At 62.1% G+C, this 57,671-nt stretch carries 42 protein-coding genes and 5 pseudogenes (1 of these 47 running past the window's edge); 26 read left to right on the plus strand and 21 right to left on the minus strand.

From position 1 onward, the window contains the following. Positions 1-60: 60 nt before the first annotated feature. The 7 genes and pseudogenes from AC2W7L_RS00005 to dnaA all read right to left on the minus strand — a co-directional run bounded on the left by AC2W7L_RS00005 (position 61) and on the right by dnaA (position 10,834). Positions 61-915, minus strand: coding sequence for a DUF3566 domain-containing protein (locus AC2W7L_RS00005; protein WP_486002716.1), 855 nt, complete (start codon positions 913-915; stop codon positions 61-63). After that, positions 912-3,478: pseudogene (gene gyrA / locus AC2W7L_RS00010) on the minus strand (DNA gyrase subunit A). Before gyrA ends, AC2W7L_RS00005 begins: the two are co-directional and overlap by 4 nt. Positions 3,479-3,619: 141 nt before the next feature. Then, the gene (gene gyrB, locus AC2W7L_RS00015; protein ID WP_486002717.1) at positions 3,620-5,617 is read right to left on the minus strand and encodes a DNA topoisomerase (ATP-hydrolyzing) subunit B; all 1,998 of its coding nucleotides are present in this window, start codon (positions 5,615-5,617) and stop codon (positions 3,620-3,622) included. 219 nt (positions 5,618-5,836) lie between these two features. Continuing rightward, positions 5,837-6,349: a DciA family protein gene (locus tag AC2W7L_RS00020; RefSeq protein WP_486002718.1), complete on the minus strand. Its 513-nt coding sequence runs from the start codon at positions 6,347-6,349 to the stop codon at positions 5,837-5,839. Continuing rightward, positions 6,346-7,482 carry a DNA replication/repair protein RecF gene (gene recF / locus AC2W7L_RS00025; protein WP_486002719.1) on the minus strand — a complete coding sequence of 379 codons (1,137 nt, stop codon included), beginning with the start codon at positions 7,480-7,482 and terminating at the stop codon, positions 6,346-6,348. Before recF ends, AC2W7L_RS00020 begins: the two co-directional genes overlap by 4 nt. Beyond that, positions 7,483-8,622: a DNA polymerase III subunit beta gene (gene dnaN / locus AC2W7L_RS00030; protein ID WP_172173149.1), complete on the minus strand. Its 1,140-nt coding sequence runs from the start codon at positions 8,620-8,622 to the stop codon at positions 7,483-7,485. A gap of 547 nt (positions 8,623-9,169) precedes the next feature. Next, positions 9,170-10,834: a chromosomal replication initiator protein DnaA gene (dnaA, locus tag AC2W7L_RS00035; RefSeq protein WP_486002720.1), complete on the minus strand. Its 1,665-nt coding sequence runs from the start codon at positions 10,832-10,834 to the stop codon at positions 9,170-9,172. A gap of 416 nt (positions 10,835-11,250) precedes the next feature. On the opposite strand from dnaA, the pseudogene rpmH reads away from it, so the two are divergent. From rpmH to AC2W7L_RS00070, 7 genes and pseudogenes are all read left to right on the plus strand, one after another. After that, positions 11,251-11,387, plus strand: a pseudogene (gene rpmH, locus AC2W7L_RS00040) (50S ribosomal protein L34). A gap of 2 nt (positions 11,388-11,389) precedes the next feature. Next, a complete protein-coding gene (gene rnpA, locus AC2W7L_RS00045) occupies positions 11,390-11,755 on the plus strand; it encodes a ribonuclease P protein component (RefSeq protein ID WP_167200526.1) in 366 nt (121 codons plus the stop codon). Between the two features lie 82 nt (positions 11,756-11,837). Further along, positions 11,838-12,095 (plus strand): membrane protein insertion efficiency factor YidD, encoded by a 258-nt coding sequence (gene yidD / locus AC2W7L_RS00050; RefSeq protein ID WP_167201233.1) that lies wholly within the window; start codon positions 11,838-11,840, stop codon positions 12,093-12,095. Positions 12,096-12,228: 133 nt separating this feature from the next. Next, positions 12,229-13,182 carry a membrane protein insertase YidC gene (gene yidC / locus AC2W7L_RS00055; RefSeq protein WP_167200523.1) on the plus strand — a complete coding sequence of 318 codons (954 nt, stop codon included), beginning with the start codon at positions 12,229-12,231 and terminating at the stop codon, positions 13,180-13,182. A gap of 8 nt (positions 13,183-13,190) precedes the next feature. Beyond that, positions 13,191-13,736 (plus strand): Jag family protein, encoded by a 546-nt coding sequence (locus AC2W7L_RS00060; protein WP_039211711.1) that lies wholly within the window; start codon positions 13,191-13,193, stop codon positions 13,734-13,736. Next, on the plus strand, positions 13,729-14,409 hold the full coding sequence (gene rsmG, locus AC2W7L_RS00065; protein WP_486002721.1) for a 16S rRNA (guanine(527)-N(7))-methyltransferase RsmG: 681 nt from the start codon (positions 13,729-13,731) through the stop codon (positions 14,407-14,409). The genes AC2W7L_RS00060 and rsmG overlap by 8 nt, the downstream gene beginning before the upstream one ends. A 67-nt stretch (positions 14,410-14,476) precedes the next feature. After that, on the plus strand, positions 14,477-15,373 hold the full coding sequence (locus AC2W7L_RS00070) for a ParA family protein (protein WP_139467600.1): 897 nt from the start codon (positions 14,477-14,479) through the stop codon (positions 15,371-15,373). Here AC2W7L_RS00070 and AC2W7L_RS00075 read toward each other — a convergent pair. Continuing rightward, positions 15,290-16,051 carry a hypothetical protein gene (locus AC2W7L_RS00075; RefSeq protein WP_486002722.1) on the minus strand — a complete coding sequence of 254 codons (762 nt, stop codon included), beginning with the start codon at positions 16,049-16,051 and terminating at the stop codon, positions 15,290-15,292. The genes AC2W7L_RS00070 and AC2W7L_RS00075 overlap by 84 nt on opposite strands. A gap of 163 nt (positions 16,052-16,214) precedes the next feature. Between AC2W7L_RS00075 and AC2W7L_RS00080 the strand changes: the two genes are divergently transcribed. Continuing rightward, positions 16,215-17,447: a ParB/RepB/Spo0J family partition protein gene (locus AC2W7L_RS00080; RefSeq protein WP_486002723.1), complete on the plus strand. Its 1,233-nt coding sequence runs from the start codon at positions 16,215-16,217 to the stop codon at positions 17,445-17,447. Positions 17,448-20,326: 2,879 nt separating this feature from the next. Here the strand turns inward: AC2W7L_RS00080 and AC2W7L_RS00085 are convergent. The 7 genes and pseudogenes from AC2W7L_RS00085 to AC2W7L_RS00115 form a co-directional block, all read right to left on the minus strand. Further along, positions 20,327-21,415, minus strand: a complete 1,089-nt coding sequence (locus AC2W7L_RS00085; protein WP_370035071.1) for an N-acetylmuramoyl-L-alanine amidase — start codon at positions 21,413-21,415, stop codon at positions 20,327-20,329. 152 nt (positions 21,416-21,567) lie between these two features. Then, positions 21,568-21,885: a thioredoxin gene (trxA, locus tag AC2W7L_RS00090; RefSeq protein ID WP_039211718.1), complete on the minus strand. Its 318-nt coding sequence runs from the start codon at positions 21,883-21,885 to the stop codon at positions 21,568-21,570. A 122-nt stretch (positions 21,886-22,007) separates the two neighbouring features. Continuing rightward, on the minus strand, positions 22,008-22,994 hold the full coding sequence (gene trxB, locus AC2W7L_RS00095) for a thioredoxin-disulfide reductase (protein ID WP_486002724.1): 987 nt from the start codon (positions 22,992-22,994) through the stop codon (positions 22,008-22,010). Between the two features lie 135 nt (positions 22,995-23,129). Beyond that, the gene (locus AC2W7L_RS00100; RefSeq protein WP_486002725.1) at positions 23,130-25,682 is read right to left on the minus strand and encodes a protein kinase family protein; all 2,553 of its coding nucleotides are present in this window, start codon (positions 25,680-25,682) and stop codon (positions 23,130-23,132) included. A gap of 22 nt (positions 25,683-25,704) precedes the next feature. Then, positions 25,705-27,324 carry a murein biosynthesis integral membrane protein MurJ gene (gene murJ, locus AC2W7L_RS00105; RefSeq protein WP_486002726.1) on the minus strand — a complete coding sequence of 540 codons (1,620 nt, stop codon included), beginning with the start codon at positions 27,322-27,324 and terminating at the stop codon, positions 25,705-25,707. 3 nt (positions 27,325-27,327) lie between these two features. Continuing rightward, positions 27,328-29,611 (minus strand): annotated as a pseudogene (locus AC2W7L_RS00110) (DUF6049 family protein). A gap of 20 nt (positions 29,612-29,631) precedes the next feature. Next, positions 29,632-30,119: pseudogene (locus AC2W7L_RS00115) on the minus strand (NUDIX domain-containing protein). A gap of 167 nt (positions 30,120-30,286) precedes the next feature. Between AC2W7L_RS00115 and AC2W7L_RS00120 the strand changes: the two are divergent. From AC2W7L_RS00120 to rplI, 8 genes and pseudogenes are all read left to right on the plus strand, one after another. Next, positions 30,287-31,734 (plus strand): annotated as a pseudogene (locus AC2W7L_RS00120) (CCA tRNA nucleotidyltransferase). Between the two features lie 109 nt (positions 31,735-31,843). Further along, positions 31,844-33,550, plus strand: coding sequence for an AMP-binding protein (locus AC2W7L_RS00125; RefSeq protein WP_486002727.1), 1,707 nt, complete (start codon positions 31,844-31,846; stop codon positions 33,548-33,550). Positions 33,551-33,922: 372 nt separating this feature from the next. Continuing rightward, positions 33,923-36,340, plus strand: a complete 2,418-nt coding sequence (locus AC2W7L_RS00130; RefSeq protein WP_486002728.1) for a transglycosylase domain-containing protein — start codon at positions 33,923-33,925, stop codon at positions 36,338-36,340. A 16-nt stretch (positions 36,341-36,356) separates the two neighbouring features. After that, positions 36,357-37,682, plus strand: a complete 1,326-nt coding sequence (locus AC2W7L_RS00135; RefSeq protein ID WP_486002729.1) for a hypothetical protein — start codon at positions 36,357-36,359, stop codon at positions 37,680-37,682. Positions 37,683-37,790: 108 nt separating this feature from the next. Next, positions 37,791-38,081 (plus strand): 30S ribosomal protein S6, encoded by a 291-nt coding sequence (gene rpsF, locus AC2W7L_RS00140; protein ID WP_025779601.1) that lies wholly within the window; start codon positions 37,791-37,793, stop codon positions 38,079-38,081. 33 nt (positions 38,082-38,114) lie between these two features. Then, the gene (locus tag AC2W7L_RS00145) at positions 38,115-38,732 is read left to right on the plus strand and encodes a single-stranded DNA-binding protein (RefSeq protein WP_101554852.1); all 618 of its coding nucleotides are present in this window, start codon (positions 38,115-38,117) and stop codon (positions 38,730-38,732) included. 47 nt (positions 38,733-38,779) lie between these two features. Beyond that, entirely contained in the window at positions 38,780-39,019 is a 240-nt protein-coding gene (rpsR, locus tag AC2W7L_RS00150; protein ID WP_025779604.1) for a 30S ribosomal protein S18, read from the plus strand. A 31-nt stretch (positions 39,020-39,050) separates the two neighbouring features. Next, positions 39,051-39,494: a 50S ribosomal protein L9 gene (gene rplI / locus AC2W7L_RS00155; protein ID WP_486002730.1), complete on the plus strand. Its 444-nt coding sequence runs from the start codon at positions 39,051-39,053 to the stop codon at positions 39,492-39,494. Between the two features lie 366 nt (positions 39,495-39,860). Here rplI and AC2W7L_RS00160 read toward each other — a convergent pair whose 3' ends face one another. From AC2W7L_RS00160 to argE, 3 genes are all read right to left on the minus strand, one after another. Further along, positions 39,861-40,427, minus strand: coding sequence for a DUF488 domain-containing protein (locus tag AC2W7L_RS00160; RefSeq protein ID WP_486002731.1), 567 nt, complete (start codon positions 40,425-40,427; stop codon positions 39,861-39,863). Then, complete coding sequence (locus AC2W7L_RS00165) at positions 40,424-40,642, minus strand: hypervirulence associated TUDOR domain-containing protein (RefSeq protein ID WP_166820731.1); 219 nt, start codon at positions 40,640-40,642, stop codon at positions 40,424-40,426. The genes AC2W7L_RS00160 and AC2W7L_RS00165 overlap by 4 nt, the downstream gene beginning before the upstream one ends. A gap of 131 nt (positions 40,643-40,773) precedes the next feature. Next, positions 40,774-41,952, minus strand: coding sequence for an acetylornithine deacetylase (argE, locus tag AC2W7L_RS00170; protein ID WP_486002732.1), 1,179 nt, complete (start codon positions 41,950-41,952; stop codon positions 40,774-40,776). A gap of 457 nt (positions 41,953-42,409) precedes the next feature. On the opposite strand from argE, the gene AC2W7L_RS00175 reads away from it, so the two are divergent. From AC2W7L_RS00175 to AC2W7L_RS00215, 9 genes are all read left to right on the plus strand, one after another. Beyond that, a complete protein-coding gene (locus tag AC2W7L_RS00175; protein ID WP_486002733.1) occupies positions 42,410-43,726 on the plus strand; it encodes a DUF445 domain-containing protein in 1,317 nt (438 codons plus the stop codon). A gap of 259 nt (positions 43,727-43,985) precedes the next feature. After that, positions 43,986-44,756 carry an ABC transporter ATP-binding protein gene (locus AC2W7L_RS00180; protein WP_486002734.1) on the plus strand — a complete coding sequence of 257 codons (771 nt, stop codon included), beginning with the start codon at positions 43,986-43,988 and terminating at the stop codon, positions 44,754-44,756. Continuing rightward, positions 44,756-46,174 carry an FtsX-like permease family protein gene (locus AC2W7L_RS00185; RefSeq protein WP_486002735.1) on the plus strand — a complete coding sequence of 473 codons (1,419 nt, stop codon included), beginning with the start codon at positions 44,756-44,758 and terminating at the stop codon, positions 46,172-46,174. The genes AC2W7L_RS00180 and AC2W7L_RS00185 overlap by 1 nt, the downstream gene beginning before the upstream one ends. A gap of 11 nt (positions 46,175-46,185) precedes the next feature. Beyond that, entirely contained in the window at positions 46,186-47,568 is a 1,383-nt protein-coding gene (locus tag AC2W7L_RS00190; RefSeq protein WP_486002736.1) for an FtsX-like permease family protein, read from the plus strand. Between the two features lie 152 nt (positions 47,569-47,720). Further along, a complete protein-coding gene (gene dnaB / locus AC2W7L_RS00195; RefSeq protein ID WP_039211746.1) occupies positions 47,721-49,058 on the plus strand; it encodes a replicative DNA helicase in 1,338 nt (445 codons plus the stop codon). A 125-nt stretch (positions 49,059-49,183) separates the two neighbouring features. Further along, positions 49,184-49,849, plus strand: a complete 666-nt coding sequence (locus AC2W7L_RS00200) for an SDR family oxidoreductase (RefSeq protein ID WP_486002737.1) — start codon at positions 49,184-49,186, stop codon at positions 49,847-49,849. Between the two features lie 155 nt (positions 49,850-50,004). Further along, positions 50,005-50,352 (plus strand): nuclear transport factor 2 family protein, encoded by a 348-nt coding sequence (locus AC2W7L_RS00205; RefSeq protein WP_486002738.1) that lies wholly within the window; start codon positions 50,005-50,007, stop codon positions 50,350-50,352. Between the two features lie 112 nt (positions 50,353-50,464). Beyond that, positions 50,465-51,181, plus strand: a complete 717-nt coding sequence (locus AC2W7L_RS00210; RefSeq protein WP_486002739.1) for an ASCH domain-containing protein — start codon at positions 50,465-50,467, stop codon at positions 51,179-51,181. Positions 51,182-51,898: 717 nt separating this feature from the next. Then, positions 51,899-52,639: a TnsA-like heteromeric transposase endonuclease subunit gene (locus AC2W7L_RS00215; protein WP_486002740.1), complete on the plus strand. Its 741-nt coding sequence runs from the start codon at positions 51,899-51,901 to the stop codon at positions 52,637-52,639. A gap of 1,670 nt (positions 52,640-54,309) precedes the next feature. On the opposite strand, the gene AC2W7L_RS00220 is transcribed toward AC2W7L_RS00215, so the two are convergent. After that, a complete protein-coding gene (locus AC2W7L_RS00220) occupies positions 54,310-55,179 on the minus strand; it encodes an EamA family transporter (protein ID WP_486002741.1) in 870 nt (289 codons plus the stop codon). A 96-nt stretch (positions 55,180-55,275) separates the two neighbouring features. Between AC2W7L_RS00220 and AC2W7L_RS00225 the strand changes: the two genes are divergently transcribed. Next, positions 55,276-55,860 carry a CGNR zinc finger domain-containing protein gene (locus AC2W7L_RS00225; RefSeq protein ID WP_486002742.1) on the plus strand — a complete coding sequence of 195 codons (585 nt, stop codon included), beginning with the start codon at positions 55,276-55,278 and terminating at the stop codon, positions 55,858-55,860. A gap of 69 nt (positions 55,861-55,929) precedes the next feature. On the opposite strand, the gene AC2W7L_RS00230 is transcribed toward AC2W7L_RS00225, so the two are convergent. Continuing rightward, complete coding sequence (locus AC2W7L_RS00230) at positions 55,930-56,721, minus strand: alpha/beta fold hydrolase (RefSeq protein WP_486002743.1); 792 nt, start codon at positions 56,719-56,721, stop codon at positions 55,930-55,932. 56 nt (positions 56,722-56,777) lie between these two features. Further along, on the minus strand, positions 56,778-57,671 hold the 3' portion of the coding sequence (locus AC2W7L_RS00235; protein ID WP_486002744.1) for an FAD-dependent oxidoreductase. The gene runs 237 nt beyond the window's last position; only the last 894 of its 1,131 coding nucleotides appear in the window; its start codon lies beyond the right edge, outside the window — the gene reads right to left on this strand; it ends in the stop codon at positions 56,778-56,780.

Below are 57,671 nucleotides of genomic sequence, written 5' to 3' on the forward strand. Positions count from 1 at the left end.
CGGCCCAGCAACCTCGCGCGAGGTTGCTGGGCCGCCGTCAGGTAGCAATTAGGAGAGGGGTCAGTCGTCGGTGAGGGTGAGGCTGAATCCGCCGGCGATGAGGGAGCCGATGTTGTAGATGAAAGCCGCCAGGGTCGACAGCGCCGTCATCAGCACGATGTTGATGACCGCGATGATGAAGCCGGCAGCGACGACTCGGCCGAAGCCGAAGATGCCGATGATCCGCTCGGCCGACTCCGCGCCGGCAAGCTCACTCATGGTCGACTCGAGGCCGCTCATCACACCGGTCGCCTGCAGCACGACCCACAGCACGATGAACGCGACGATGGTGGCGATGCCGATCGCCACGGACATGAGGAACGACATCTTCATGACCGACCACGGGTCGACCGCGGAGACGGTGAGGCGGACGGTGCGGGGGCCCTTTTTCTTCTTGCCCTTTCCGCCCTCGACCATGTTCTTCACACCCATCTTCACGCTGCCGGAGCTCGCGCGGACGGTGTTCGCGGCATCTCCCATCACCGAGGTGGCGCCGCGGTTGCCGCCGTTCGATCCCTGGGAGCCCGATCCCTGCGATCCGGAGGCCGGTGCTCCGACCCCCTGGGAACCGGTCTGAGCACCCGATCCTTGAGATCCGGTGTGGGCCGATGGCGTCGATCCGGCCGAGGGCGCGCGGTTGGGCTTCGGCGAAGCCTTCGGTGCGGGAGGTGCGACGACGGTGGCGTTCTGGCTGTTCTGACCAGAGGAGCCGCGACCGGATCCGGATCCCTGATTCGCGCCGGACCCGGACTTCGAACCCGATCCGGACGCTGCAGCCGACTTCTCGTCCGACTTCGACGAGCCGGCCGTCAGACGGGTCGAGCCGCTCGACGTGCGTATGATCTTGCCTGAGCCTGGCTGTTTGCTATCGCTCACTCTTCCACATCCTCGTTGCCGGTCTGAGGCTCTGCGACCTCACCTTCCGTGGCTTCGGCATCGTCTTCGCTTTCGATCTCGTCTTCGACCTCGGCTTCGGGCCCACCGGTCACTGCGATAATACGATCTTTCTTGTCCGGTTTCGCGAACACCACACCCATGGTGTTGCGTCCCTTCGCCGGAACTTCATCGATGCTCGACCGAACGATCTTACCGCGCTCCATGACCACGAGGACCTCCTCACCGTCTTCGACGATGAGCCCGCCTACCAAGTCTCCGCGCTGTTCGGTGATCTTCGCAACCCGGATTCCCAGACCTCCACGGCCCTGCAGACGGTACTCGTCGACGGGGGTGCGCTTGGCGAATCCGGCTTCGGTGACGACGAAGACATAGGTGTCGGGCCGGACGACGTCCATCGTCAGTAGCTCGTCGTCGTCCTTGAACTTCATGCCGGTGACGCCTCCGGTGACCCGGCCCAGGGGACGGATCGACTCATCATCGGCGGCGAAGCGGATTGACATCCCCTTGCGCGAGATCAGCAGCAGGTGATCCTCGGCACCGACGATACGGGCCGAGACCAGCTCATCGGGCTGTCCCTTGTATTCGCGCAGGTTGATGGCGATGACACCGCCGGTCCGGTTCGAGTCGTACTCGCTCAGGCGGGTCTTCTTCACCACACCGGAACGGGTGGCGAGGATGAGGAAGTCGGCTTCCTCGTAATCCCGGATCGACAGCACCTGTGCGATCGTCTCGCCCGGCTGGAGGGCGAGCAGGTTCGCCACATGCTGGCCCTTGGCATCCCGTGAACCCTCGGGCAGCTCGTAGGCCTTGGCGCGGTACACGCGACCGGTGTTCGTGAAGAACAGCAGCCAGTTGTGGGTGGAGGTGACGAAGAACTGTTCGACGACGTCATCGCCGCGCAGCGCCGCACCCTTGATGCCCTTGCCGCCGCGGTGCTGAGCACGGTAGAGGTGAGTCTGGGTCCGCTTCGCGTAGCCGCCGCGGGTGATCGTGACGACGACCTCCTCCTCGGGGATGAGGTCCTCCATGGACACATCACCATCGAAGCCGGCGAGGATCTTCGTGCGGCGATCGTCACCGTAGCGTTCGACGATCTCGTCGAGTTCCTCGGACACGATTTCGCGCTGGCGAGAGGGTGTTTCCAGGATGTGGTTGTACTCGGCGATGAGCTGCTCGATCTTCTCGGCCTCTTCCTGGATCTTCAGACGCTCCAGTGCGGCCAGACGGCGCAGCTGCAGGTCGAGGATCGCATTGGCCTGGAGTTCGTCGACCTCGAGCAGCTCCATCAGACCGGTCCGCGCCTCGTCCGAGGACGGGGAGCGGCGGATCAGTGCGATGACTTCGTCGAGGGCGTCGAGGGCCTTGAGGTAGCCGCGCAGGATATGAGCACGCTCTTCGGCCTTGCGCAGCCGGAACTGCGTACGACGGACGATGACTTCGATCTGGTGCTTGACCCACAGCCGCAGGAACGAGTCGATGCTCAGTGTGCGCGGCACGCTGTCGACGAGGGCCAGCATGTTCGCGGAGAAGTTCTCCTGCAGCGAGGTGTGCTTGTACAGGTTGTTGAGCACGACCTTGGCCACGGCATCGCGCTTGAGCACGATGACCAGGCGCTGACCCGTGCGACCCGAGGACTCGTCGCGCAGATCAGCGATGCCGGCGACCTTGCCGTCCTTGACATAGGAGGCGATCTTCGCGGCCAGGGTGTCCGGGTTGACCATGTAGGGCAGCTCGGTGACGACGAGGCAGGTGCGGCCCTGGATCTCTTCGACCTCGACGACGGCGCGCTGGGTGATCGAGCCACGACCGGTGCGATAGGTGTCCTCGATGCCCTTGCGGCCGAGGATCGTCGCGGCCATCGGGAAGTCGGGCCCCTTGATGATGCCGAGGAGGGCTTCGAGAGCCTCCTCCTTGCTCGCCTCCGGATGGGACAGGAGCCACTGGGCGCCCTGGGCGACCTCACGCAGGTTATGCGGAGGAATGTTCGTAGCCATACCCACGGCGATGCCGGCCGAGCCGTTGACCAGCAGGTTCGGGAACCTCGAGGGCAGAACCATGGGTTCCTGGTTGCGGCCGTCATAGTTGTCCTGGAAGTCGACGTGCCTTCTTCGATATCCCGGACCATCTCCATGGCCAGGGGCGCCATCTTGCACTCGGTATAACGCGGGGCGGCCGCTCCGTCGTCGCCCGGGGATCCGAAGTTGCCCTGTCCTGCCACGAGCGGATAGCGCATCGTCCACGGCTGCACGAGGCGGACCATGGCATCGTAGATCGCCGTGTCGCCGTGCGGGTGGTACTGGCCCATGACGTCGCCGACGACGCGGGAGCACTTGGAGAAGTTGCGGTCAGGGCGGTAGCCGCCGTCGAACATCGCGTAGAGCACGCGGCGGTGGACGGGCTTGAGTCCGTCGCGGACGTCAGGCAGGGCACGTCTGACGATCACGCTCATCGCGTAATCGAGGTACGACCTCTGCATCTCGAGGTTGAGATCAACCTGTTCGATCCGGTTGATTTCTGTTCCGATATCGTTCTCGTCGGCCAATGTGGGCTCTTCCCTTGTGTTCGAACCGTGTCCGGCTGGATCTCAGCCGTGTGCGGCGGCAATTGGTGCGTGCAAAGAATGGGGGCGGGGCATCCGAACTCCCACCCTCACCGAGGCGGCTGCCCCGGTGAGGACGGACGCTCAGATGTCGAGGAAGCGGACGTCCTTCGCGTTCTCCTGGATGAAGCGGCGACGCGAATCCACGTCATCGCCCATGAGGACGGTGAAGATCTCATCGGCGACGATCGCGTCGTCCAGCGACACCTGCTTCAGCAACCGGTGGTCGGGATCCATAGTCGTCTCCCACAGCTCCTCGTAGTTCATCTCGCCCAGACCCTTGTAGCGCTGGATCGCGAGGTCCTTGGGCAGTCGCTTGCCTGCGGCCCGCCCGGCCTCGAGGAGTCCGTCGCGCTCCTTGTCCGTGTACGCGAACTGGTGCGCAGCATTCGACCACTTGATGCGGTAGAGCGGCGGGGTGGCGAGGTAGACGTAGCCGTGCTCGATGAGCGGCTTCATGTACCGGAAGATCAGCGTCAGCAGCAGGGTCGTGATGTGCTGACCGTCGACATCGGCGTCGGCCATGAGGACGATCTTGTGGTAACGCAGCTTCTCGAGGTCGAACTCCTCACCGATGCCGGTGCCGAAGGCCGTGATCATCGCCTGGACTTCGTTGTTGCCCAGCGCTCGGTCGAGGCGAGCCTTTTCGACGTTGAGGATCTTTCCGCGCAGCGGCAGGATCGCCTGGGTGTTCGGGTTGCGGCCCTGAGTCGCCGAGCCGCCGGCCGAGTCACCCTCGACGATGAAGACTTCGGATACGAAAGGGTCCTTCGACTGGCAGTCCTTGAGCTTGCCGGGCATGCCCGAGGACTCGAGCAGCCCCTTACGGCGAGTGGCCTCACGGGCCTTGCGGGCAGCCAGACGGGCCTGGGAGGCCTGCAGCGCCTTGCGCACCACGTCCTTGGCCTGGGCCGGGTTCGACTCGAACCAGTGTCCGAGTTCGTCGCGGACCACGCGCTGGACGAAGCCCTTGACCTCGGAGTTGCCGAGCTTCGTCTTCGTCTGACCTTCGAACTGGGGGTCGCCGAGCTTGACGGAGATGACGGCCGTGAGACCCTCGCGGATATCGTCGCCGGTGAGGTTGGGATCCTTGTCGCGCAGCAGCTTCTGATCCTTCGCATACGCGTTGACCAGCGAGGTCAGTGCCGTGCGGAAGCCCTCTTCGTGAGTGCCGCCCTCATGAGTGTTGATGACGTTGGCGTAGGTGTGAACGGACTCGTTGTACGACGTCGTCCACTGCATCGCGATCTCGAGCGCCAGAGTCTGTTCGCCCTCTTCGGCTTCGAAGACGATGACATCGGGGTGGACGAGATCGGCCTTCTTCGTCGAGTTGAGGTACTCGACATAGTCGAGCAGGCCGTTCGCGTATTCGTAGGTGACGGTGCGCGGCTTCCACTCGTTCGCCTCGTCCTCGTCGATCTGGACATCCTCGTCATCGACCTCGTTGTGGCGCTCATCGGTGAGGCTGATCTTCAGGCCCTTGTTGAGGAAGGCCATCTGCTGGAAGCGCGCACGGAGGTATTCGTAGGAGAAGTCCGTGGTCTCGAAGATCGAGCCGTCCGGCCAGAAGGTCACGGTCGTGCCGGTCGCATCGGTCGCCTCACCGCGCTGCAGTTCGCCGGTGGGCACACCGCGGACGAAGTCCATCGTCCAGACATAGCCGTCGCGCTTGACCTCGACTTCGAGTCGTTCGGACAGCGCGTTGACGACGGTCGAACCCACACCATGGAGACCACCGGCCACGGCGTAACCGCCGCCGCCGAACTTTCCGCCGGCGTGGAGGATCGTGAGGATCACCTCGACGGTCGGCTTGCCCTCCGTCGGGTGCATGGCCACCGGCATTCCACGACCGTCGTCGGATACGCGGACGCCGCCGTCGGCGAGAATGGTGACCTCGATATGATCGCAATAGCCGGCCATCGCCTCATCGACGGAGTTGTCGACGATCTCCTGAACGAGGTGGTGGAGACCGCGTTCCGAGGTCGAACCGATGTACATGCCGGGTCGTTTCCGGACTGCCTCGAGACCCTCGAGCACAGTGATGTCGCCGGCATCATAATGAGGCTGATCCTCGGTCGTCATATGACTCCTTGTTCGGATGGTCGCTATCAGCTCCCCATTCTACCGCGCCGCACGCTGAAATGCCCGTAAGCGGCCTGTGAAGGCGTATTTCCCGAATTTTCGTGCCGCAGATGTACCCCCGGACAGGTGAGGGAGCGGCTATGGCCGTTTAAGGCCTTCTGTGTTCTTCGCAGAAATGCAGGGACTCTTCCCGGAATTCGCCGAGGCGGCCGCTCCATCTCAGCCGAATGTGTCCCGAGGTCCGCGGCCGGCCACCGATCGTCGGCCCCGTTTGAAGCTGCGCCCCCGGGGCCCCTTGATCTCGATCTCGGTGATCGTCGCCGAGCCCAGGCCTTCCTCGAGCTTGCGCAGGATCGTCGGTTTGAGCACCCGCAGCTGGGTCGCCCAGGTCGTCGAGTCCGCGGCGATGACCAGCAGCGGAGGAGAGAAGTCGACGGGAGTCGCGTGCTGGGCCACCTGGGGACCGACGAGGTCGGGCCACCTGCCGAGCACCTTGCCGATGTCGAGCGAGGACGACCAGCCGCGGTCGGAGATGAGAGAGCCGAGCACGGAGGACACCGATTTCGGGTCACGGCCGTCTCGGCCCGATCCGGAGTAGACGACTTCGCCGCGGAGACGTGAACGTCGACGGCTGCGGACGAACTTCGCTTCGGTGACCTCCATCCGCCGTACTCGGTCGAGGGCTTCGAGGGCGGCGACGGGAGTGGAGTAGTCCCGTTCGATGCCGCTCATGATGCGCTGCTCTGCAGGAGGCGGGACTGGTCGATCCGAACTCCTTCGAGGCCATCGGGCAGATCGGAGTCGGCGGCCGCGGTGATGAAGACCTGTTCGGCCGAGGTCACTCTGGAGGCCAGACGCTGCCGTCGACCGGTGTCGAGTTCGGAGAAGACGTCGTCGAGGACGAGGATCGGCTGTTCGGCGGCACTTCCGGCATCGGCGGAGAGCAGATCCCAGCCCGCCAGTTGCATCGCCAGCGCCAGCGACCACGTCTCCCCGTGAGAGGCGTACCCCTTGGCCGGATGCGTTCCGATCATCAGCGACAGATCATCGCGGCCGGGTCCATGCAGGGTCAGTCCGCGCTCGATCTCCGTCGTCCGGCGACGGTCGAGGGCTGCGAGCAGCAGCTCCTTGCATTCGTCCGCGGATTCGACCAGCGAGTAGTCGATGCGCGAATCGTAGGCGATATGGGCACCTTGCCGCTCCAGTCGGGCGTCGGCGGCGATATAGGCGAAGTTCGTCTGCAGCGGCTCGACGATGTCGGCGAGGATCCGCTGCCGGCCGAAGACGAGCTCGGCCGCGGAGTCCGCGTAGGCCATGTTCCAGATGTCGAGGGTCGCCTCGAGGCCGGGATCGCGGTCCTCGCGGAGCCGTTTGAGCAGAGCATTGCGCTGTTTGAGTGCCCGTTCGAAATCCGTGATGATCGAGGCGAAGCGCGGGTTGCGCGCCACGACGAGGGTGTCGATCCAGGAGCGGCGTTCGGCCGGTTCGCCCCGCACCAGGCTGAGATCCTCGGGGGCGAAGACGACGCAGGAGACGAGGCCGAGGATGTCTTTGAGCTTCACCGCAGTGCGGTTGACCCGGGCTCGGTTGGCTCCTTTGGCCTGGATGGTCACCTCGACGGTGGCGTGGCGCTGATCCCGGTTGACCAGTGCCGACACTGTCGCCGCCGGTCTGCCCTCGTGGACGAGCGGAGCGTCGAACGCGACCCGGTGGGAGCGCTGATGAGCGAGGTACCCGATCGCCTCGACGATATTGGTCTTCCCGGTCCCGTTGTCAGCCACGAATGTCGTGACTCCGGGTGAGAACTCGAGGTCGAGCTCCGGATACGACCGATAGTCACGCAGGGAGAGTCGGGATATCCACATTCAGATGCGCGTGGGCATGAGCAGATAGCGATAGGACTCGTCGGCAGGACCGTCGAGTTCCTTCTGCCCGGAGATGATGACCGGCTTCATCGGCTGAGTGAAGGAGAAGTTCACATACGGACTCTCGACAGCGGCGAGACCTTCGGCGATGTAGTGCGGGTTGAAGCCGACGGTGATCTCGTCGCCCTGAAGTGTGGCTTCGACGGCTTCGGAAGCCTGAGCGTCGTCACCGGTGCCGGCGTGGAGGGTGAGCATTCCGTCGGTGACCTCGAAGCGCAGCGGGGTGTTGCGTTCGGCCACGAGCGAGACACGTCGCACGGCTTCACGCAGCACAGCGGTCTCGACGATGGCGTGGATCGGAACCGAATCCGGGAACAGCGACCTGACCTTCGGGTATTCGCCTTCGATGAGCAGTGAGGTGGTGACTCGGCCCGCCGAGGTGAAGGAGATGAGGTCCTTGCCGGCGTCGGTGCTCAGACCGATGGTGACATCTCCGCCGAGGGACTTCGAGACATCGGAGAGTGTGCGTCCGCGCAGCAGGGCCACGGCCGAGACGTCGGGACGTCCCGGGTTCCAGGTGAATTCGCGCACGGCCAGACGGTAGCGGTCGGTGGCGAGCATGGTGACCTTCTCGCCCTCGATCTCGACGCGAACGCTGGTGAGGATCGGCAGGGTGTCGTCCTTCGAGGTCGCGATCGTGACTTGTGAGACGGCGTTCTGGAATTCTCCGGCCGAAACGGTGCCGGAGTCGTCGGGAATCTGCGGCAGTGCCGGGTATTCGGCCACGGGCATCGTCATCAGCGAGAAGCGGGAGGATCCGCAGGTGACGTCGACCTTCGCATCGATCTGCTCGAGCGTGACCTCTTGGTTCGGCAGCGCCTTGGAGATGTCGGCGAGCAGACGGCCGGAGACGAGGACCGTTCCTGCGGAGGCGACATCGGCGACGATCTCGACACGGGAGGAGACTTCGTAGTCGAAGACGGCCAGGCGCACTGTGCCGCCGGCTTCGGCGGTGATGAGGATGCCGGTGAGGACCGGAGCGGAAGGACGGTTGGGCAGAGTCTTGGTTGCCCAGGCAACAGCGTCAGCGAGAACGTCGCGATTGACTTTGAACTTCAAGGGGGATGCTTCCGCGTTCACTTTACTCCTTCGGGGTGGCCACCCGACCTGCACTGGGCATCTGGCACAAGATTCCGGGTTGCGAGTCACAGGCTCGATACTGCTCGGAAAACTTTACACAGCCTATCCGATTTGTGCCCACCTCAGGAGTGCCGACCGAAAGAGGGTCTGAAGAGAGTGAATCTCGCATTCGAGAATCGTCCGAGATCCTGTGTTCGAATATTGCGGAGCTCAGCTGCCGAGACGAGCTCGAGGTTGTGAGCTCGATGCTCACCCACCGCAGCAGTCGGTGGCGGTCGCCCTCTTAGGAGTTGAATTCACTTGGTAGAAGTATCAGCACTTGTGGAGATTGTGGATAAGTGCCTCCTACCCCAGAGTAATCAAGGGTTCTGACCGATTATGGGCTTGTGGATGCCATGTGCACCGCGACGAGGGCGTCGGTGGGCGCTTGGGTAAACACAAGCATGTAGTTCACATCTTTCCACCCGTGGAGCACTTCTGTCCACCGTTCTGTCCCCAGCTGTGAGCAATTGTCCCCAGGGTTATCCACAGATGTGTATGACGTCTTCTATAGGCGGTGCTGTTGTTTAATGCGGTTTGTGAGTTCGGTGACCTGCGTGTAGACGGCCCGTCTTTCGGCCATCTGAGTTCGAATCTTCTTGTTCGCATGCATAACGGTCGTGTGATCGCGTCCACCGAACGCCTGCCCGATCTTGGGCAGGGAGAGGTCGGTGAGCTCACGGCACAGATACATGGCGATCTGTCTTGCCGTGGTCAGCGTCCGGGACCGGGAGGTTCCGCACAGGTCATCGAGGGTGAGGCTGAAGTAGGCAGCGGTCTGACCCATGATGTCCGCGGCCGTGACTGCAGGGGTGTCATCGGGGGTGATGAAGTCCTTGAGGACGGTCTCGGCCAAGGAGACGTCGATCTGCTGATCGTTGAGGTTGGCGAAAGCCGTCACCCGGATGAGGGCGCCTTCGAGCTCGCGGATGTTCGAGGACACCCGGGAGGCGATGTATTCGAGGACATCATCGGGGACGTCGAGCTGTTCGGCTGCTGCCTTGCGGCGCAGAATCGCGAACCGGGTCTCCATATCCGGCGGCTGCACGTCCGTGAGCAGACCCCATTCGAAGCGGGAGCGCAGCCGCTCTTCGAAGCCCTTGAGCATCTTCGGCGGCTGATCGGAGGTGATGACGACCTGCTTGGCCTCGTTGTGCAGCGCATTGAAGGTATGGAAGAACTCCTCGACGGTCGCATCCTTGCCCTGCAGGAACTGGATGTCGTCGATCATGAGGATGTCGACCTCACGGTAGCGGCGCTGGAAGGCCGGACGCAGGGCGTTCGAGGTCTTCGACGAACCGATCGTGTTGATGAAGTCGTTGACGAACTCTTCGCTGGAGACGTACTTCACGCGGATCTCGGGGAACAGCTGAGTGGCGTAGTAGCCGATCGCATGGAGCAGGTGGGTTTTGCCCAATCCCGAGTCCCCGTAGATGAACAGAGGGTTGTAGGCCTTGGCCGGTGCCTCGGCGACGGCGAACGCCGCGGCGTGGGCGAAACGGTTGGATGCGCCGATGACGAAGGTGTCGAAGGTGTACTTCGGGTTGAGCTGGGCGACGCCGGGAGCATCGACGGGCGGGCCCATCGGGGCGGCGGTCGCCTCGGCGATCTTCATCTCACGGTCGGTCATCCCCGAATCGGCCGGTACATGAGGCTGCTGCTGGGTGGGCGTCTGAGTGTTCGGAGTCTGCGCGGCGGGCTGGCCCTGACCCGGTTGGCCCTGGTTCGGCTGGGCGAATCCGGGGGTCGAATGATCGGCTGGGGCAGGGCGCACCGGTTCGGCCGCCTCGGTGCGGGTGGGTTCCGGCGATCCCGTCGCCGAGGTGGAGGTGACCGGATCGATGGGAATCTGAGTTCCCGGGGTGGGCTCTCCGATGAGATCTTCGAAGCGGATCGGCACGTCGAGTTCGGGATCGACGACGAAGCCGAAAGACACCTCGAACCCGAGGACCTTGGAGAACTCCCTGGTCAGGGGGTCGAGCAGTCGGGTCTCGATGGTGCGGCGGGTGTGTTCGTCGCGCACGGCGAGAAGGACGAGAGCATTGTCGACGAGGGCTTTGGGCACAGCCAGGGAGAGGAATCCCTTCTGGTGGGCCGTGAGTTCCGGGTCCTGATCCAGGGTTGAGACCACCGTGCGCCAGCGGCTGATGAGCTCGTTCTTGGAATTCGACACCGTCACATTTCCTCAGCTTTCAAAAAAATTCGTTCTGGCGTGATCCACACCTGTGCATGACTTCCACATAGTTTTCCACAGAATGTGGATCAGTGCCGACCCAGGCCAGTGAATCTCCACACTCGTGGATAAGCTTGTGGAAAACTACATGGGTGTGACTTGTGGACGGGCGTTGGTGACGGAAACGCGAACGGTGATGAATTTCGGGCGAGCGTGACGTGAAACATGCGGATCCCGTTTGACCGCTCGGACAGCGCCTCGCTAAGATGGAGTGTCCTGTGTACCGGGCTTCATCCGATTATCCTGATTATCTTTTGGCTCTTATGCACAGGAGTGCTCGGCGGTCGAGACTCGCACCGCCGTTTTTTGTGAGAACGCACCGGCGTTCATCCGCAACCTAGAAATCGGAGACTGAAGTGAGCAAGCGTACATTCCAGCCCAATAACCGTAAGCGCGCCAAGAAGCACGGCTTCCGTCTGCGTATGCGCACCCGCGCGGCCGCTCGATCCTGGCTGCACGTCGTCGCAAGGGACGTTCCGACATTTCGGCCTGAGCATGCTTGACGCGGCACATCGGATCCGCAGCGGCGAAGACTTCAGACGAATCTTCAGAGCCGGGGTCCGGGTGCGCACAGAGCATCTCATGGCGCACAGCCTGAGAGACACCGATGATACCCACGCTGCGCGCGTGGGTTTCATCGTATCCAAGGCCGTCGGCAACGCCGTAGTGCGCAACCGAACCAAGCGCCGCCTGCGCGAGATCATGCGTGCGCGTCTCGGTGAACTGAGAACCGGCGACCTGGTCGTCATCCGGGCGCTGCCGCATGCGGGACAGGCCGACTTCGCCGTTCTGTCCGCCGAGGTCGACGAACTGCTGATCAAGGCAGAGAAGAAGCTGGAACGTCGTGGACGCAGAGCATGATCTGAAACATGTCTCCGAGGTGCCCCGCCGGCCGGCCGGTTTCTGGCCCACACTCGGCTGGATCATACTGGTCGGACCGAGGATGCCGTTCGTCTGGTTCATCCGTGCCTATCGGATCGTGATCTCACCTCTCTACGGCCAAGTGTGCCGCTACTATCCCAGCTGCTCCATGTACGGTCTCGAGGCGTTCGAGATACACGGAGTTCTCAAGGGAGTGGTGTTAACTGGGTGGCGCATACTCCGTTGCAATCCGTGGTCACACGGGGGCGTCGACCATGTGCCGGGATCGGCGCGGGAGGCCAGGTCGAAGACCATCCACCGCGGTCAGGCACACAGCTGAACAGAATGAACTTGTCAGTCCGCGCGCGAGCGCGATCTAGCGGACTGCGTCGGGGCACACGTCGTGTCGCGCCGACCTGTGAACAATGGCAAAATGAACTTCGCGCAAGAATCGGTGTAACGAGGAGAACTGAATGGACTGGATGGACAAGCTGCTCTACCCGCTGCAGTGGGTAGTTGCTTGGATCCTCGCGATCTTCCACGAGATCTTTACCGCAATCGGTCTCCAAGCCGACAGCGGTTGGACCTGGGTGCTCTCGATCGCCGGACTGACCGTGGTCATCCGTGCTCTCCTCATCCCTCTCTTCGTCTACCAGATCAAGTCGCAGCGCAAGATGCAGCTGCTGCAGCCGGAGATCCAGCGCCTGCAGGCGAAGTACAAAGGCAAGAAGGATCAGTATTCGCGTCAGGCCATGGCCGAAGAGCAGATGGCGCTGTTCCGCGACAACAAGACGAGCCCGTGGGCATCGTGCCTGCCTCTGCTCGTGCAGATGCCGATCTTCTTCTCGCTCTTCCGAGTCATCCACAACATGCCGAAGGTCGCTTCCGGCGATGTGGGCGCCATCGGCGGCTTCACCCAGCAGTTGGCGATTCAGGCCGAGAACTCCTCGATCTTCGGCATCAGCCTTTCGGCGGTCTTCACCGACCCGGGATTCGCAGTCAAGCTGCTGACCGGTGTCCTCATCGTCATCATGGCCGCCACCATGTTCATCACGCAGAAGCAGATGATGGCGAAGAACATGTCGGAGTCGGCGATGGCCAACCCGATGATGCAGTCGCAGAAGATGCTGCTCTACGTCATGCCGCTCGTCTTCGGCATCGGCGGAATCTACTTCCCGCTCGGCGTCCTCATCTACTGGCTGGTCTCGAACACCTGGACGATGGCCCAGCAGCACTTGGTCATCCGCAATATGCCCGCTCCCGGCTCGAAGGCCGAGAAGGAGATGCTTGAGCGCAAGGCTCGCAAGGGCAAGACTGTGAAGCAGGATGAGCTCAAGGGATCGACTGTCACCGAGGAGGCCCCGAAGAAGAGCGGCCAGCGGCAGCAGCCTGTGAGCAAGAACCGTAAGAAGAACAAGAAGCGCTGAGGACAGACATGACCGAAGAGAAGATCGACGAGACCTCCGAACAGACTCCGGAGGAGACCTCGACGAAGCCGAGCCGTGCCGAACTCCTCGAAGAAGAGGGCGAGATCGCCGCGGACTACCTCGAAGAGCTGATGGATCTGGCCGACATCGACGGCGATATCGATATCGATGTCGCCGACGGCCGTGCGCAGCTGTCCATCGTCTGCGAAGACGACGATGACTCGAACCTGGGCACCCTGGTCGGCCGAGAAGGGCGCACCCTCGGTGCGCTGCAGGAACTCAGCCGTCTGGCGGTGCAGACGCAGACCGGTCAGCGGTCGTGGCTGATGCTCGATATCGACGGATTCCGCAACAGCCGCCGCGAAGAGCTGATCAAGAAGGCCAAGCGCGCGATCGACGAGGTCAAGGACGGCGGCGATGAGTTCGCGTTCAAGCCGATGAACAGCTTCGAGCGCAAGATCATCCATGACCAGGCGGCCCGCGCAGGTCTGGTCTCGGAGTCCGAGGGCGAAGGCGACGGTCGTCATGTCGTCATCCGGCTCGCCGATGACTGATCAGCCCGAGAACGATATCGAGCCCTCGGACGAACCGACGCCAGCGGAGATCGAAACGCCTCCGGCCGGCACCGAAGAGTACTTCGGTGCGGCTTTTCCTGCCGCGCAGCGGTATGCCGAGCACCTGGCCACAACCGGAATCGAGTGGGGCCTCATCGGTCCGCGCGAGGTCGATCGACTGTGGACCCGGCATATCCTCAACTGCGCTGTGGTTGCCGAACACATCAATGAGAATGATGTCGTCGGTGATGTCGGCAGCGGCGCCGGGCTGCCGGGTATTCCGATCGCACTGATGCGCCCCGAGGCGAAGATCGTACTCATCGAACCGATGGAGCGCCGCGTCGAATGGCTGAACATGGTCGTCGACGATCTGGGCCTGAAGAATGTGCGAATCGTCCGTGCACGTGTCGAGGAACTCGTCGACGAGGAGATGTTCACGGTTGTGACCGCACGGGCGGTGAAGGCGATGACGACTCTCATCGAATGGACCCGCGAGGTGATCAGCCCCGGGGGCCGGATCCTCGCCCTCAAGGGAGCTTCAGTCGAAGGCGAGCTGGTCAAGGCGAAGAAACTGATCAAGCGATATCGACTGTCCCAACCTCAGATCCACGTCGTCGATGGCGGCGGCATCCTCGAGGTCCCGAGTCGTGTCGTCGAGATCGTCAAGAAATAGTACGAAGTAGAGTTGGTCTAGGCTGGATCAGAGCCTTGTGAAACCGATGGATGATGGAGTGCGCCCTATGCCGATCATGGATGAGTCGTCTCCCATTGGTGCCGCGATTGCACGGGACAACCGGCGTGCGGATCGACTGTCGCAGACAACCTTTCCACGGCCGGACTCGACCCGTATCTTCACGATCGCGAACCAGAAGGGTGGCGTCGGAAAGACCACGACGGCGGTGAATATCGCAGCTGCCCTGGCCAATCAGGGGCTCAACGTCCTGCTCATCGACATCGATCCGCAGGGAAACGCGAGCACCGCCCTGGGGATCGATCACTATTCCGAGGTCACGAGCATCTACGACGTCCTCATCGATGACGTTCCGATGCGCGAGGCTGTGGCGCAGTGTCCGGACTTCGACACTCTCAAGTGCGTGCCGGCCACCATCGATCTCGCCGGCGCGGAGATCGAACTCGTGTCACTCGTCGCGCGTGAACAGCGACTGCAGCGTGCCTTGGGCATCTACCTCAAGGAGGAGGAAGCAGCGGGAGATCGCGTCGACTACATCATCATCGACTGCCCGCCCAGTCTCGGCCTGCTGACAGTGAACGCCTTTGTGGCCGCCCGCGAGGTCCTCATCCCGATCCAGTGCGAATACTATGCTCTCGAGGGTCTCAGCCAGCTGCTGAAGAACATCCAGCTGATCCAGAAGCACCTCAATCCCGAACTGGCGATCACAACGATTCTGCTGACGATGTATGACGGACGGACGAACCTCAGCGCTCAGGTCGCTGAGGATGTGCGCACTCATTTCCCGGAGCAGGTGCTCGGCACTGCCATTCCGCGATCGGTGAGGATCTCGGAAGCACCGAGCTATGGCCAGACCGTGATCTCATATGACCCACATTCCAGCGGTGCCCTGTCCTATCGGGAAGCTGCTGAGGAAATTGCGAATCGAGGAGTAAGTCGTGGCTGAACGCAAGAAGAGGGGCTTGGGACGCGGGCTCGGAGCATTGATCCCCGATGCGAACTCCAATGACCGTCCGGTCGATGTCTTCTTCTCCGGTGGGAACACGGACGACGGAAGTCGCGAGGGCGAGGCGAAGACGTCACGGACCGCGCGCAACGACCCGGCCGCTTCCATGCAGTCATCTCGTCGTCGGAAGCCGAAGGCCGCTGGGACCACGAGGTCCTCGGCCTCGGCAACAGAGAAGGTCACAGAAACCAAGGCGGCTGCCTCGAAGACAGCTTCTTCGAAGACCGCCTCTTCGAAGTCAACCACTGCTCGGTCGGGAACGTCCAAGGCAGGCTCCTCCAAGGCGACCCAGCCGAAGGCAGCCACATCGAAGGCCGCTGATACGAAATCGACGAGTTTCACGTCGGCAACGGGCACAACCTCGACGGCCAAGTCGGCTGCATCCAAACCTGCGGGGTCTCGGTCGACCGCTTCCAAGACCACGGGGTCGACGCCGTCGACTTCCAAGACAACGACTGCGAAGACATCCACGGCCAAAGCATCCACGGCCAAAGCATCCACGGCCAATGCCTCGACGAGCAAGTCAAGTGCTGCAAAAGCCCACGGGGGCAGCGCCTCCACATCATCTTCTGCTGCCAAAGCGAGCACACCGAAGACGAAGACAGAGTCATCATCCACCGGAGCCTTGCCTGAAAGCACAGAGAAGGCCCCTGCAGCGGCGAAAACGAGTACTCGGAACGCAGCATCTGCCCATGCTTCGGTTTCCGACCCGACAAAGAGCGACAACCATGTCACCACACCGGTGTCGAACGCGGTTGCAGACTCTGAATCGGCTCCCGCAGTGAATAACGCATCGGCTGAAGTAATCCCAGATCACGTCGCTGATACACAGGAGGCGGAGTCCCCAGCAGAGCCTGCTGCGGCGCCGTCGCCCGAGGATGATGTTCGTGAGACTCATCCTGGCGTGTACACGTCCTCCGGTCGCAGTAACGACGACCAGGCGGATGAACCGGCAGAGGCTGAGGACACCGGTAGCGCCAGTGAAGTTGATACTACGTCCGTAGTTGAACGTGATTCGGATGCTGCTGACGTGGGTAGCGAGTCGGCAACCACGGAGCAAGAGGATGCAGCGTTCTCGGCAACCTCGGAATCCAGTGAAGAGTCTCGTTCATCGGCCAAGGCTGAGGATCCGGTCGATGCTGACGCAGACGAGGTCGTCGACGGCTATGACGACGGTGAGATGGACGGCGTTGAGTCCATTCCGGATACCGAGTTCGGTGAGATCGATGTCGACCTCATCGATGCGAATCCTCGTCAGCCACGTACTGTCTTCGACGAAGATCTCTTGGCCGAGCTTGTGCACAGCATTCGTGAGATCGGTGTCCTTCAGCCTGTCGTCGTCAGGCAGAAGCCGAGCGATCGTTCGCGCTTCGAGCTCATCATGGGTGAGCGTCGTCTGCGGGCGACGAAGGACGCAGGTCTGTCGACGATTCCGGCAATCATTCGGTACGTCGAAGATACAGATCTCCTTCGCGATGCGCTTCTGGAGAACCTGCACCGTGCTGAGCTCAACCCATTGGAGGAAGCTGCGGCCTACGGGCAGCTGCTCGAGGACTTCGGGTGCACTCAGGAGGAACTTTCCGAGCGCATCGGGCGTTCGCGTCCCCAGATCTCCAATACCTTGCGTCTTCTCCGACTGCCTCCTCTGGTTCAGCGCCGCGTAGCAGCCGGCGTGATTTCGGCTGGCCATGCCCGAGCTATTCTTGGTCTGCGCGATCCCGAGCATATGGAAGTTCTTGCGCAGCGCATCGTCGCTGAAGGACTGTCTGTCAGGGCTTCGGAGGAAGCTGTCGTTCTGCTCAACCGCGGTGATTCGATCAATGTTTCACGTGCAACGACGAAGGTTGCTCCGGAGTTCTTGGCCGTTGCAGAGCGTTTGGGTGATCGTCTGGATACCAAGGTGAACATCTCCGTTGGTAAGCGTAAGGGCAAACTGAGCGTGGAGTTCGCCAACCAAGAGGACCTCGACCGCATCCTTGGTCTCTTGGGAATCTCCAACGAGGAAGCACTCTGAACATAGAGCGCCAAGAATTGTCGACCCCCGCGGTGAACATCGCCGGGGTCGATTTCTGTCTGGTGACGTTCTAGATCCCCGCTTCCCCTTGTCTCAGCAGCCGCACGATACTGGAAGTTTCGAGGGAATCGGGCTGCCCAGGCCGTGTATGTCCTGCCGCTTGGTTGATTGGCCTTGCAGAGCATCGTTTCACGTGGAACATTGTCTCGATATACATACCGCACTGCCTATAGGGTGCTCACTGTTGGAGTACGTCACTTTAGGATACGAGTATGTCGTCGCGCCGGTTCGAAGGGTCAGGACCACTCCGGGGATCTGAATAGAGTGCCTGGGTACGGGTCGACGCGGACTGGCAGGTGGAGTGGATTAGTGTGTGCAGGTGCCAGAGTGCCGTACTTCCGAGGTTCGAGACGTTGATAAGCGTGACCGTGCGGGCTCAACCTATGGAGTCATCCGCTAAGTCAAGCATTCATAGCGCACCGGGGCGTACCAGGAGTCCCCAATAGATACATTCTGAAGGGATCCATGGTTAACCCGTTCTGCTGACTCTTCTGCAGCGGGGTTTCACGTGAAACCAGTGGTTCACCGGAGCAAGTTGATCGGCTGTAAACTGCAATAACGAGGTGCCACGTCACTGAACCTGTCGTCGATCAAAATGTTTCACGTGGAACGGGTCCGCTCTCACTCACGTCCTCGAGAGTTCCAATGGATTGTGACACTGACATAGCTGTGCTGTTGCCTATGCTTGTAATGGGCCCACCCACCACCCAAGTGTTCGTTTCACGTGAAGCTCGAGCATGTCCGCAGATCAGGATACCTCTCGATCACCTTCGCTATACTTACGATAGTTGAGGATCTCAGCCTGTTCATGGGGCGTGAGGTCGAGAATTTCTGTTAGTGCGATTAGTGGAAAGCCAGAACGGATTCACTGAGTTGTCCGAGTCAGTCGAAGGGACGGTAACGCCGCGAACGGGATTCTGTCGATAAAGCCCGTGCTCTAGTGCTAGTCCTCGTTGAATCTGCTGAGGACTATTCTTTCTGCGCGTAGCGCCTCAGAGGCGGCGAGCTCCTACCGTCCTTCCCACCTCCTCTGCAGAGTTGAGGCAGGAATTGAATCTAATGGTGTCGCTTGTTTCACATGAAACGTAGGCGATGGTGACCGGTCGGCGCACCGAGGAGCAGACCTCAGACTTCGATAACTGGTCTAACGAATACTTGGAATGTGGAGGACAGACTCGAATTGGCTGATGGAGTATTTCGGCCCAAATCGTCCTAACCCACGCCCATATCTTCCTAACCCACGTAGATCTCCGCCTTCCCCACCACCTACTATTCAGGCATCTACCAAGGTCACAATCATTCTTTTGCTTGGTTCAACCGCGGTTCCATTCTATCGGTGTGGGTTATGTGTCGATGAACAGGATCTTCACGTGAAACGAACTATCAAGGCGGGAGCGCAAATCGCCCCCTACTGTAGAGAATGGTGAAGTCCTATGCAGTGTTCGGTCGTTGCCGGGTTCGAGCCGGACCAACTTCTATTGAAGGCGTTGAACTTGCTGAGTTCGGTTCGGTTGTTTAGTAGCGAGTGCCGGCAGACCTACGAGTCGAATGTGCAGAGATCTGATTGCTGTCGGAGCAGGGGAAGGGAAGGTCTCATGGACTCCCCGCCGATGTAGTTGTATTCAATGGCTGCTCTGTTTCGGGATGGACTCGTTTCACGTGGAACATGATTGGGTGAGAATGCGGTGTACGATTTTCGCCGCGCTAGTAGTACGGCTCTCGAGTAGCCCTGCGGAGCTGGTAGAGGATGACGATATGTTGGGAAGGTGTTGAGATGAAGTGGTCTACACGCACGTGTTAGTGTGTCCCTTGCTTCATAGATTCATCGGTGGCAGCTGAAACTCTATCCGTTCCACGTGAAACATTCGTAGGTGCTGTCTCTAGCTACCCGCTAACGTCACTATTTCCGGTCAAAGAGTGACTGTAAGGCGTCTCAGTGGGTCCGGCTTGATAGCGTAGAAGCAGTTCCTCTGAGTTTGAAAGCACCATTGCTAGTGTTGCCGATTCTCCGAATTCGCCTTCAGAAATGGAGTTGGTTGGCATTTCTGCGTAGAGTTCGATTGTTGCGATTGCTATTTATCTAGGTAGACCGTATGCGTGCTCAGTCTTGATTGCGGCCTTGATGGGCAGTTTATGGAGTGTACTATGCAGTCTTAGACTTCTAGGTTTCACGTGAAACAGAGATACTCACTATGTGTTGGTTCGATGGTTCAGTGGCTTAGCTCGTACCCGGCTCTTCTATCTGACTCCACCTAGTTCATCGAGTCGTTGGTGCAACTTGAAGTATGGTCAAACGATAGAATGCGATCTCGTGATTCTAGCGATTTAGCAGAACACGGTTTGAAGAGTGATGACTGATTGGGATAGGCCGCCTCGGCCCAGGTTTCTCCGCTGTTTCACGTGAAACGACTGCACGGCCGTCTGGAGGCCCGTCTGCAGTCGGCGGGAGAAGTCCTCGCGTAATCGTTCCAAGTCGTCCAAGACACTTCTTTGACCGAAACAGTCATTGGGCCATAGTGACAATCTGTTGAGCTGCTGACGAAGTCGCCAGGCGCGCAAGCGGAACCGGGCTCATGTGTAGTCGGTTCGTTAGCGTGTTTGACCTCTCGCCCCGCGGTCTCACTCATACTGGGCGTCCCTGGGCGCTGAGGGTGATTGCCCCGGCGCGACACCTCGTGAAGCTATTCTCTCAGAGAACAGTCATTCGTTGAGGGGTACGGAGAGTGTCTGACCGCGTTGGGGCAGATATAAGGAATGCGAAGCGCCGCCCTCCTTGTATGGAGCACGGCACTGAAGACCGAGTTTTGATCGTATGGGGACTAGTTCAGAGCCTTGATTGCGTCGAGACTGAGGGTTCCGGTCTGTGGGTCCTTGTCCTCGAGGATGTAGAGGCGCTGGAGAGCTGCTGCGATTCCATCCGCGATCGCATCGCGGACGTGTGGATCCTGCAGGTTCTCGAGGTCGTCTTGATTCGTAAGGTAACCGCTGACGACATGAACCTTGGGAGTCCGCAGTCTCTTGAGCGACGACCAGGTGCGAGCGTGTGTCCGGCAGTCCAGCATTCCCGTACGTGCGACAACCTCGCCTTGAATGAGCTCCGCGAGCTTCTGCCCCGTCGGCGAGTTCATATCCGACTGTCGTTCGTGTCCGAAGTAGAAGGTGGCAATGCCATTGGCATCCTTGGACTTGCTGACATCCGCAGTCACGGTGACTACCGCCGATGCCCCAAGCGTGTCTGCTCGATTGACCTCGACGGCATCCCCTTCCAGAAGGAGCGCCCCGGCTCCGATCGCTTCCAGTCGACCCACAAGTCGACTTGCTATATCTGAAGTGATCTGACGCTCGAGAGCCGCCTGCTCATCGGTCATCGGCAGATTCTGGAAATCTACAACTGTAGTTGCCGCCTCGATGACGAAGGTTCGACCCACGAGCGAAGTTCCCGAAGCCGCTACGCGTGCGCGCTCCTGAAGAGCGAAGAGGTTGCCTGTGTCCTGATTACGGTCGATCGCGTTGAGTCCGCGCAGAGTCTGCGGACCGGTCACGCCATCGACTTTGGTGCCGAGGCTCATCTGCAGCTCTTTGACCGCCGTCTCGGTGAGGGCGGCGTATTCTGCGTCGATTCGGCCCGGATAGAAGCCCAGCCCCGCGAGCTTGGTCTGGAGGTTGACGACATCGTCGCCCGTAAGGATCCTGACGGGGTCAAATCGGAGGACACGGTCGCCGAGCTGATATCGAGCCTGCTCGAGCTCTGAAAACGTCTCAGGGCCCAGTACACCGTCGCAGAGGATTCCGCGGTCCTGCTGGAACTGCCTGACTCCGAGTTCAAAGGCTCGATCGAAGTCCGCGGTCTCGGCATCTCCGACATGGAGTCCCAACCGGGCCATCTGTGTTTTGATATTCGGCAGCATCTCGGAAATGTCGCCACGCGTGTAGCGCGGTAAGTTCGTGTTCGTCAATGCGTTGCCAATCTTCGATGATGCGGTTCTTGGGTCAGTGTCGAGCGGCGCCCGGAAATGCCTAAGGCGCCTGTTGATATTACAACAGGCGCCTTAGAACTCGATCAGATGAAGTCGGAGAGCTCATCCTCAAGGGCCGGCTTCGGACGTGCGCCGATGATCGTCTTGGCGACCTCGCCGTCCTTGAACACGTAGAGCGCCGGAATCGACGTGATTCCGTAGGTGCTCGCGGTCTCAAGGTTCTCGTCGGTGTTGACCTTGACCACGTTGAGCTTGTCTCCGTGCTCTTCAGCGATCTGGTCAACGATCGGGCTGACCATACGGCAGGGGCCGCACCAAGGAGCCCAGAAATCGACGAGCACGGGCTTGTCGGACTTCAGTACGTTCTCTTCGAACGTTGCGTCAGTGACTTCTGTCGACATGAGTAACCTTCCTTCACAACGAATGTCTCTAGCAGAACAGTGGGACTGGGGCTTTCATTCCCCTGCGGATCCGCTCGGGCTGATCTGTTCGGTAGGCAGAGGTGCGAGCGGACGCTTCGGGGTCAGGAAGCGACAGGAGCTTCGGCTGCAGCTGCTTCGGCCACAGCCGGCTTGGAGGCCGCCTCGAGATCACCGAGGTAATGTTCGGCGTCGAGCGCTGCCGAACATCCCGATCCCGCGGCAGTGATCGCCTGACGGTAGACGGAGTCGATGACGTCGCCAGCAGCGAAGACGCCTTCGACGGACGTCTTCGAGGTGCGGCCGTCGACGCTGAGATATCCGTCGGCGCGCATCTCGAGCTGATCGGCGAACAGGCTGGTACGCGGGTCGGATCCGATGGCGACGAACATGCCGGTCACGGGAAGCTCAGAGGTCTCCCCTGTGACGGTGTTCCTGATGGTCAGACCGGTGAGCGAGTCCTCACCATGGACTTCGGCGACTTCGGAGTCGAGAAGGAACTCGAGCTTCTCATCGGCGTTCGCACGATCCTGCATGGCCTGCGAAGCACGCAGCTCCTGCCGGCGGTGAACGAGAGTGACCTTGGATGCGAAACGGGTGAGGAAGGTCGCCTCCTCGAGAGCGGAGTCGCCACCGCCGATGACAGCGATTTGCTGGTCGCGGAAGAAGAAGCCGTCACAGGTAGCGCACCAGCTGACTCCGTGACCGGAGAGCTTCTTTTCGTTGGGGAGGCCGAGCTCGCGATATGCCGAACCGGTTGCAAGGATCACCGCCTTTGCGGTGTAGCGCGCACCCAGAGCTGTCTCGATCTCGTGAGCACCCGGGTTGAGCTTGAGGGTCTCGACGTCGTCGTAGATGACTTCGGCTCCGAACTTCTCGGCCTGCTCACGCATGCTCTCCATGAGTTCCGGACCCTGCACACCGGCGGGGAATCCGGGAAAGTTCTCGACATCGGTGGTGTTCATCAGTTCGCCGCCTGCGGTCACCGATCCGGCGATGACGACCGGTGAGAGGTTCGCGCGGGCTGCGTAGACGGCTGCGGTGTAACCGGCCGGCCCCGATCCGATGATCACCAGTTGAGTATCAGTCATGTGAAAAGGTCCCTGCTTCTCTCTGCTCTGCTCGGCGGGCCGTTGAGCGCCGCGCCGAATGACGTTCGTATCTATAACGGTACGGTGCCGGGGACTATTCCGCACCTGCAACAGGGGCGAGATCCATCCGTTGGTTCATGAGAACTTGACGGAGCTGATGGTGGCCTTGAAGCCGCCGTCGGTCTGCGGCAGGTCGGTGATCCAGAGGATGAGCTTGTCGGTCTCGACCTCCTCATCGAATTCCACGGTGACAGCGCCTTCGGCATCGAAGACGCCTTCGCCGATGACCTTCGCGTCCTCTGGGTCGTCTCCGTCGCGGATCTCGAACTTGCCTCCGGAGTTCCCCGACGCCACCTTGACCTTGCTGATGGTGGTCTCGTCCTCGAACTCGAAGAGCAGACCGACACCCGATTTGAGATTGCCGAAGCTCGCTGAGTTGTACCTGTCGGTGTTCCAGGACCCTTCGGTCTTGGGAATGACGTTCTCGACTTCACTGTCGTGTTCCGATCCATCGCCCTCGGGGTCGAGAGATTCGACGTTTTCGATCTTCGGCGGATCGGCTTTCGGAGTCTTCTTCTCTTCCTTCTTCGTCGGCTGCTCGCTCGGCGCAGAGGTTTCGGAGACCGGGGTGGGCTCCTCTTCTCCCGAGTTGAATGCGATGATGACGATGCCGAGCACGATTGCCGCAACGACCGCGAGACCGAGAACCAGCCACAGGAAGGGCTTCCGAGTGGCCGCGGGGTCACGCTCCTCGGGACCTGATCCTCCCGATCCGCTGCCGGAACCGCCGGAGGCAGCGCTGCCGCCAGAGCCCGCGCCGCCGCTGCCGGCCGAGCCCGCGGGCTTGGATGCACCGGATTCGGAGGTACCGGACGTGGAACCGCTGGACTTGTCTGCATGGGCTTTCGCCCCGACGCCGGCGCCCGCTGCAGCTCCCGCCGCCGCGGCTCCGGCCACGGCAGCACCAGCTGCCCCGGCGGCCTTGTTCCGGTTCTTCGCAGACGCAGCCTGTGCTGCGTCGGTGGAATCGCTGTGCTGCTGGCGCGGTTTGCCGGCCTTGCGCTCGGCTGGACGGATGGACGAGGAGCCCGTGGCCGCCTCGGTGCTGGGCTCATTTACGGAGTTCTGATCATCGGCAGCACTGCGATCGTCAACGGAGTCCGGGGACAGCCGACGCATCTCCTTCGGCGGGGCGGCAGCATTGGCTTCCTGCTGACGGGCGGTCGAACTCGCCTCGAAAGCGGCGAGACGCCTGCGCGCCTCGTCCTCCTTGGCCTTCGCGATCCGACGTTCGCGTTCATACTCGCGTCGCTGATGTTCCCGCTGCTGCTCGTTGGTTTCGAACATACCGCCGAGGAACCAGGACCCGTCGTCCTCATCCTCGTCGTCCATGATCACGCGGGTATCGTTCTCATCACCCTCGTCATCGTTCTCTGGGACGATCTCGAGTGCCTGAGTATCGGGATCCGAATCGTCTTCCCGGCTCATGATCGGGGTCGTGAGGTTCTCGTCGTATTCGTGCTCTGCGTACTCCGAATACTCCGAATACGTCTGCTCCGGCTGCCATTCCTCCCAGTCCTGGGCGGCACTGTCGAGCTGTTCCTTGGCGATCGGGAAGCTCGAAGCTTCGCGCATCTGCATCCGGTCGGCGTACCGGCCGGTGGTGTGTCCGACCACTCCGGCAGCCAGTCCCCGCGTTCCCGGACGGGTGATGCCGATCCGCACGAGGGCAGCCTGCACCTGATCTTCGCTGGCGCTGGCCGCGCCCTCAGGACCGGGCCCGATGGTCTTCGAACGAGGTGCGGGCAGACTGGTGGCTTCGTCGAAGCTGCGCGGCGACTGATCGAAGAGGTTCTCGTTCTCCGCCACCGGAGCTCGATTGACATAGCGCAACAGCTCGGGATCCCAGTCGTCGATGTAGCCGAGCACCTCGGCGACCGAACCCGGGCCGGGATCCGAGCCCGTGATGATTCCGCTGACGAAATCATCGAGCTTGTCCGGGACCTCGGGGTTGAGAGCCTGGGCCCGGGCGATCCGGGCATTCTCCTTCTCCGCAGGAGGGATGCCGTCGAACGACTCCTCGCCGGGCCAGAACCCGGTCAGAGCCGTATAGAAGAGCTGGACGAGAGCCAGAGCGTCTCGCCGTGACGCCTTCGTGGGCGTGTAGTCCTTCTGCTCGACGAGCCCGGTGTCCAGCGCCAGCGCCGCATCGATGCCGATGCCTGCGATGATCACCGCACCCTTCGAGGTCAGACCGACAACGCTCGGCCGCAGGAACATGTGGAACAGTCCCCGCCTGGCCGAGGTGACGAGCGCCGAGCCGACCTCGCCGATGAGTGCGCACGCGGCATCGACGGGCAGCGGCGAACGCGGCAGGATCTGGTTGAACGGCGTCACCGCGATGCGCTTGATGACGATGTAGTCCAGCCCGTTGGAATGTCCGACGTCGAGCGTCGGGGCGATGCGCGAGTCGCCGAGAATCGATACGCGACGGGCGGCCTCGAGAACATCGTTGGAACCATCGGCATCAGCGACGAGGATGAGCACGGGTTCATCGAGGATCGCATCGAGTCCGGTGCAGACGGCACCGACTTCGGGTTTCTCGGGAAGCCACCGGCGGTCGACGGTCGATACGACATAACGGCCGGCCACCACCATGCCGGGTTCGATATCGATCAGGGCGACCACCTCCGGTGGGGATTCAAAGGGCTCAGGCTGTTTTCCTTAGTTTTCCAGCTACCACGCCAATAATCGAATGCAACTCTCTGACTTTGAGCAAATAACAAGCTCCGATGAAGAACAGCAGCATCACGGTGCCGACGATGGCCGTGGTGATGAACGCCTGCCACCGTCCTGCCAAGGCGAAGTCCGGGAAGAAGTAGAGCAGACCGAACCCTGCCCCTCCGGCGACGATCGCTGCGAGGAGGAACTTGAGATGCGAAGTGAGGATCTCCCGCAGATCGATGGCGCCGAGGCGCTTCTTCAGCACCGCGAACGAGATGATCATCGCCATGAGGTACCCGAGGCTCATGACGAGGCCGATGATCGCCACCGTCACCGACTTGGGGAAGATCGTCGCCGAGAGCACCGCCAGGGACTGGAAGATGATCTGCGGCAGCTGGATGAGGAACGGAGTCTTCGCGTCCTCGTAGGCGTAGAAGACCCGCTGCGCGAGGTAGTTCGCGCTGAAGGGAATGAGCCCGAAGACCATCGTGATGATGACCAGTCCGATGGCCGTGGCCTGCTCCCGTCCCTCACCGGCGATGATCATTGCGACGGGGGTGGCGAGGACGATGAAGGCCACGGCGGCGAAGGAGTTGACGAAGCCGACCATCCGCACGCCCATCGAGAAGTCGCCGACGACGGCCTCGGTGTCATTGTTCGCTGCGTCCTTGGCCAGGGAGGTGAACAGAGCCGTGGCCAGAGAGACCGCGATGAGGGAATGCGGGAGCATGAAGACGAGGTAGGCGGTCGTATATGCGGCGTTCGAGGCGTTTCCGTCGCCGGGGATCGACGACCCCGAGGCGACGCGGGAGATGACGAGGAAGCCGATCTGACCGATGAGCATGGCCGAGAACGTCCAGAATGCGACCTTTCCGGCCGTGCCGAGACCGACCCCGCGGAACCCGAAGGTCGGCTTGTACTTGAAGCCGATCCGCTTGAGCGGCCAGATGAGGATGAGGGCCTGTGCCGCGACGCCGAGGGTGGCCGTGCCCGCGATGAGGGCGATCTTGTCCGGGGACCAGGTGTCGAGATCGTGCGGTGAGGCGTTGTTCGTGCCGAAGATGAGGATGAAAGCGGCGAGACCGGCGATCGCGACGACGTTGTTGAGCACGGGAGCCCACATATAGGGGCCGAACGACGACTTCGCATTGAGCACTTGGCCGAGCAGCGTATAGAGACCGTAGAAGAACAGCTGCGGCAGACACCAGAGTGCGAAGGCGGTGGCCAGCGCCATCTGCTCATCGCTCCACCCCGACGAGTAGAGCCAGACCAGCAGCGGAGCCGCGGCGGTGGCGATGATGCTCACGCCCGCGAGGAGCAGGAAAGACAGCGTCAGCAGCCGATTCGTGAAGTCGGTACCGCCGTCCTCTCGTTTGGAGGCACGCACGATCTGCGGGACGAGCACAGCATTGACCACGCCGCCTGCCAGCAGCATGTAGAGCGTGTTCGGCACCTTGTTCGCAATGTCGAAGGCATCGGCCTGAACTGCGGTGACGCCGATCGCGGTGGCCAGCATCGAGGCTTTGACGAAGCCGAGCACACGAGAGGTCATGGTGCCGGCGGTCATGATCGCCGAGGACCGGGCCAGGGATGAGAAGCTGGACACGCTCTACCTCTTTTCAGGGTCGTCGTCGGTCTTGGCGCGGGCCATGGCATCGGCCAGCTGCTGTTCGGGGATCTTCGGTCGCCCGCGGGAAATGGTCTTGATCAGGCCGATGACGAACACGACGGCCAAGCCCAATCCGATCACAGCGGTGCCGATGTTCTCCCAATCGGCGCGGACCCGCACCATGAGTGATTCGTGTTTGGGCAGGACCACCTCGTCGGCGGTGACCATCTCGATCGTCGTCGGCACATCGGCGTTGGCGAGTCCTTCGACGGGCACGTCCACACGCATCGTCTCCGCGGCGGGCACCTTCACGGTCTCCGTCTCCTGCGCCCGCAGCTGCGGAGTGTTCGGCTTCATCCGGATCCGCAGGGTCGCTTCGGCGGGGGAATCATTGACGATCGTGACCGGAATCGTCGTCTTCTCACCGGTGACGAGGAGGACGGACGATCCCTTGCGCAGACGGAGGCTGTCCATGAGCTTCTCGCTCTGCTCACGGGCCTGCCCGGCGCAGATGTTCGCGTTCCGGCCCAGCGTCCACGCCGCCGAGGTGCACGTGAGCAGTTCACGGTCGAGCCGGATATCGGCGCTCTCCCGGTCGCTGAAGACGCTGTTGAAGTCCTCTTGGTTCGCCCGGGTCTCGGCCAGGGATTTCACTGCCCTCTTCCGGATGTGCGGAGCGTCGGAATCCGTCCGCAGCAGTCCGCGCGACTCGGATCCGGAGTCGAGGATCTCATCGACCCCGGTGGGGGCGATCCACGGTGCCGAGCTCAGATCCTCGACGGTCTGCTCCCAATTCGCCGAGGCGGCCGCGCGCGGGAGTGGAACGAACAGGCTCCGGGTGCGGTAGGGGGCCTCGGATTGGATCACCGCAGATTCCGCGACGAGCTCGGACAGTGCCCGGCCGGTTGTCCGCGGCGATCGCCTCGGCGCTCATATCCGTGAGCTCCGAATCCGAGACGAGGGTGTCGATCGTCGACTCCCCGTCATCGGTGATCGTCGTCTGCGAATGCGCATCATCGTGGATGCCGGTGATCGAGGGCTGCTGAGCATCGCTGATGATCGCGGTGGAATTGCCGGACTTCTTCAGGGCACGCAGGCCGTTCTTCGTCGCACTTCCGGCCACCGGCCAAGCGATGTCCGTGCGGGCATCGGGGAAGACGTCTTTGACGATCTCACGCTGCTTCTGAGCGAAGGTGGAGAGCCGGTCGATCTTGGTCCCGCGCAGAGCGCTGAGGTCGGGATCGCCATAGGGCAGAGCGACGATCGTGTGCTTCTGCGCCGCCTCCACGAAGTCCTGATACCAGGAGCCGAGGCGTTTGCGCTGTTCTTCTGCGGCTTCGAGCTCGGCGGCGCTGGAATCGGCGTCATCGTTCTCCGGTGCCCCGACCGGCGGCGACTGGGTCTCATCGCCTTCGCCCGCACTGGGTTCTTCGGTCTCCTCCGGTGCGTCGGCGGCCGGAGGTTCGGCGATCGCGGCTTCGAAGGAGGCGATGACGCGCGGATCGACCGCCAGAGCGAGTTCCTTGTGTTTCAGGAGCTTCGCGATCGTGTCGAGCGAACCGCCTTCGGCGATGGCGGCATCGAGCCGGTCGGATGGGATGAGTCCGCCCTCGGAATGGCCGGGCAGGGTGACGGGAGCGAGCACGCTGATCTTCGTCTGATCGAACTCCGGGTCCGGGTACCAGGTGGTGAAGCCGAGGGCAGAGGCCCGCAGACCGGTTTCGTCGCCGAGCTGGACCGCCAGCCCCCGCGGGCCCCAGGAACTCACTGGTGAGGACTTGCTCAGTTCGAGGTCGTCGGCGGGAACACGGAAGGTGAACTCCGCAGTGGCACCGGGATCGATGGTGTCCTCGAACGAGGTGTCGAGGGTGCTTCCCGAGTCGTCATCGGAATCGGTGTCGTTGTCCTTCTTCGCCTTCTCTCTGGCCTCGGTGCCATCATGTTCGAGATCGGCGACGGTGCGGTGCTGTGCCTGTCCCTGCTTCCAGGAATCAAGGCGGGATTCGGAATCGAGCTTGCGGGTCGACATCTGCAGACTCAGGCTCGGCTTCTCGACCGCTTTCTTCGTCGTGTTCGAGATCGTGCCCCGCACGGTCAGCGTGCCTTCGTCATCGATCCAGGGAGTCACCTCGTCGAGGGTGATCGAGACTTCGTCCTTATCGGCATCGGAGTCCTTGTTCGCATCGGTGCTGGCGGCTGCCGGCGCGGCGGTGAGCAGCGGGTATGCGAAAACTGACCCTGCGAGCAGCAGGAGTGTGCTCAGCAGGGCGGTGAGGAATCGCATACGGCGGATCGGAATGGGTTTCACTGCTCCAGTCGGGACACCATCGGTCGGGCGGCGGCGACGATTCGGCGCTCATTGGCGAACGACAGTCGCGAACGCAGGTCATTGAAGGGCACCCACGCCGCATCGATCGCTTCTTGGTCAGGATCATTATCCACGGTCAGAGTCCCCGACTGTGCACGCAGCAGGAAATGGTGGACGAGTTTGTGGATCCGGATTCCGGTCACGGTGAACCAGTAGTCGACGGTTCCCAGGGGACAGATGATCTGCCCCGCGATCCCGGTCTCCTCTTCGACCTCACGGCGGGCCGCCTCGGCGGGGGTCTCAGTTCCCTCGAGATGTCCCTTGGGCAGGCACCATTCGATCCGGCCGCGCGATTGATGCGCGCGATGACGGCCACGGTCAGCTTCGGATCAGAGAAGTCGACAACGATGCCACCGGCGGAGATCTCCTCCACTGTGGTGCGGCGGGACGTGCGGGGTCCCGGCTTGGGCATCGGTGTGGTCATTCTCCTACCTTAGTAGGCGAAGCTTGGAAGTTTCGTGTCATCGGCTCCCGGTAGTCTTATGGGGACCGGAACTCGCGCCTGGACGCGGGAGGCGAGTTCCCACGGGCAAGAGCAGAAATCTGAAGAACCGAAGGAGCTCGGTGGATCCGCAGACCGCGCACAACCGACTGCACGACAAGCTCGACGAACTCGAGCACATCCTCGGCCCGCTGGGTCAGAGGTTCTCCTCAGCCGGTTTCGAACTCGCCCTCGTCGGCGGTTCCGTCCGTGATGCGCTGCTCGGTCGCCCCATGCCCGACCTCGACTTCACCACCGATGCCCGCCCCGACGACATCCTTCGGCTGATCTCCGACTGGGTCGACACTCACTGGGACATCGGACGCGAATTCGGCACCATCGGGGCCGTGAAGTCCGGTGTGCAGATCGAGATCACGACCTACCGCGCCGAAGCCTATGAGGAGGACTCGCGCAAACCGGTGGTCGCCTTCGGCACGGACCTCGACGCCGACCTCGTCCGCCGCGATTTCACGATCGGGGCATGGCGATCCGTCTGCCCTCGAAGGCCTTCGTCGATCCGCACCAGGGGTTCGATGACCTCATCGCCGGTCGCATCCGCACCCCCGGCACGGCCGCAGACTCGTTCTCCGATGACCCGCTGCGGATGATGCGCGCGGCCCGGTTCACCTCGCAGCTCGGGCTCGATCCCGTGCCCGAGGTGGAAGCGGCGATGACGGCGATGGCCGATCGGATCGAGATCATCTCCGCCGAACGCGTCCAGGTCGAACTCGTCAAGCTCATCACCGGCATCGACCCGGTCGCCGGAATCGACCTGCTGGTGCGCACCGGCATCGCCGATTATGTGCTGCCCGAGGTGTCCGGACTGCAGCTCGAGACCGATGAGCACCATCGACATAAGGACGTCTACCAGCATTCGCTGACCGTGCTGCGTCAGGCCGTCGAACTCGAGAGCCGATATGCCGCGGCTCAAGAGAAGGCCGGAATGGCCGACGACGATCCGCAGCGCCTGCGCGTGCCGGACTTCGTCGTGCGTTTCGCCGCGCTCATGCACGATGTCGGCAAGCCCGCCACTCGGCGCTTCCAGCCCGGCGGTGCCGTGACGTTCTACCATCACGATGCGGTCGGTGCGAAGCTCACGGCCAAGCGGATGAAGGCGCTGCGCTTCGACAAGGACACGACGAAGGCGGTCGGCCGCCTCGTCGAACTGCACCTGCGCTTCTACGGGTACGGCGATGCCGGGTGGACGGATTCTGCGGTGCGCCGCTATGTCACGGACGCCGGACGGCTGCTCTCCCGCCTGCACATCCTCACCCGCGCGGACGTCACCACCCGCAACAAACGCAAAGCCGACCGTCTCGCTTTCGCCTATGACGATCTGGAAGAGCGCATCGAGGCTCTGGCAAAGCAGGAGGAACTCGATTCGATCCGCCCGGATCTCGACGGCAAGCAGATCATGGCGATCCTCGATATCGAACCATCGCCGCTGGTGGGCAAAGCCTATAAGCATCTGCTCGAGTTGCGGATGGAGAACGGCCCGCTCGGAGCCGAACGTGCCGAGGCGGAGCTGCGGGAATGGTGGGCTGCTCAGGGGCAGTGACCGACCCCCGCTGACTCACCGACTGATCAGTGCTGATAGCTTCGTTATCGTTTAGATTTGTGTGTGACGTCACACGCTGTGACAGTTGCGAGAAGGTGAGGAGACCACAATGACAGTGACCGAGGAATTCCGCGCTGCCCGTGACAAGTTGATCGAACTCCGCAGCGATTACGACGCTGCCCGTGAACAGTTCGAATGGCCGAGGTTCGATCACTTCAATTTCGCTCTCGACTGGTTCGACAAGATCGCCGAGAACAACGACAAGCCCGCTCTGTGGATCGTCGAACAGGACGGATCCGAGGGCAAGTGGAGCTTCGCAGAGCTGTCCGCGCGTTCGAACCAGGTGGCCAATCACTTTCGCCGTGCCGGGATCAAGCGGGGCGACCATGTCATGGTGATGCTCAACAACCAGGTCGAACTGTGGGAAACGATGCTCGCCGGCATCAAGCTCGGCGCCGTGCTCATGCCCGCAACCACGCAGTTGGGACCGGTCGACCTCAACGACCGTGCCGAGCGCGGTCATGCGGAGTTCGTCGTCGCCGGCACCGAGGATGCCGCGAAGTTCGATGACGTCGATGTCGATGTCGTGCGTATCGTCGTCGGCGGGGAGCCCACCCGTCAGCAGGACTACGCCTACTCCGATGCCTTTGAGGAGAGCACCGAATTCGATCCTCAGGGCAGTTCCCGGGCCGATGACCTGATGCTGCTCTACTTCACCTCGGGCACCACCTCGAAGGCGAAGATGGTCTCCCATACGCATGTCTCCTACCCCGTCGGCCACCTCTCGACGATGTACTGGATGGGACTGACCCCCGGCGACGTCCACCTCAATGTCGCTTCGCCCGGCTGGGCCAAGCACGCCTGGTCGAACATCTTCACCCCGTGGATCGCCGAGGCCTGCGTCTTCCTCTACAACTACTCGCGCTTCGACGCCAATGCCCTCATGGAGACCATGGATCGGGTGGGTGTCACGAGCTTCTGTGCCCCGCCGACCGTGTGGCGCATGCTCATCCAGGCCGATCTCAGCCACCTGAAGAATCCTCCGACGAAGGCCCTCGGCGCCGGTGAGCCGCTCAACCCCGAGATCATCGACCGCGTGCACAGCGAATGGGGCGTGCTCATCCGCGACGGCTTCGGCCAGACCGAGTCGACCCTGCAGATCGGCAATTCGCCCGATCAGGAACTCAAGTACGGTTCGATGGGCAAGGTGCTGCCCGGTTTCGATGTCGTGCTCATCGACCTGGCGACCGGTGAGGAAGGCGACGAGGGTGAGATCTGCCTGCGCCTCGATCCTCGGCCCATCGGTCTGACCACCGGGTACTGGAGCAATCCGGAGAAGACCGCCGAGGCCTTCGAAGGCGGTGTCTACCACACCGGCGACGTGGCTTCCCGCGACGAGGACGGCTACATCACCTATGTCGGCCGCGCCGACGATGTGTTCAAGGCCAGCGACTACCGACTCTCCCCCTTCGAGCTCGAAAGCGTGCTCATCGAACACGAGGCCGTCGCCGAGGCGGCTGTTGTCCCCTCGCCGGATCCGGTGCGACTGGCTGTGCCCAAGGCGTATGTCGTCGTGTCGAGCAAGTTCGCTGCCGATGCCGATACTGCACGGTCGATCCTCGCCTACTGCCGTGAGCACCTGGCACCGTACAAGCGCATCCGACGCCTAGAGTTCGCCGAGCTGCCGAAGACGATCTCCGGCAAGATCCGTCGCGTCGAGCTGCGGGCCCGCGAAGACCAGCTGCATCCGTTCAGCGGCGAACCCGTCGTCGAGGGCAACGAGTACGCCGATACGGACTTCGACCTCAAGAGCTGAGCGCGCGGCGGCCCTCGTTCAAGCGAAAGCGCGCTTTTCGATCGGTACACGGGTCGAAAAGTGCGCTTTCGCTTGAACGAGGCGCTGCGGAGGTCTGAGGCGCGGGGGAAACCTGCGGTCGGCAGTTGAATGTGAGCAAACACGCACTCGCCATGGTTGATTCTGCGGCAGTGAATTAAAATGCCTGGTGAGATGCCGAATACGGGGTTACTCAGAGAGCTGTTCGGTAACCTGGCGTGTCGGCAGGGTGTCAGGCTCAGCACTTTTTCATCCTCTACTAATGAATGCGTGCGAGACTGATTGGCGTCTTTGACCTTTTTCGGACCTCGTCGCCACGCATTGCGGCAGGCTGACTGACCTGGAGGACCTTGGGTGGCTAAGGGACAACACACAGCCAAGAACATCGGCAGGAATACGAAGAATCTGCTCAACTACCCCAGAGCGGGTGTGAGCGGATGGACTCGCTTCCTGCCGAGCATCCGCGTACTCGTCGTCGGCGGGCTCAGCCTCGTCATCGCCCTGTGCGTGGCCTTCGCCGTCGGATATGCCGCAACGGACATCCCCGAGCCGAACCTCGAGGCCACCGGTCAGACCTCGACGATCTACTACAGCGACGGCAAGACGCCGATCGGCCAGTACAAGGTCGAAGATCGCAAGTCCGTTGAGATCGACGAGATCTCCGAACCCATGCAGAAGGCCGCGATCGCCGCCGAGGACACCTCGTTCTACGAGAACCGCGGCATCTCGATCAAGGGTCTCTCCCGCGCCGTCGTCGGCGTGGCCACGAACCAGTACGCGGGCGGCGGTTCCACGATCACCCAGCAGTACGTGAAGAACTTCTATCTCACGAACGAGCACTCGCTTGATCGCAAGATCAAGGAGATGTTCATCTCGCTCAAGATCGACCAGCAGCAGTCGAAGGACGAGATCCTCGCGAACTACCTCAACACCATCTACCTCGGCCGTCGCTCCTACGGCGTCGAAGTGGCAGCTCAGAACTACTTCGACAAGCCGGCCTCGGAACTCGACGTCAGCGAGTCCGCTCTGCTGGCCGCGATGATCCAGCGCCCAGGTGCCGCCGACCCCTCGGACAACCCGGAGATGTACGAAGACCGCTTCAACTACGTGGTCAAGAACATGGTCGACGAAGGTTTCATCACCGAGGAGCAGGCCGCGAAGGTCGAGATGCCGGACGTGCGGAAGCAGAACAAAGAGTCCTCCCTGTCGGGTCAGAAGGGCTACATGTGGGACTTCGTCCGCCGTGAAGCGCTGCGCAAGCTTGATATCGACGAAGCTCAGCTCGACCGCGGAGGTTACAACATCGTCACCACATTCGACAAGGATCGGATGAAGGCTGCGGAAAAGGCGATCAAGACGCTCCCGCAGGATCAGCCGGAAGGCATGCAGGCCGGGCTTGTCTCGATCGACCCGGATGACGGCGGAATCGAAGCCTTCTACGGTGGCAAGAACTACCTCGATCAGGCGTTCAACGCCTCGACGCAGAGCCATGTGCAGGCCGGTTCGACGTTCAAGCCCTTCGCGCTCGTCGCCGGTCTGGAGAACGGCGTGCGGCTGACCGATTCGTACCCGGGTGCCAGCCCGACGACGCTGAACAACGACGGCACTCCGTGGGAGGTCAACAACTTCGCCGGTACGAGCTACGGCCCCGTCAGCCTGCTCAAGGCGACGCAGTCCTCGATCAACACCGCTTACGCCGCACTCAATGTGCAGGTCGGGCCGGAGAAGACCGTCGACGTCGCAGAACGTGCGGGCCTGAGTCCGAACTGCACCGACAAGGAGAAAGCGTCCGGTGATACCGGCGGCTGCTCGATCGATCTGACCAAGAACCCCTCGAACGTGCTCGGTACCCCCAGCGTCAAACCCATCGACATGGCGTCGGCGTACGCGACATTCGCCGCGAACGGCGTCCACCACGAGACCCACTCGATCAAGAAGGTCACAAAGGGTGCCGAGGACGAGGAAGTCTACAAGGCCGAGACCAAGGGCAAGCGCGTCTTCGACAAGGCCGTTGGTGCTGAGACCTCGTACGCCCTGAGCCAGGTCGTTCAGGGCGGTTCGGGCAGCTACGCCCAAAACCTCGGACGCCCCGCGGCCGGTAAGACCGGTACCACGACGGGTAATACAGCGGCTTGGTTCTCCGGTTACACTCCGAACCTCGCGACATCTGTCGTGCTGTACCGCGAGGTCGACGGCAAGCAGACGTCGATCGGCGCGTATGGCGGTCGCGGGGAAGTCACCGGTGGTTCGTTCCCGGTCCAGGTCTGGACGGACTACATGCAGACGGCGCTCGAGGGAGAGAAAGTCGAACAGTTCCCGGCACGCGGCGAACTGCCCGACAAGCCCAAGCCGAAGAACTCGAACCCGGCTCCGGCTCCTAAGCCCGAACCCAAGGAAGAACCTGAGCCCGAGGCTCCCGCCGATAACAGCGACGGCGACGAGGGCAAGGAGACCGAGGCTCCGATCGAAACTCCGAAGGACGACGAGGACAAGGACAAGGATTCCGACGGAGACGAGAAGGGCAAGGAAGAAGGCTCTGAGGACGGCTCCGACGAAGGATCGAACGACGGTGGTACCGATGACGGCGGCGGTAGCGACACCGGCGGTGACGGACCGGGCAACGGCTCTGACAACGGAAACGGCAGCGATACCGGCGGCGGAAACGACTCCCCTGGCGGTGGCGACAGCAAGAACGGTGGCGGCGAAATCACCGGTGGTGATGGAGGCGGCAGCTCAGATGGTGATGATGGCCCTCTTGGTGTCGGTGGCTGACCTGTAACCTCGAGTCATGCCCTCGAAGTCCAGCACCCGGATCGCCGAGCCACTGCTCGGCGGTCCGGTCGGCATTCACCTCGGTGCCGCCGGCCGCCGGTTCCGCAGCGCCCAAGCCTCTGTGCTGGCTGCGGTCCTCGGTGTCACCACCTTCCTCGCCCTGGCTCTGCAGGGTCCGTGCTTGAGCTCGGGATACGAACAGCCGTCCGCCTCGGCGAGGATGTGCGCAGGACCCCTGTCCACGGCGTTCCTCGGTGACACCAACCCCGAGGTGCTCGGACGCGCACACGGCGGAGGGGCCGCGTTGGCCCCATTAGAAGCCCGACTGGTCGACCTGGTCCACCTCTTCACCAACGACGTCTCCCTGTTCATGGTCGTCGTACTCCTGCTCAACACCGCAGGCATTGCGGCCCTCGGAGCCGGACTTCTCGTCCTCGCCCGCTTCCGGGGATGGCTGATTGCGGTCTTCGCCTCCCCGCTCATCCTCTTCACCCTCGGCTCGACACTCGACCCGATCGCCCTCGCACTGGCGGTGTGGGCGATGGTCGTCTTCTTCGGAACGCCTCCGCTGCGCCCGCGCGCTTGGCTGGCCGGTGTGCTCCTGGGCATCGCGACGTTCATCAACCCGCTCGCCCTCCTCGTGCTCCTGGCCCTGACCCTGGCCGGGCCGAATCCTGCTCGGGGACTGGGGCCGCGCAATCCGCGGATGATGCTCGCCGCGGCCACGCTCACCTCGGCGGTGCTGCTTGTCGTCGACCTGAGCGCGATCGACCGGATCATCCACTGGTACTCCGATGCGGTCGACGGCGGCTCCTTCGCCTCGATCCTGCTCATGGCCGAGCTCGGGGACGTGTCCGTCTGGGCTCCGCTGTGGATCATCGTCAGCGCCGGGGTCGTCCTCGCCCTCGCCGTCTCCCTCTACATGGTCCGCAGCACCGGTCTCGACCCGGCAGTCTCCGCATGCCTGCTCATCGGCGGCTGCCTGCTTCTGGCACCGGGCCTCATGCCCTGGGACAGCCTGTGGCTGCTGCCCTTCATCGCCCTGTCCATCCGCCGCTGGTGGGTGCTCATCGTCTGGACCCTGGCCGAGGCGGTCTTCGCCATCTCCATCCAACTCGGTGATGTGTCCGGGTTCGAAGCCGACGAGGGGCTCGACTCCACTTTCGTCGCCCTGTTCACCCTGCTGCGGCTGCTGGCCCTCGTCCTCGTCGTCATCATGTCCGGTGAGAACCTCTACCGGCGCGGAATCCGCGGTGCCACGGCCACGGCAGGGCCGCCTCGGCGAGGTAAGGAAGACCACGCGGATGAACATGACAGCCAGCGCACCGGTCGATTAGACTAGTGAGGTCTGTTCCCATTTCGTGACCATCACGGATTCGGGACGGACATGCATATACCCTCCTGCCATGGACCGACCATGGCCGCAAAGACCAGAGGAGGTGGGTGACATATGCGTAAGTACGAGCTCATGCTCATTCTTGATAACGACCTCGAAGAGCGGACGCTGGCTGACACCGTGAACAACCTGATCAAGGTTGTCCCGGCTGAGAACGGCACCGTCGACAACGTGGACATCTGGGGACGTCGTCGCTTCGCGTACGAGATCCAGAAGAAGTCCGAAGGCTACTACGTCGTGGTTGATTTCCACGCCGAACCTGCAACGACCAAGGAACTCGATCGTCAGCTCGGACTCAACGAGTCCGTTCTGCGCACGAAGATCCTCCGCCCGGACGCCAAGTAAGGCATCTAAGCTACCTCGCTTCTAGGAGATTCAATGGCAGGCGAAACAGTCATCACGGTCGTCGGGAACCTCACCAGCGATCCCGAACTGCGCTTCACACCTAACGGTGCGGCAGTCGCTAACTTCACCGTGGCCTCAACGCCGCGTATCTTCGACCGTCAGGCCAACGAGTTCAAGGACGGGGAGACCCTGTTCCTGCGCTGCTCGGTATGGCGTGAAATGGGAGAGAACGTCGCCGAATCTCTGCAGCGCGGTACGCGGGTCATCGTTCAGGGCCGACTGAAGTCCCGGTCCTTCGAAACCAAGGAAGGCGAGAAGCGCACGGTCATGGAGCTGGACGTCGACGAAGTCGGCCCCAGCCTGCGACGCGCCACCGCTCAGGTGACGAAGAACAACCCCAGCGGCGGAGGAAACTTCGGCGGTGGCGGCGGCTTCGGTGGAGGAGGCCAGGGCGGAGGCGGCCAGCAGGGCGGCTTCGGCAACCAGCAGTCCTCCGGTTGGGGCAACAACCCTCAGCAGGGTGGACAGCGCCAGGGCGGTTACAGCCAGGGCGGCAACAACGCACCCGCCAATGACCCGTGGGCATCATCGAACCCGCAGAGCGGCAACGGCGGCTGGGGCAACCCCGGCGCCGATGAACCACCGTTCTGATCCACGTCTTCACGACATTTCGAGACATTCGTCAACAGGAGATACTCATGGCAAAGCCAGAGATCCGGAAGCCTATCAAGAAGAAGGCTAATCCGCTCAAGAAGGGCGAAGCGGCGAACATCCACTACAAGGACACCGCTACGCTCCGTAAGTTCATTTCCGACCGCGGCAAGATCCGTGCACGTCGCGTCACCGGTGTGACCGTGCAGGAACAGCGCGTCATCGCAAAGGCCGTCAAGAACGCCCGCGAGATGGCACTTCTGCCCTACTCGAGCTCAGCTCGCTGATCGGAGGGAAAGAATAATGCCTAACCGCAAAGTGATTCTGAACCAGGAAGTCGACGGCCTCGGTGCCGCCGGCGACGTCGTCGAGGTTCGTGCCGGATACGCACGCAACCTGCTTCTGCCTCGTGGCTGGGCTTCGGCCTGGTCCGCCGGCGCTGAGAAGCACATCGAGTCTCTGCGCAAGACCCGTCAGGCCAAGCAGATCGCTGATCACGACGAAGCCATCAAGGTCAAGGGCGAACTCGAGTCGACTACGGCTCGCATCGACATGAAGGCCGGTAAGAACGGTCGCCTCTTCGGCGCCGTCACCCCCGCCCTCGTGGCCGAGGCCCTGCAGACCGCGACCGGACGCGAGTTCGATCGCCGTCAGGTCGCCCTGACCGGTCACGTCAAGACCCCCGGTAGCTACAACGCTGTTGTGCGCGTCGGCGACGAGATCACCGCGAAGATCAAGTTCGAGGTCATCGGCAAGGCCTGATCAAGGCCTTGTCCGGGCGTCCCAGTCCGGATGATTCGGACGTGGTGAGGGTCTGAACGGCCCCACCGCACCACCGCCGAGGCGGCACCTGAGTTCAGGTGCCGCCTCGGCGTTTTTTCGTGGGCGTGGTTCTGTGCGGAGTGGCCAGTGCCCGCAGGCGGGTGCGCCGGAAGTCGACTGAACCGACAGCCGGTGGCTGAGCATTCCTACTCGTTCCCGACATAACGTCGTGCTGCTCCTACATCGTCGTGGAACTCGCTCAACCCCGCGTTGCAACGGTGCGATGTGCCGGTGCTGGTGAGTGACACTCGCGGAAGAGCTCGGTTTGGCGCTGTCGTCGGCTTCGGCGAACTGGGCGAATGCGGGTCAGGTATCAGCCGTATCAGCCTCGGCGGGGTAAGTGAGTTCGCCGTCGCCGCCGACTCGCGCACCCTCGCTGAACTTCGCCTCATCGACATGGCCGGCACCGAGGATGTGCGAGACCGGGATCTCCCGCGCAAGCAGCTGGTCGGCGATGATCCGACGGTGACAGCGCCACCACACGGCTTCGGAGCACATGATCGCCAGGCGCTGGCTCTTCGACCATTCGATGAGGGTGTCGAGGTCGGTCCGGAACTCCTCGGACAGGCAGTGGTCGGCATAGTTGTGGAAGCTGCGGTTCTGCCACCAGGCATTCGTCTCGAAGGGCACCGTGTGGCTGACGGGTCGGCGACCGGTCAGCCCTTCGAGCCGGCGCAGCTCTATGCTGTGCTCGGCAAGGTCGTTGACCAAGGTTTCGGCGTTGAACCAGGGGTTCCTATTCGAACTGGGCAGTCGGCGGACGTCGACGATCGCCTCGGTGCCGGTGTCGGTGAGCAGTTCGATGAACTCGTTCAGTGAGCGATTCGAATGCCCGACCGTGAGGAGGTCCGGCAGGTCGGCGGTGTCCGTCATTCGTCGTCGACGAGGTGGAGGGCGCTGCCTTTGTGAGCGGCGATGTGATCGGTCTTGTCGCTCTTGATCTCGTACTGCGGTTCATCGGCCGAGGCGCGGCGGTTGTGGCCCTTGTACTCGAAGTCTGAGGTGTGGACTTTGGTGATCGTCCCGGAGACCTCTCCGGCCTCTGAGTTCCACGCCACGTGATCGCCGACGGAGAATTCGGATCCCATGGTGCCTCCCTGCTGCTGAGGATCGCTGTCGACTCCATCCAAGCACGAACCGCCCTGGAGGGGAACCCGGTGCAGATCCGGGAGGCCTCTTGCTCCGAACAGTTCGGACGCACGCAGTCGCTGGAGACTGCCTAGGAGCGGTGGGTGAGATCGGCTATGAGGGCGTCGACGAAGGACTCACAGGCTGCGATCTGGTCGAGCTCGATGAACTCGTCGGGAGCGTGGGCCTGGGCGATGTCTCCGGGGCCGCAGACGACGGTCGGGATTCCGGCTTCGGAGAACAGTCCCGCCTCGGTGCCGTAGGTGACCTTGTCATCGGTGGCGATTGCGCCCCAGTTCGCGGCGAGCGAGACGATGTCCGCATCGGCCGGGGTCTCGCAGCCGGGGGCCTCGGCTTCGATCGTGAAGTCGACTCCGGCGGTCTCGTTCTCGGCGGCCATGGCTCGACCGAGGCGTTCCGCCTCGGCGCGGAACCGTGCGATGAGGGCTTCGCGGTCGACTGAACCCAGCGATCGGAACTCGAATTGCACGCTCGCCTCGGCGGGGATCGTGTTCACAGCGATGCCACCGGTGAACGTGTTCGCCGTGACCGAGGTGAACGGAACGACGTAGGCCTCGTCGAAGGGTCCCTCGGTGCGGAATTCGGCGGCCACAGCGTGGACGAAGGCGACGAATTCGGAGGCGTAGGCGATGGCGTTGACGCCTTCGGGGGTGAGTGACGAGTGGGCGGCGACGCCGTGGAAGTCGACGCGGAAGACATTCATCGATTTGTGGCCGCGGATGGCCCGCATGCTCGAGGGTTCGCCGACGATGCAGCCGCGGGGCACCAGGCCCTCCTCGGTGATGGCCTCGACGAGGGAGATGGCGCCAACGCAGCCGATCTCCTCGTCGTAGGAGAAAGCGAGGTGGATGGGTTCGCGAAGCTTCGCGGACTTGAGCGCTTCGAGGCGGGAGAGGATGACGCCGATGAATGACTTCATGTCGGCGCTGCCGCGGGCGAAGTACTTTCCGTCGCGGATCTCGGGGGTGAACGGGTCGGAGGACCAGTCCTGGCCGTCGACAGGGACGACGTCGGTGTGTCCAGACAGGACGATGCCTCCGGTGGTCGTGCCGTCGGCTGCGGGGATGGTTGCGAGCAGGTTCGCCTTCGTGCCCTCCGGGTTCGGGATCCGGCGTGATTCGATGCCGGCGGCATGCAGGCGAACTTCGACGTGGTCGATGAGCGGGAGGTTCGTGTCCCGACTCGTCGTGTCGAAGGTGATGAGATTCGTGATCTCGGTGATGGTGGCCTCGGCGGGTGTCGCTGGCACGACTGCTCCTGAATGTCGGGTACGGATTGCTTCGATCCGGTCAGATCGCTGCGCCTGTGGCGAGGGCCGCGGTGGTCCCTGAGGAAACGGTGACCGTTTCCAGAGGGCGGAGGCGGGCCCAGAGGGGACATGGTCCCCGTGCAGGACAGCGGTGACCAGACCCTTCTCACTCTACGTGTCGTGTTTGTACCGCGTGGCACCGGCCCTGGCGGTGGGCGCAGTGGCGTAGCGTGCGTGTTGCTGGAGTCAGGGGCGGCGCATCCCTCACCGTTGCTGTCGCATCGCCTCGTTCGCCGCGCACCCTCGCGGGCCTCGCATACCCACCCGTTGCACCGGTGGGCTGTGCCGTTGCCACGACGTTTTGGCAGGGACGGTGCAGAATTCCCAGGTGCGAACCTGCCTGCGGATGCGTGTGGAGGGGCAGGGTTTCGCTAAAGTCGTGGAGCAGGGGGTAACGATGTCGATCGAGAAGACACCATCCGTACCGCGCTTCGGCGCCGGCAGCGGAAACGGCGGGCCGGCCGAGCTCACGCCGGAGGATCAAGAGCGCGCTCGCGGGCTGAAGAAGATGCGCACGCTCGCGCTCTCGCTGCTCATCCTCGCCACGCTCATCTTCCTCTCCACCCACCTCTTCACCGACAACACCGGCGTCTGGGGGTTCGTCTCCCGCGCCTCGGAGGCCGCGATGATCGGCGCGATCGCCGACTGGTTCGCCGTCACCGCGCTCTTCCGCCACCCTCTCGGGCTGCCGATTCCGCACACCGCGATCATCCCGCGCAAGAAGGACACCCTCGGTGCGAGTCTGTCGGCCTTCGTCGCCGCGAACTTCCTCCACGCCGAGGCGGTGTCGACGAAGATCCGATCCGCCGAGATCTCCCATCGAGCCGGGAAATGGCTGGCCAAGCCCGCCAACCGAGATATAGTCGTCGACCGTGCTGCAGGGGGCCTCGAATATGTGCTCGCGCGCATCGATGACGACTCCATCAAAGCGCTGACCAGGAACGTGATCATTCCACGGCTCGTGGCCACCCGAAAGACACCGGTGCTCGCGCAGCTGCTGCGCCAGATCGTGCTCGACGGTGCTCACCACAGACTCGTCGACCTCATCGTCGCGGAGGCCTACAGCTGGCTGGGTGACAATCCGCAGGTCATCGACGAGATCGTCCACAACCGGGCACCGTCCTGGGTCCCCGATTTCGTCAACGAACAGCTGGCCAACCGACTGCAGCGCGAAGTGCTCGGCTGGGTCGCCGACGTCCGCGACAACGAATACCACAAGGCTCGACAGGCGCTGGACGCGTGGCTCGTCGACCTGTCCGACGACCTCGAATCCGACTCATCCCTGTCCCAGCGGGCCGAAGAGATCTTCAACGACCTGCTCAGCCAGGAGGGAGTCGTCGACTCCGTCCTCGAGATCTGGGGTTCGCTCAAACAGCTGCTGCGCGAGGCCATCATCGACGAAGGAGGCGAAGTCCGCGCCCGCATCTGGCAGCTCATCGGCGAATTCGCCGAACGCCTGCAGGCGGACTCGGACTTCTCCCGCCGCATCGATGACCGGATCGCCACCACCGCCGGTGATCTGGCCGAGAGCTTCGGCCCCGAGATCGCCAGCGTCATCTCCGACACCATCGAACGTTGGGATGCGAAGGAAGCCGCCGAACGCATCGAGCTCTACGTCGGCCGCGACCTTCAGTACATCCGCATCAACGGCACCGTCATCGGCGCGCTGGTCGGTCTCGTGATCCACACCGTCATCGTGTTGCTGCCTGGGTAAGATCGGCAGACGCGCACCGAGGTGGCCCGGTCCTCTGCGGCGGAGACGATCCAGACGTCGAAGGAGTCGACCTGTTCGGTTGGTCGGGCGGGACCACGGGCAGCCAGCCCGGATCTCGCATGTCGATGAGGTGGTGTCGGAAGACTGTCAAGCCCGGTGCCCCGAACTCGGTTTTCCGTCAACGGAGGTTGGGAAATCCCGCACCGGCTGACGGGCTGACCGCATAGTGCCAAGGCCCATTGGGCGAAAACATAGAGACATGACTTCTTCACAGCATCCTGCCGCAGCGCAGCAGCCCGTCCAACAGCACCCCGCCCACCAGCACCCCGCCATCATCACCGCCGGCAACGTCACGAAGCACTTCAACCAGACGTATGCTCTCGCCGGAGTCGATCTCACGATCGGCCTCGGCGAATCCCTGGCCATCATGGGACCCTCCGGCTCCGGTAAGACCACCCTCCTGCACTGCCTGGCCGGCATCATCAGTCCCGACAGCGGCCGCATCCGACTCTCGCCGACCGACCGCAGCGCCGCCGCCGAGATCACCTCCCTCAAGGAATCCGGCCGCACCGCTCTGCGCCGCGAGGTCTTCGGCTTCGTCTTCCAACAGGGACTGCTCCTGCCCGAGCTCACCGCCATCGACAACGTCGCGCTCGCCGCCATGCTCGCAGGCATGAACCGCTCGGACGCCACCCAGCACGCCCGGGCCTGGCTCGACCGTCTCGGTCTGAGCGAGCACGGACACAAGCGGATCGGACAGCTCTCCGGAGGTCAGGCGCAACGGGTGGCAATTGCCCGCGCCCAGGTCACCCAGCCCGTCGTCACCTTCGCCGACGAACCGACCGGCGCCCTCGACTCCCGAACCTCGAACGAGGTTCTCACCGAGCTGCTGGGCTCCACCGTCGGCCGCGGCTCCACCCTGGTCGTCGTCACCCACGATGAGAACGTCGCCGCCCGCTGCTCCCGTGTCGTCCGACTCGCCGACGGCCGCATCGTCGCCGATTCGGCAATGCAGGAAGCCGCCCAGTGATGAAAATCCTTCCCCTCCTCCTGTCCAAACAGTCCCTGACTTCGATGACGTCGCGCCTTGTAGGGATCGCCTTCTTCTCCTGCGCGACGATCTTCCTCACCGTGGCCGCCGGCGCCTGGGCATTCATCGATCGCCCCGAGGTCTCCGGATACGCCGAGGTGGCCGAACTCTACCAGCTCCTCGCCGTCCTCGCCACGGTCTTCCTCATCGTGCCCGCGACCAGCCTCGGGGTCGCCTCGGCGAAATTGAGCGCCCGCCGTCAGGACGAACGACTCTCGACCCTGTCCCTGCTCGGGGCGCAACCCAGCACGATCCGCCTCATCGCCGTCGCCGAACCCTTCATCCCCGCATCGCTGGGCATCCTCGCCGGAATCGGCGGCTACCTGCTGGTCGCCTGGCCGCTGAGTTTCATCACGTTCGTCGGCGAGCCTTTGGGCTACCAGGCACTGCTCATGCCGGTCTGGCTGCTCGCCGCGGTCGTCGCCGGCCTCCTTGCCGTCTGTCTGATCGCCTCGCTCATCGGCCTGCGCAAGATCCAGGTCTCCCCGCTGGGCGTGCGCACCCGGTCGCTGCCCCGGAGATTCCCCCTGGCCCGCATCATCACGGCCATCGTGCTCATCCTCATCGTGGCCATCGCGACCTATATCTCCACCCAGATGGAGCTGCCGATGGCGGTGACGATCATGTACAGCATCGCCACGATCGGCATCACCCTTCTGCTCATCAGCGTCCTCGGCGTCCTGTGCATCCGCGTCCACGCCGGCATCGCCGGCAGAATCGCCCGCGGTCCCGCCTCGGTGATGGCGGCGGGAATGATCGCCGACGCTCCCGGACAGTACTGGCGCCGGGTCGCCGGGCTGGCGATGATCACCTTCATCGCCGTCGTCGGCGGGGCGGGAACGGCGATGATGCGCAGCGGCCAGGAGGACTTCTCCGCCGAGGACCGCGCGGTCATGGGTCCGTACGTCCACCTCGGCGACGATATCTTCACCGGACTCATCCTCACCCTGGTCATCGCCTTCGTCCTCGTCATCGTCTCGGCCACGATCAACCAGGCCGCAGACATCCTCGACCGTGCTCAGACCTACCGCGAGCTCCACGCCGCCGGAATGACCCAGCAGATGATGCACCGGGTGACCGTCAACGCCGTGATGTCGCCGATCCTGCTGGTCACCGTCGTCTCCCTGTTCCTCGGCGGAATCCTCGCCTGGCTCATGGCTTCGGTGAGCGACCTCGGCGATCCGTTCACCATCGGAACCGTCGCCGCCGTCCTCGTGGCCGGGGTTGCGATGGTGTGGCTGGGGCTGCAGGTCACCCGCCCGCTCGTCCGCCGGGTCACCGAGATCGATCCCGACAACCGCACCCTCGCCGAGGCGGCACCCGAGAACCGGGCCACCGCCGAGGCGACCATGGCCTGAGAGGAGACCCGATGTCCACGTCGTTGACAGCAGTTCCCCTCGTCCTCGGACGGAGATCGCTGACTTCGGCGAGCTCCGTGCTCGTGGCCGCCGCGTTCTTCGCGTGTGCCACGCTGTTCCTCACCGTGGCGGCCGGGACCTGGATGTTCTTCCAGATCCCACCGAGTCCCGATCCCGCGGACGAGGGTCTCGACATCATGTACAAGACCCTCGCGGCCCTGGCCACGGCTCTGCTGATCATCCCCGCCTCCACCCTGGCATCGGCCTCGGCGACCCTGTCGGCACGTCGCCAGGACGAACGGCTGTCGACGATGTCGCTGCTCGGGGCCCGACGCTCCCAGATCACTGCGCTCGCCGTGGCCGAACCGCTGATCCCGGCCCTGGCCGGCATCATCCTCGGGGTGTTCGGGTATCTCGGATTGGCGCTGCCGGTCAGCTACATCCATTTCATGGGCGAACCCATCGGGTACGCGAACATGCTCATGCCCGCTTGGCTCATCCTCGTCGTGGTCGTCTTTCTGGCCCTGGTCTGCGCGGGCTCGGCCCTGCTGGGTCTGCGCAAGGTCGCGGTCTCTCCGTTGGGGGTGCGGACGAAGAGCTTGGAGCGGAAGTTCCCCGTGGCCAAGGTCATCGTCACGGTGCTCGTGATTTGCCTGCTGCCGGTCGTCTTCGCGCTCACCCAGAGCGGCGGCCTCGGCGTGGGGATCGTGCTCGGCGCGATGGTCGGATTCTTCGCTCTCGGGCTGGTCGTCGTCGACCTCTTCGGCGGGCTCCTCGTCCGCTGGTTCGCCCACCTGTCCGGACGGCAGGCCGCCACCCCGGAGCGCCTCATCGCGGCCCGCCTGGTCTCCGACGAACCCAAACGGTTCTGGCGACGTGTGTCCGGACTCGCGATGGCTTCGTTCACCGCGGCCGTCTGCGGGTCGGGGGTGGCGCTGATGCAGCTCGGCCTCGACGCCGCCGAGGACGACCCGGCAACGATGGGCACCTCCGATATCAACCTCTTCCACGACCTGTTCACCGGGGTTCTGCTCGTCATGGGCATCGCGATCGTGCTCATCGCCGTGTCCGCGGTGATCAACCAGGTCGCCGACATCTATGACCGTGCCGACACCTTCTCCGACCTCTATGCCGCAGGCGCCGATCCTCAGCTGCTGCACCGGGCACTGGTGCGGGCTGTCATGGCCCCGGCGATCTGGGTGTCCCTGCTGGCCGGAGGGCTCGGGCTGCTGCTCGTCCTGCCCCTGGCCGGAGCCGCGCTCGTGTTCAAGCCGGTCACCTTCCTCACGATCCTGCTCACAGTGGTCGTCGGAATCGGCATCATCCGTGGTGGGCTGCAGCTGACGAAGCCGATTCTGCACTCCGTGGCCACGGCCGGGAGGGCGCGGGACTGAAGTTTCTCTGTCAGTGCCGCGTCCTAGGATGGTCGGCACCGGTTCGGCGGAAGTGGTCGGGCCGGTGGGACCCTCCTCGGGTCTCCGGGTACAGTTGGAGCGCACCATCTGCGGGTGCGCGTCGACGCGGTTGTGTAGGAAGAGGAACTGAAGTGAGCAACGACCAGGGCTATGACGGTCTGAGGACCCCTCCGCAGGACGTCGAAGCCGAGCAGAGCGTGCTCGGCGCGATGCTTCTGTCGAAGGACGCCATCGCCGACTGCGTCGAGACGATGAAGGGCGACGACTTCTACAAACCTGCTCACGAAACCATCTACGAGGCGGTCCTCGACCTCTACTCCCGGGGCGAGCCCGCGGACTCGGTGACGGTGGCGAACTACCTGACGAAGACCGGCGACCTCGCCCGCGTCGGCGGTGCCGCCTACCTGCACACCCTCATCTCGTCGGTCCCGACCGCCGCCAACGCCGGCTACTATGCCGCGATCGTCAGCGAACAGGCCGTGCTGCGCCGCCTCGTCGAGGCCGGCACCCGCATCGTGCAGATGGGCTACGACGCCGAAGGCGATACCGATGACGTCGTGAACTCCGCTCAGGCGGAGATCTACAAGGTCACCGAACGCCATACGACAGAGGATTACGTCATCCTCTCCGACATCCTCGGCGAGGTGGCCCAGGAGATCGAACGCAACGGCAACACCGATGGGCAGACCGCGGGTGTGCCCACCGGATTCACCGAGTTCGACAACCTCACCAACGGTCTGCACCCGGGCACGATGATCGTCATCGCCGCGCGTCCCGGTGTCGGCAAGTCGACTCTGGCGCTCGACTTCATCCGTTCGGCTGCGATCCACAATGATGCGGCCGCTGTGTTCTTCTCGCTCGAGATGGGCAAGAACGAACTCGTCATGCGTCTGCTTTCGGCCGAGTCGGAGATTCCGCTGCAGAACCTGCGCCGCGGCGAGCTCAGTCCGCACGACTGGACGACGCTGGCCGCGACCGAGGCCCGGATCAACAATGCGCCGCTGTTCGTCGACGATTCGCCGAACATGGCGCTGACCGAGATCCGCGCGAAGTGCCGCCGGCTCAAGCAGCAGCACAATCTGCAGATGGTCTGCGTCGACTACCTGCAGCTGATGTCTTCGGGCAAGCGCGTCGAGTCCCGTCAGCAGGAGGTCTCGGAGTTCTCCCGTTCGCTCAAGCTGCTGGCCAAGGAGCTCGAGGTGCCGGTCATCGCACTGTCTCAGCTCAACCGAGGCAGCGAGCAGCGCACGGACAAGCGGCCGATGATCTCGGATCTGCGTGAGTCCGGTTCGATCGAGCAGGACGCGGATATGGTCCTCCTCATCCACCGTGAGGACATGTACGACAAGGAACACGAACGCGCCGGTGAGGCCGACATCATCGTCGCCAAGCACCGTGCCGGTCCGACGATGGACATCCCCGTGGCGTTCCAGGGCGCGAAGTCCCGGTTCGTCAACATGCCGCAGTGACGAGCGGGGTGTAGAGATGCCTTCTACTTTGTACAGATTGGCGGATACATTGTTTACCCGCATTCGGCAGCAAACGCTTGACAAGTTGGAATGCGGAAGCATTGGACCCTCGATAGACTCAACCCATGCCTACCGTATTGATCACCGGCGCGGCGCGTCCAAACAGTATTGCCAGCGGAGTCTCCTCTCATCTGAAGGCAGAGGGATGGAAGGTCTGCACTAGTGACCTTGACACCGGTGACTACCCGTGCGATTTATCAGACCCCGAAGCACCTGCCGAACTAGTTTCTCGTGTTCACGCCGATCACGGCCACATCGCCGGTCTCGTTCTCAGCCACGCACACGGCGAAGAATCGGGAGTGCTCGACACCTCCGCCGAGAGCTTCGACAAGCATATTGCGGTCAACGCCCGAGCCTCCTTGCTTCTCATCGCAGCGTTCGCCCGCCAGGCTGATGAGGCAGGCGGATCAATCGTCGCTTTTACAAGTGACCACACAACTGGGAATCTGCCTTACGGTGCCTCCAAAGGAGCACTGGACCGCATCGTCATCTCAGCAGCACGTGAGCTCGGACCGCAGAAGATCTCCGCGAACGCCGTCAACCCTGGACCGATTGATACGGGCTGGATGGACGAAGAAACACGTACTGGGCTTCTCCCATATCACTCGCTCGGCCGGCTCGGCACGCCGAGAGACATCGCAGCAGTAACCGCATTCCTTCTATCGGACGATGGACGCTGGATCAGTGGACAGTTGCTACAGGCCGATGGTGGCTTCTCCGCCCGCTTCTGACTTCCCATTAAAATGCTAGCGGACCCGTTCCGGTGTCACTTTCACTTTCCCACCGCTGTGGAACTGAATTGACGCAAGATGCAGGGGTATACGGGTAGGCGTTGTCGCCGATGTCGATTCGACTATGGTGGTAAAAATATCGATTGGGAGACATCATGAGCCACACGCAAGACCTGGTGAACCGACATATCGAGGCGTTCAACACCCAAGACGTTGACGCGCTACTCGCAGACTTTGACCCTTCGGCCGATTGGGTGACCGGCGACTACACCGTCCCCAAGGGGCAGCTACGCGAGTTTTTCACCTCCGCAATGAAGGCGCTCACTCCGCAGCTCAACCTTCGACGCATAATCGAGGGGGAAAATGCGGTTGCCATCGAAATGACTGAGAATTGGACGCACGAAGGCACTTCAAAGTCAGCCGCTCTGATCGCCGTGTTCGATCTTGTCGACGACAAGATAACCCGCGCAAAGATCTATCGTGAGGGGTCCGCCGATGCCTGACGTGGCGGCCAACTTTGTGCAAGGATCCCCACGGAGACGGAACTGTGCAAAGCACACGGGCACATCGTCTATAAAGTCGTGGACGTCTCGACACCTTCGATACCGTTGAGGCATGCTCACTAATGAACTACGGCACCTCGCTCACGAGACGAGAAACCATGCCCAGCGTTGGAACGACGATGCGGATCACACAGTGGCTGCCGGCATACTCACGGAGTCGGGCCGCGTCATCCTGGGGATGAACACCTACCACTTTCTCGGCGGCCCTTGCGGGGAGGTTGCTGCGCTATCGAACCATGCAAGCACTGCACCAGCTGACCCGATCGTCGCCGTGGCCGCGGCCTATGGTCCTACCGGCGACATCATCGCCCCTTGCGGAAAGTGTCGACAGGTCATCTACGACCTCTCGCCCGCCATTCACTTTATCGTGCGTGAACCTAACGGCCTCACGACTCGAACGGCAGCAGAGCTACTGCCTTTCGCGTATGACTGGCGCGCAGCCGAGCTACCGCAGAAGATCTACATGTGGGAAGGATACGAGTCTGTGATCCGCTCCGGCACGAAGCAACAGACCATCCGGATCGATGACCCGTTCCGCCTCGGCCCCGCTGACCTCGTGTTTGAGAAAGAGGACGGCGATGTAGTCAGCATCGCCGCCTCAGTCACAGCTGTGCGGTCCGTTTCTCGCAACGAACTGACTGAGGACGATGCAAAACTAGATGGCTTCGACTCGCTGAGTGACCTCCATGCGGCACTGGACCAGCACTACCCGGGCCTACAGCCTTCGTCCGGGATTGATGTCGTGAGCTTCGACGTGCGCGATCGGTAGTCGGGGGCATAGCGCAAAACGACCGTTATTGGTCTACCCAGCAGCGCATCGGTCTCCCCGCGTGTGCTGTCGAGATGCGTCCTACTTTGCCCAAACTGCGCTGAAGGTTACCTTGAGCTATGACGGAGTGTCGTCTTGACTGTGAGGGCGAAACTATATGACCGATGTTTCGACCGGTACGTCAAATCGAATACTGATCGGTTTGCCATTAGTTAGACCTACGAAAACCGGGCGACCGACTGGCGTGTAGCCAGATCTCCATGCTTCCTCGGTAGCTTCGTCATCGAGCCCCACAATTCGCTCTCCACGTTGGTAGACAGACTGAATGCGTTTGGCTTCGATCTGATCGGTTGCAGCAATTTCAATTCGGAGCATCGGCATACGGCGACCGTAAGTCACTACTCGCTGAAGATTCCCGTAGGTTAAACCTGAGAAATCTCTGAGAGAGCCTTCGCGTAAACCAATACATTGCACAGCTCCTCACTGAGTCGATCGAACGTACAAACTAGGCGGGGGTGCCGTGTGCAAAGTAGGACATCTCTACACGGGGTGTAGAGATGCGTCCTACTTTGCCCAAACTGCGCTGAAGGTTACCTTCACACAGATGGCCTGTTTTGCTTGACTTGACACGAACTACAAGGTATAGACCATTGGCCCAGGTTCGTGGTTTGATGGTCGTGTGATCCAGAACACTGTTTGGTCCATGCTGGTGATGGTTTGATTGACGAGAACATCACTGCTGCTGATACCGATGCCGATCCTGGTGTGAAGTTGTGGAAGTTTTGTCGCGATTCGCAGATGGTGGAGTGGGACTGGGCGACGGGCATGCCAGATATTCAGCGGTTGAGCCCAGTTCGGAGTCCGGCATCATCGGCCCTTTCCCGACATATCCCTGTTCAAGGGTATTCGCAGGTGGCGGGTGCATCATTGGATTTAGAGTCTGGACTTGAGTTCGAATTGATGTTGACGCTCGACCGCTTGCCGACGACGAGGCACCTCGTTTCTCAACCGTTTAGACTGACGTGGCTCGATGGCGTTTGGCATGTCCCAGATCTATTGTCAGTTGATTCTGAAGGTGAAGTCACTGTGTGGGATGCTCGCGCCGAGGATCGGCAGGATGACCGGTTTTTGTCGGTCTCTCAGCGTACTGCTCGGGCTTGTGCTGATGTCGGGTGGCATTTTCAAGTTTTTCCGGGACTCTCCAGCCGCGCATCGTTGAACCTCCGTTGGTTATCAGGTGCTCGGCGTCGTCCTGAATGGTTGTCGACGACGAAGGATCTAGTACGTTCGGTTGTTCAGGATGGTGCCGTTATTGGGGACGTGATGGATGGGGACGATAGTGGTCGTCATCTAACGGCATCGATGTGGCATTTGATGTGGACTGGTCAGATTGCTGTTGACCTGAACGAGCGATGGACACGGAATACATCGATCAGCTGGCATGAGGCGACCAATTGAGTGTCTCTACAGCATTGTTCAAGGGAGCCTCAGTACTTACTCCATCGGGGCCGAAGGTCGTCGTAGGGATTTCACCCCTGTCGGTGACTCTACGCGGCGTCGACCAACGAATGGAGGACGTTGACTGGTGGGAGATCGAGGGCGCGCGGCAAATATTTGACGGACGCGTCGACGCAGTCACCTATTCCGTGTCTGCCGAGTGGGAGGGCCTGAGCTCTGGGGCTCAAAAACAGGCCCTGGATCGGCAAGAAATTGTGCTGGAAATCCTCACCGGATACTCGAAGGGCCATCGCGTTCTCGCGCGGCAAGGAGAGCCAGCGTGGCCTTTCGACCCGCGCGACAATCACACTCTCCAGTTCAAAATTGAGAAGATGGTTGAGCGTCTTCAGCGTGAGTATGTCGTGGATCGTCAGCGCCGACGTAATGCTGAGAACCTTGGCAGGGCGCGCATCGGTCCAGCCTCCGTCAAAACACTGAAGAACTGGGTATCTGCCTACAAGGATGAGGCGAACGGTGGGTTGTTCGGTCTCGTCGATGGTCGGAGTCGGCGCAAGTACCGGGCTTTTGAAAGCCTGGACCCAGAAGTCCGTCGAATGGCCGAGGAGCAGGTCGACACGCTTGACGGCAGCCGCTCTGACCTTAACCTTGACGAATTGTTCCGCCGGACGGTGCTGGCAGTAAAGGCTGAAGGGCTCTTCGACCTCCAAATCCCCGAACGTACGCTTCGTCGCTACCTCACCCATCTCAAGAAGCAGGCAGGAGTGACGACTCGTAGGCAGCGGAGCAATCGACTCCGGGGTTCGTCAGCGTTCACGTCGTTTCCAGCTTTGCGACCCGGGCAGATCGTAGCCATCGATGTGACGCGTGCCGATAACCTTGTCTGGGATCAGTGGAGTCAGAAAGCAATCTCGGTCGAGATCATTACTGCCTTAGATGTTGCGACGCGAGTCGTTCTGGCCGTCAGAGTAGTGCCGAGGAGCGCCGATGCGCACACGGCCGGGCTGATTCTCTACGATGTGCTTCGTCCATTCTCGATGTCAGTCGATTGCGAGTCTGTGGCGGACTGGCGTTGGGCCGGAGTACCCGAGTCAGTTGGACTAATGACGACCAGCGCAGACTCAGGGGCTGAAATCGGATCGCTTGCCGATCATGCCTTGATCGGTGAGCATTCGATACCGGCGGTCACACCGGACTCGTTGCGAGTCGATCACGGGAGCATCTTCACCAGTGCCCATTTCAGGAACCTGTGCGATCGTTTCCAAATCAATCTCTTACTTTCACGCGGTAAGAAGCCGACTGATAATGCTTTCGTTGAACGGTGGCATGAGACTTTGCAACGTGGTCTGCAGCAGGTTCACGGGCACAAGGGCCGCAACGTCTCTCAACGCGGTAGTGATGTCGGTAAGTTGCGAGTCGTTGATGATGAACCTGTCTTCCTTGGCGATGGTCCGCTTTTGACAGCTCGCGAGCTCGAACTGCACCTGAAAGAGTTCATCGCTGTTCACTATCACCGATCGTGGCATCAAGGGCTCACATTGGTCGATCGAGAAGTATCTGCTCAGGATGCTCAGTTGCGGATGACTCCCTTGGAGAGTTTCGATGCGATGTTGGCAGCGACTGGTCGACTGCACGTTTTGCAACGGCCTGATTCGCCCCGAGTTACAGATTCGCTATCCTGGGCCGCGATCTTCATGCGTGGCAACAGCCATGATGACCAGGCTGACGCCAGCGATTTCGACGACTGTCGGGATCTGCCAAAGCACGAGTACACCAATGACGGTTGCCGTGGCGGGTAAAAGTGCGGACAGCAGTGCGTAGGTTCCGCGGGGCATTCGGCGCATTGCCAGTTGGTCGAAGACATAGGGAATGACGGAAGAGCTGATTCCCACACCAATTGCAGCGCCCAGGATGACAGGGTCGGCGAACACTGGCAACGCATCCGTGATGCCCAGCGGGAGCCCGGCGATGGCTGCAATGATCATCGCCGCGGCTAGGCCGTCGATGCCGTCGAGGTGCTGGTGTCGTGATACGCGATGTGCGATTACGATGTATCCGGCGAACAGCGCCATGTTGATGAAGGCGAAAGCGAAGCCGAGTGGTGCACCGGTGAACCGCACTTCGCTGAGGAGGCCCACTCCCAGGATAGCTAGCGAAAGGGCGGCGAGGTTGCGCAGGCGACGTACCGCTAAAGCCGCAATGAGTATGGGGCCCAAGAATTCAATTGCTGCAACTGTTCCGAGAGGAAGCAGATCGATGGCGAGATAGAACGAGGTATTCATCAGGGCGAGCAGGACTCCCCACGCCAGGACAGTGGTGCGTTCTCGGCGGTCCGCAGCTTGCCACGCTTGCCACGGTCGCCGCCAGACCGCGAAGACAGCTGCCGCGGTGACTATTCGAAGCCAGGCGACTCCGAAGGGATCCGCAACAGCGAACAGCAGCACGGCGAAAGACGGCCCGAGGTAGTGAAAGATCGCTGAGCCGATGAAGTAGATCTCCGGTCGCCGACGCGGCAACTCGGTCAGAGTGAAATCAGAAGACATGTTAACCTAACGGTCTAGAATCATATAGATAGTTATAACTAGCCTATCGTTGCGTGCTAACATGTCAACACTAGTTAGGTCGTTATAGGAGGGAAGTTGACTGCAGCCGTCGACCTGGAAAGTGATGGGTACAGCGGGACGTACAAGCTCATCGGACAGTCGGTCAGCCTCGACTTTGCTAACTTGGTCAGTTATCGAGGCACTCCAAAGCAACACGACTGGCTAAAGCCGGAGTCGAACCTCGATGTCTGGCGGGCCGAGGTCGGTCTCGACGCGAATGGGCAGGACTGCAAGCATGTCTCTGTGGTCAGCTTTCGCGAGACGCTGGCGCAAGTCTTCCTGGCAGCTGCTGACGGTGCAGTACCTGCCCAGTCCGATCTCGACGTGGTGAGTGCACAAGCTGCCACGGCGTGGAGTCAATCGAGCCTGCGTATGTCGCCACGTCAGACGGAAATGGAGTGGGAAACCGAAGGCCTCTGCATGTGTGGCATCCTGGCCCTTGACGCCGTTCGATTGCTCACCTCGTCCACACTGATGAGCCGTGTGCGAGCCTGCGACGAGTGTCGTTGGGTCTTCCTCGACACCACCCGAAATCGCAGCAGGCGGTGGTGCGATCCAGCTGACTGCGGCAATCGATCCCGCCAGCGGAAGTACTACAGCAGTTCCCGAGCTGTCGAATAAGCCGGTCGTCCTCGTGGCCTGAAGTCGTGGCTCGCCGCGCGGAGCATAGACCAAGTCTCAGCGACGCCCTTATGATGACTCCACAAATCGGAGGAAATCGACGATCGAGGCATTGACGGCCTCGGGCTGGCAGAGGTTGCTCGGATCGAATGAATCGGCAAGGATCTGCAGGTCTTGCGACCCTGCAGCTTGAACGGCCCGTTGCATCAGCTCGATCAGCTGCGGGGAACCATCACCGACGAGGCCCCTGGTTGGGCAGCGGATCGTGCTCAGTCGTGCGAGGTTGTCGACGTGATTGGCTGCGCGACGCATGCGAATTGTCTCGAGCTTCCGCATAGTCTTATATCCGTTGACTATTGCTTCTCGTGCATGTGGCCAACGGGAGTAGATTCGCCGGACTGCCGGCAGGGATAGGCGAGGTGCTGCCAGCATCGGCACGGCCAGACAGGCGCCGAGTCTGAGCCTGAGTGTGTTCCCCTGCGAGGACAATCGCATATCTGCGAACGAGTCGCACAAGAGGAGGCCGCTGATCTTTTCGGGGCGCCTGAGGGCGATCTCTTGAGCCACTAATCCGCCATAGCTGATCCCGCATATGACCGCCCTCTCGATCTCGAGTTGTTCGAGGAGCACATTAATGTCCTCGGCTTGTGTCGAAAGCACTCCTTGCGATTGCCTCAGAGGACTGGAGCCGCCCGCGCCACGCAGATCGACGGCGATGACACGATAGTGGTTCGAGAGGTTTTCGACCTGTGGCCACCACATTGAACGGTCGAGCCCGAGACCGTGGAGAAGTATGACTGCAGGACCGCGACCGATGTCGTCGTAGGCAATGGTCGCTTCATTGGTTTTCGCGACGGTCATGGAATATCCCTACTTTCATTTCGACGCGTAAATGTCGGTGGTCGTCATGCTTGACCTCATGCGCGTGACCCGAACAGTAAGTTTGCGGTCCGAATGCCGGCGACTCGCAGGCTGACTGCAGCCTGGTTTGAGGGGAGGAACAGATGCTTGGCCCTTCGTCCGAGTACTTGCTTGGAGGCGACATGAGGACGCATGTGTCGCTGCCAGCGATCGAGCCCGACTTCGATCTCCGATTCACGGTGCAGGTGCTCGGCGAGGGAGAAAGCGCCCCCGACTGCCAGGGACGAACCTGCTCCGGCCAAGAGGCTGACTGCCCACGCCGCGTCACCGACAAGCACAATGCGTCCGTGGTGCCACGCGTTCATCCGGATCTGTGTGATGTCATCGAAAAAGACCGAATCGGCGCGCTCGGCTCGGTCGATGAGTTCGGGCCATAACCATCCGAGGTCGCGGTAAGCATGTTTCAACCGTGTCAATGGGCCACCGGAGTCGGCCAGGCGGGATTCGAAGGTGAAGAAGGCGCTGAGGCCGCCGTCGGATTGCGGGTACAGGCCCGCGCTCCGACCGATCGTGGTCAATAGGGTCGTCTTCTCACGGATTGCCGGCGGCGGGTCAGTGATTTCGTACGAGGCCACCTCGGCGTCGAAATCATATCGCCACCGTGCCTCCGGGCCGAAAGCGAGACGGCGCACGACTGAATGAGCACCATCGGCGCCGACCAGCAGATCGGCGGAGATCTCTGTCCCGTCCTGGAGGTCGATTGTGACCCCGTGTCCGGTGTTCCTCACCGCGGTCATGGTCTGGCCATAGTGCAGATCAGCACAATTTCGTGCGGCATGGTAGAGCACAGATTCGAGATCCCCACGAAGAATAGAGATCATCCGACGACCGCTCATCGCCCTTTGCGATGACTCTGACAGCTGTGCAAGGACCTGCCCGTCGCCATCGAC

The sequence above is a fragment of the Brevibacterium sp. LAARM3_SD1 genome, assembly GCF_057364765.1.

Bases quoted from the DNA above. Each gene is read 5' to 3' on its own strand.
- gyrB (WP_486002717.1), bottom strand. From the start codon at position 5,617: ATGACGACCGAGGATCAGCCTCATTATGATGCCGGCGACATCACTGTG.
- AC2W7L_RS00020 (WP_486002718.1), bottom strand. From the start codon at position 6,349: ATGAGCGGCATCGAACGGGACTACTCCACTCCCGTCGCCGCCCTCGAA.
- recF (WP_486002719.1), bottom strand. From the start codon at position 7,482: ATGTGGATATCCCGACTCTCCCTGCGTGACTATCGGTCGTATCCGGAG.
- rnpA (WP_167200526.1), top strand. From the start codon at position 11,390: ATGCTTGACGCGGCACATCGGATCCGCAGCGGCGAAGACTTCAGACGA.
- yidD (WP_167201233.1), top strand. From the start codon at position 11,838: ATGCCGTTCGTCTGGTTCATCCGTGCCTATCGGATCGTGATCTCACCT.
- yidC (WP_167200523.1), top strand. From the start codon at position 12,229: ATGGACTGGATGGACAAGCTGCTCTACCCGCTGCAGTGGGTAGTTGCT.
- AC2W7L_RS00060 (WP_039211711.1), top strand. From the start codon at position 13,191: ATGACCGAAGAGAAGATCGACGAGACCTCCGAACAGACTCCGGAGGAG.
- rsmG (WP_486002721.1), top strand. From the start codon at position 13,729: ATGACTGATCAGCCCGAGAACGATATCGAGCCCTCGGACGAACCGACG.
- AC2W7L_RS00070 (WP_139467600.1), top strand. From the start codon at position 14,477: ATGCCGATCATGGATGAGTCGTCTCCCATTGGTGCCGCGATTGCACGG.
- AC2W7L_RS00085 (WP_370035071.1), bottom strand. From the start codon at position 21,415: ATGCTGCCGAATATCAAAACACAGATGGCCCGGTTGGGACTCCATGTC.
- trxA (WP_039211718.1), bottom strand. From the start codon at position 21,885: ATGTCGACAGAAGTCACTGACGCAACGTTCGAAGAGAACGTACTGAAG.
- trxB (WP_486002724.1), bottom strand. From the start codon at position 22,994: ATGACTGATACTCAACTGGTGATCATCGGATCGGGGCCGGCCGGTTAC.
- AC2W7L_RS00125 (WP_486002727.1), top strand. From the start codon at position 31,844: ATGACAGTGACCGAGGAATTCCGCGCTGCCCGTGACAAGTTGATCGAA.
- AC2W7L_RS00135 (WP_486002729.1), top strand. From the start codon at position 36,357: ATGCCCTCGAAGTCCAGCACCCGGATCGCCGAGCCACTGCTCGGCGGT.
- rpsF (WP_025779601.1), top strand. From the start codon at position 37,791: ATGCGTAAGTACGAGCTCATGCTCATTCTTGATAACGACCTCGAAGAG.
- AC2W7L_RS00145 (WP_101554852.1), top strand. From the start codon at position 38,115: ATGGCAGGCGAAACAGTCATCACGGTCGTCGGGAACCTCACCAGCGAT.
- rpsR (WP_025779604.1), top strand. From the start codon at position 38,780: ATGGCAAAGCCAGAGATCCGGAAGCCTATCAAGAAGAAGGCTAATCCG.
- AC2W7L_RS00160 (WP_486002731.1), bottom strand. From the start codon at position 40,427: ATGACGGACACCGCCGACCTGCCGGACCTCCTCACGGTCGGGCATTCG.
- AC2W7L_RS00165 (WP_166820731.1), bottom strand. From the start codon at position 40,642: ATGGGATCCGAATTCTCCGTCGGCGATCACGTGGCGTGGAACTCAGAG.
- AC2W7L_RS00175 (WP_486002733.1), top strand. From the start codon at position 42,410: ATGTCGATCGAGAAGACACCATCCGTACCGCGCTTCGGCGCCGGCAGC.
- AC2W7L_RS00180 (WP_486002734.1), top strand. From the start codon at position 43,986: ATGACTTCTTCACAGCATCCTGCCGCAGCGCAGCAGCCCGTCCAACAG.
- AC2W7L_RS00185 (WP_486002735.1), top strand. From the start codon at position 44,756: ATGAAAATCCTTCCCCTCCTCCTGTCCAAACAGTCCCTGACTTCGATG.
- AC2W7L_RS00190 (WP_486002736.1), top strand. From the start codon at position 46,186: ATGTCCACGTCGTTGACAGCAGTTCCCCTCGTCCTCGGACGGAGATCG.
- AC2W7L_RS00200 (WP_486002737.1), top strand. From the start codon at position 49,184: ATGCCTACCGTATTGATCACCGGCGCGGCGCGTCCAAACAGTATTGCC.
- AC2W7L_RS00205 (WP_486002738.1), top strand. From the start codon at position 50,005: ATGAGCCACACGCAAGACCTGGTGAACCGACATATCGAGGCGTTCAAC.
- AC2W7L_RS00210 (WP_486002739.1), top strand. From the start codon at position 50,465: ATGCTCACTAATGAACTACGGCACCTCGCTCACGAGACGAGAAACCAT.
- AC2W7L_RS00220 (WP_486002741.1), bottom strand. From the start codon at position 55,179: ATGTCTTCTGATTTCACTCTGACCGAGTTGCCGCGTCGGCGACCGGAG.
- AC2W7L_RS00230 (WP_486002743.1), bottom strand. From the start codon at position 56,721: ATGACCGTCGCGAAAACCAATGAAGCGACCATTGCCTACGACGACATC.